General features: G+C 70.1%; 48 protein-coding genes (1 of these 48 only partly in view). 20 read left to right on the top strand and 28 right to left on the bottom strand.

Features of this window, described 5'->3' with window-relative positions; translation table 11 throughout:
* From AC16DP_RS48540 to AC16DP_RS48520, 5 genes are all read right to left on the bottom strand, one after another.
* Positions 1-272: the start of a DUF4150 domain-containing protein gene (locus tag AC16DP_RS48540; RefSeq protein ID WP_329728898.1), read on the bottom strand. Its footprint begins 1060 nt before the window's first position; the window shows 272 of its 1332 coding nt (coding positions 1-272); its start codon is at positions 270-272; its stop codon lies off the left edge, out of view.
* Positions 273-279: 7 nt separating this feature from the next.
* On the bottom strand, positions 280-1320 hold the full coding sequence (locus tag AC16DP_RS48535; protein ID WP_329728897.1) for a 3-oxoacyl-ACP synthase: 1041 nt from the start codon (positions 1318-1320) through the stop codon (positions 280-282).
* Positions 1317-2339, bottom strand: coding sequence for a DUF2169 family type VI secretion system accessory protein (locus AC16DP_RS48530; RefSeq protein ID WP_329728896.1), 1023 nt, complete (start codon positions 2337-2339; stop codon positions 1317-1319). The genes AC16DP_RS48535 and AC16DP_RS48530 overlap by 4 nt, the downstream gene beginning before the upstream one ends.
* Positions 2340-2361: 22 nt before the next feature.
* Complete coding sequence (locus tag AC16DP_RS48525) at positions 2362-2526, bottom strand: hypothetical protein (RefSeq protein WP_329728895.1); 165 nt, start codon at positions 2524-2526, stop codon at positions 2362-2364.
* 99 nt (positions 2527-2625) lie between these two features.
* Complete coding sequence (locus AC16DP_RS48520; RefSeq protein WP_329728894.1) at positions 2626-3651, bottom strand: TIGR02270 family protein; 1026 nt, start codon at positions 3649-3651, stop codon at positions 2626-2628.
* Positions 3652-3813: 162 nt separating this feature from the next.
* On the opposite strand from AC16DP_RS48520, the gene AC16DP_RS48515 reads away from it, so the two are divergent.
* Positions 3814-4359, top strand: coding sequence for a hypothetical protein (locus tag AC16DP_RS48515; RefSeq protein WP_329728893.1), 546 nt, complete (start codon positions 3814-3816; stop codon positions 4357-4359).
* Between the two features lie 16 nt (positions 4360-4375).
* Here AC16DP_RS48515 and AC16DP_RS48510 read toward each other — a convergent pair whose 3' ends face one another.
* Positions 4376-5311 carry a tetratricopeptide repeat protein gene (locus AC16DP_RS48510; protein WP_329728892.1) on the bottom strand — a complete coding sequence of 312 codons (936 nt, stop codon included), beginning with the start codon at positions 5309-5311 and terminating at the stop codon, positions 4376-4378.
* 227 nt (positions 5312-5538) lie between these two features.
* On the bottom strand, positions 5539-6312 hold the full coding sequence (locus AC16DP_RS48505; RefSeq protein WP_329728891.1) for a TetR/AcrR family transcriptional regulator: 774 nt from the start codon (positions 6310-6312) through the stop codon (positions 5539-5541).
* A gap of 238 nt (positions 6313-6550) precedes the next feature.
* Between AC16DP_RS48505 and AC16DP_RS48500 the strand changes: the two genes are divergently transcribed.
* Positions 6551-8047 (top strand): tannase/feruloyl esterase family alpha/beta hydrolase, encoded by a 1497-nt coding sequence (locus AC16DP_RS48500; protein ID WP_329728890.1) that lies wholly within the window; start codon positions 6551-6553, stop codon positions 8045-8047.
* 21 nt (positions 8048-8068) lie between these two features.
* On the opposite strand, the gene AC16DP_RS48495 is transcribed toward AC16DP_RS48500, so the two are convergent.
* From AC16DP_RS48495 to AC16DP_RS48475, 5 genes are all read right to left on the bottom strand, one after another.
* A complete protein-coding gene (locus AC16DP_RS48495; protein WP_329728889.1) occupies positions 8069-8791 on the bottom strand; it encodes a class I SAM-dependent methyltransferase in 723 nt (240 codons plus the stop codon).
* A 103-nt stretch (positions 8792-8894) separates the two neighbouring features.
* A complete protein-coding gene (locus AC16DP_RS48490; RefSeq protein WP_329728888.1) occupies positions 8895-10091 on the bottom strand; it encodes an alpha-hydroxy acid oxidase in 1197 nt (398 codons plus the stop codon).
* Positions 10092-10158: 67 nt separating this feature from the next.
* Positions 10159-11634: an ELWxxDGT repeat protein gene (locus AC16DP_RS48485; RefSeq protein ID WP_329728887.1), complete on the bottom strand. Its 1476-nt coding sequence runs from the start codon at positions 11632-11634 to the stop codon at positions 10159-10161.
* Positions 11635-11770: 136 nt separating this feature from the next.
* Positions 11771-13765 (bottom strand): CocE/NonD family hydrolase, encoded by a 1995-nt coding sequence (locus AC16DP_RS48480; protein ID WP_329728886.1) that lies wholly within the window; start codon positions 13763-13765, stop codon positions 11771-11773.
* A gap of 68 nt (positions 13766-13833) precedes the next feature.
* A complete protein-coding gene (locus tag AC16DP_RS48475; protein ID WP_329728885.1) occupies positions 13834-14268 on the bottom strand; it encodes an Lrp/AsnC family transcriptional regulator in 435 nt (144 codons plus the stop codon).
* 133 nt (positions 14269-14401) lie between these two features.
* Between AC16DP_RS48475 and AC16DP_RS48470 the strand changes: the two genes are divergently transcribed.
* The 4 genes from AC16DP_RS48470 (at position 14402) to AC16DP_RS48455 (ending at position 17238) form a co-directional block, all read left to right on the top strand.
* The gene (locus AC16DP_RS48470) at positions 14402-14974 is read left to right on the top strand and encodes a cysteine hydrolase family protein (protein ID WP_329728884.1); all 573 of its coding nucleotides are present in this window, start codon (positions 14402-14404) and stop codon (positions 14972-14974) included.
* A 95-nt stretch (positions 14975-15069) separates the two neighbouring features.
* The gene (locus AC16DP_RS48465; protein WP_329728883.1) at positions 15070-16059 is read left to right on the top strand and encodes an oxygenase MpaB family protein; all 990 of its coding nucleotides are present in this window, start codon (positions 15070-15072) and stop codon (positions 16057-16059) included.
* Positions 16060-16318: 259 nt separating this feature from the next.
* Complete coding sequence (locus tag AC16DP_RS48460) at positions 16319-16795, top strand: hypothetical protein (RefSeq protein WP_329728882.1); 477 nt, start codon at positions 16319-16321, stop codon at positions 16793-16795.
* A gap of 47 nt (positions 16796-16842) precedes the next feature.
* Entirely contained in the window at positions 16843-17238 is a 396-nt protein-coding gene (locus tag AC16DP_RS48455) for a hypothetical protein (protein WP_329728881.1), read from the top strand.
* Between the two features lie 1020 nt (positions 17239-18258).
* Here AC16DP_RS48455 and AC16DP_RS48450 read toward each other — a convergent pair.
* A complete protein-coding gene (locus tag AC16DP_RS48450) occupies positions 18259-20250 on the bottom strand; it encodes a hypothetical protein (protein ID WP_329728880.1) in 1992 nt (663 codons plus the stop codon).
* 1015 nt (positions 20251-21265) lie between these two features.
* Positions 21266-23833, bottom strand: a complete 2568-nt coding sequence (locus tag AC16DP_RS48445; protein WP_329728879.1) for a dickkopf-related protein — start codon at positions 23831-23833, stop codon at positions 21266-21268.
* A gap of 250 nt (positions 23834-24083) precedes the next feature.
* Here AC16DP_RS48445 and AC16DP_RS48440 point away from each other — a divergent pair, with 250 nt between their 5' ends.
* From AC16DP_RS48440 to AC16DP_RS48425, 4 genes are all read left to right on the top strand, one after another.
* Complete coding sequence (locus tag AC16DP_RS48440) at positions 24084-25022, top strand: MBL fold metallo-hydrolase (protein ID WP_329728878.1); 939 nt, start codon at positions 24084-24086, stop codon at positions 25020-25022.
* A gap of 49 nt (positions 25023-25071) precedes the next feature.
* On the top strand, positions 25072-26829 hold the full coding sequence (locus AC16DP_RS48435) for a M14 family zinc carboxypeptidase (protein ID WP_329728877.1): 1758 nt from the start codon (positions 25072-25074) through the stop codon (positions 26827-26829).
* A 108-nt stretch (positions 26830-26937) separates the two neighbouring features.
* Positions 26938-30273, top strand: a complete 3336-nt coding sequence (locus AC16DP_RS48430; protein ID WP_329728876.1) for an ATP-binding protein — start codon at positions 26938-26940, stop codon at positions 30271-30273.
* A 4-nt stretch (positions 30274-30277) separates the two neighbouring features.
* A complete protein-coding gene (locus AC16DP_RS48425; RefSeq protein ID WP_329728875.1) occupies positions 30278-30661 on the top strand; it encodes a DUF2914 domain-containing protein in 384 nt (127 codons plus the stop codon).
* Between the two features lie 81 nt (positions 30662-30742).
* On the opposite strand, the gene AC16DP_RS48420 is transcribed toward AC16DP_RS48425, so the two are convergent.
* Entirely contained in the window at positions 30743-31492 is a 750-nt protein-coding gene (locus tag AC16DP_RS48420; RefSeq protein WP_329728874.1) for a YceI family protein, read from the bottom strand.
* A 134-nt stretch (positions 31493-31626) separates the two neighbouring features.
* Between AC16DP_RS48420 and AC16DP_RS48415 the strand changes: the two genes are divergently transcribed.
* The gene (locus tag AC16DP_RS48415; RefSeq protein WP_329728873.1) at positions 31627-32367 is read left to right on the top strand and encodes an SAM-dependent methyltransferase; all 741 of its coding nucleotides are present in this window, start codon (positions 31627-31629) and stop codon (positions 32365-32367) included.
* 67 nt (positions 32368-32434) lie between these two features.
* Here the strand turns inward: AC16DP_RS48415 and cglD are convergent, their stop codons facing one another.
* Complete coding sequence (gene cglD / locus AC16DP_RS48410; RefSeq protein WP_329728872.1) at positions 32435-35770, bottom strand: adventurous gliding motility lipoprotein CglD; 3336 nt, start codon at positions 35768-35770, stop codon at positions 32435-32437.
* A gap of 236 nt (positions 35771-36006) precedes the next feature.
* Between cglD and AC16DP_RS48405 the strand changes: the two genes are divergently transcribed.
* On the top strand, positions 36007-36897 hold the full coding sequence (locus AC16DP_RS48405) for a TIGR02266 family protein (RefSeq protein ID WP_329728871.1): 891 nt from the start codon (positions 36007-36009) through the stop codon (positions 36895-36897).
* Positions 36898-36901: 4 nt separating this feature from the next.
* Here the strand turns inward: AC16DP_RS48405 and AC16DP_RS48400 are convergent, their stop codons facing one another.
* From AC16DP_RS48400 to AC16DP_RS48385, 4 genes are all read right to left on the bottom strand, one after another.
* Positions 36902-40687, bottom strand: coding sequence for an AAA family ATPase (locus tag AC16DP_RS48400; protein WP_329728870.1), 3786 nt, complete (start codon positions 40685-40687; stop codon positions 36902-36904).
* Entirely contained in the window at positions 40684-41928 is a 1245-nt protein-coding gene (locus AC16DP_RS48395) for an exonuclease SbcCD subunit D C-terminal domain-containing protein (RefSeq protein ID WP_329728869.1), read from the bottom strand. Before AC16DP_RS48395 ends, AC16DP_RS48400 begins: the two co-directional genes overlap by 4 nt.
* 314 nt (positions 41929-42242) lie before the next feature.
* Entirely contained in the window at positions 42243-43034 is a 792-nt protein-coding gene (locus AC16DP_RS48390) for a PhzF family phenazine biosynthesis protein (protein ID WP_329728868.1), read from the bottom strand.
* Positions 43035-43049: 15 nt separating this feature from the next.
* Positions 43050-43841, bottom strand: coding sequence for an SDR family oxidoreductase (locus AC16DP_RS48385; protein ID WP_329728867.1), 792 nt, complete (start codon positions 43839-43841; stop codon positions 43050-43052).
* 287 nt (positions 43842-44128) lie between these two features.
* Between AC16DP_RS48385 and AC16DP_RS48380 the strand changes: the two genes are divergently transcribed.
* Positions 44129-44842, top strand: a complete 714-nt coding sequence (locus AC16DP_RS48380) for a YqiA/YcfP family alpha/beta fold hydrolase (RefSeq protein ID WP_329728866.1) — start codon at positions 44129-44131, stop codon at positions 44840-44842.
* Here the strand turns inward: AC16DP_RS48380 and AC16DP_RS48375 are convergent.
* The 5 genes from AC16DP_RS48375 to AC16DP_RS48355 form a co-directional block, all read right to left on the bottom strand.
* Complete coding sequence (locus AC16DP_RS48375; protein ID WP_329728865.1) at positions 44836-46680, bottom strand: hypothetical protein; 1845 nt, start codon at positions 46678-46680, stop codon at positions 44836-44838. The two genes, AC16DP_RS48380 and AC16DP_RS48375, sit on opposite strands and share 7 nt — an antisense overlap.
* Positions 46681-47727: a prepilin-type N-terminal cleavage/methylation domain-containing protein gene (locus AC16DP_RS48370; protein ID WP_329728864.1), complete on the bottom strand. Its 1047-nt coding sequence runs from the start codon at positions 47725-47727 to the stop codon at positions 46681-46683.
* On the bottom strand, positions 47721-48125 hold the full coding sequence (locus AC16DP_RS48365) for a type IV pilus modification PilV family protein (protein ID WP_329728863.1): 405 nt from the start codon (positions 48123-48125) through the stop codon (positions 47721-47723). Before AC16DP_RS48365 ends, AC16DP_RS48370 begins: the two co-directional genes overlap by 7 nt.
* Entirely contained in the window at positions 48122-48655 is a 534-nt protein-coding gene (locus tag AC16DP_RS48360) for a prepilin-type N-terminal cleavage/methylation domain-containing protein (RefSeq protein ID WP_329728862.1), read from the bottom strand. Before AC16DP_RS48360 ends, AC16DP_RS48365 begins: the two co-directional genes overlap by 4 nt.
* Before the next feature lie 81 nt (positions 48656-48736).
* Complete coding sequence (locus tag AC16DP_RS48355; RefSeq protein WP_414640716.1) at positions 48737-48928, bottom strand: hypothetical protein; 192 nt, start codon at positions 48926-48928, stop codon at positions 48737-48739.
* Here AC16DP_RS48355 and AC16DP_RS48350 point away from each other — a divergent pair.
* From AC16DP_RS48350 to AC16DP_RS48325, 6 genes are all read left to right on the top strand, one after another.
* Positions 48870-49439: a metallophosphoesterase gene (locus tag AC16DP_RS48350; RefSeq protein ID WP_414640715.1), complete on the top strand. Its 570-nt coding sequence runs from the start codon at positions 48870-48872 to the stop codon at positions 49437-49439. The two genes, AC16DP_RS48355 and AC16DP_RS48350, sit on opposite strands and share 59 nt — an antisense overlap.
* 75 nt (positions 49440-49514) lie before the next feature.
* Entirely contained in the window at positions 49515-50537 is a 1023-nt protein-coding gene (locus AC16DP_RS48345; protein ID WP_329728861.1) for an alpha/beta hydrolase family protein, read from the top strand.
* Between the two features lie 52 nt (positions 50538-50589).
* The gene (locus AC16DP_RS48340) at positions 50590-51177 is read left to right on the top strand and encodes a hypothetical protein (RefSeq protein ID WP_329728860.1); all 588 of its coding nucleotides are present in this window, start codon (positions 50590-50592) and stop codon (positions 51175-51177) included.
* A gap of 12 nt (positions 51178-51189) precedes the next feature.
* Positions 51190-52272, top strand: a complete 1083-nt coding sequence (locus AC16DP_RS48335) for a D-alanine--D-alanine ligase family protein (protein ID WP_329728859.1) — start codon at positions 51190-51192, stop codon at positions 52270-52272.
* Between the two features lie 25 nt (positions 52273-52297).
* Entirely contained in the window at positions 52298-53404 is a 1107-nt protein-coding gene (locus tag AC16DP_RS48330) for an aminotransferase class I/II-fold pyridoxal phosphate-dependent enzyme (RefSeq protein WP_329728858.1), read from the top strand.
* Positions 53359-53541 carry a hypothetical protein gene (locus tag AC16DP_RS48325; protein WP_329728857.1) on the top strand — a complete coding sequence of 61 codons (183 nt, stop codon included), beginning with the start codon at positions 53359-53361 and terminating at the stop codon, positions 53539-53541. The genes AC16DP_RS48330 and AC16DP_RS48325 overlap by 46 nt, the downstream gene beginning before the upstream one ends.
* A 4-nt stretch (positions 53542-53545) precedes the next feature.
* On the opposite strand, the gene AC16DP_RS48320 is transcribed toward AC16DP_RS48325, so the two are convergent.
* Positions 53546-53788, bottom strand: coding sequence for a hypothetical protein (locus tag AC16DP_RS48320; protein ID WP_329728856.1), 243 nt, complete (start codon positions 53786-53788; stop codon positions 53546-53548).
* A gap of 95 nt (positions 53789-53883) precedes the next feature.
* Between AC16DP_RS48320 and AC16DP_RS48315 the strand changes: the two genes are divergently transcribed.
* The gene (locus AC16DP_RS48315; protein WP_329728855.1) at positions 53884-55956 is read left to right on the top strand and encodes a neutral/alkaline ceramidase; all 2073 of its coding nucleotides are present in this window, start codon (positions 53884-53886) and stop codon (positions 55954-55956) included.
* Between the two features lie 10 nt (positions 55957-55966).
* On the opposite strand, the gene sitI6 is transcribed toward AC16DP_RS48315, so the two are convergent.
* On the bottom strand, positions 55967-56689 hold the full coding sequence (sitI6, locus tag AC16DP_RS48310; protein ID WP_329728854.1) for a SitI6 family double-CXXCG motif immunity protein: 723 nt from the start codon (positions 56687-56689) through the stop codon (positions 55967-55969).
* Positions 56690-56714: 25 nt separating this feature from the next.
* Entirely contained in the window at positions 56715-56873 is a 159-nt protein-coding gene (locus AC16DP_RS48305; RefSeq protein WP_329728853.1) for a hypothetical protein, read from the bottom strand.
* Between the last annotated feature and the right edge of the window lie 120 nt (positions 56874-56993).

Raw genomic sequence — 56993 nt, 5'->3', positions numbered from 1 at the left:
TTGAATTTGGAGGAGATGAGGCCGCCGGCCGTCCCCGGTTCGTCTCCGGAGCTGGTGCTCAGCTCGGAGCTCGTCAGCGCCACCGGGTTGCCTTCGATCGTCGTCTTCTTGCTCCCCTTGGCGAGCATCGAGTCCTGGGCCGAGTTGACGAAGGGCGTGGGAACGGGCCCGGCCGGCGTGGGGACCTTGCAGACGTCTGGCGCGGCCGAGACATGCGTATTGCCGGCGCCCTTGTGCAGAACCGAGCGGCCATTGGCGAAGACCTTGCTCATGATTCCCTCAATCCTTCGGACTCATTTCCACGACGCAGGCGCCGACCCGGCCGCTGTCGGAACACCCGTATACCAATGTCCTGCGCGGCCCGCCTTCACGCCACCTCGCCCGGTGCAGGGCGATGCCCATCATGGCGGGAGCCGCGCCTGCTCCGGCATCCCCCAGCCCCTCCGCCGCCACTCCCACGTGGAGGGGCTCGGGCATCAGCGCGGCATTGCGCAGGTACGCCCGGGTGAACTCGGTGCCCCAGAATGACTCTCCCGGTTGGCAGGCCAGGACGCCATCCACCCGGCGTGCACCCGCCACCGCGTCACGCCGGAGGTGTTGGAATGCCTCCGTCAGTCCCTCCGCCAGGCTGGGCTCCCGCCGCGTGAAGGGCCGAGGCTCCACCGCGAGCGACGTGCCCAGCAGGGTTCCCATGGTCTCCAGCCCCAGCGTCCTGGATGCCCCTGGACGGGCCAGGGCGACGAAACCCGCCGCCTCCCCGGGAATCCTCCCGTCCGGATTCTGACGTCCCAGGTGCAGCCGCGCCGCCGCCAGTGCTTCCAGGGAAGCCTTGTCGCCCAGGGAGTCCACCGCCCCCACCAGCGCCAGCGCCCCGGTGCGCCCGGAGCGCAGGTCCGCCCGGGCCGTGCTCAGGGCCTCGAAGAAGGCGGCCCGGCCCGTCGCGTACACCTTCACGACATTCAGCCGTCCCCCGGCTTCCGCCATCAGCGCCGCCACCAGCGCCTGCTGCTCCACCGCCGCGGCCCCCGCTCCGGGCTCCGGCAGTCCGAGGTACAGGAGCACCGGCTCCCGGGGCTGCGCCGTCAGTACGGGCCGCACGCCCACGAGCGCCTGACGCGCGAGGGCCACCATGCGCTCCGTGCGCGACAGGGCCGTGTCGAGGAGTCCCAGCCGAGAGGCCCGGACGGGGTGTCCCAGGTCGTCCAGTACCTCCGTCTCCGCGAAGCGCACGAGTCCCGCGCGCAGCGACGCGAGCGTCATGTGCCGCGAAGTGCCAATCGGTGTGCACAGGCCGAGGCCCACCACCTGCTCTCCGCTCACGGCGCGTCCTCCCAGGGCTCCAGGAGCCGCACCGAGGTCACCTCATGCGTGGCCAGCTCCCGGTGCGTTGGAAACGTGGCCCGCCAGGTGAGCACCAGCCGGCGCTCCTCCGGCTCCAGCAGCACGGTGTCGAGCGTCATGCGCCGCTTCTCGCGTCGCCGGGCGAAGGTGCAGCGGGCGAGCAGCCTGAAGACAGGGAGGGCGAAGGCGATGGGCCCCTCGGGCGAAACACCCTCCAGCACCACCGGCTCCCCTCCTCGCAGGTGGGGCGAGGCCTGGAGCCCCCGTGACGCGGTCTGGAAGAAGCGCTCGTCGAAGTCCAGTGGCCAGAGCGGCGCCCGCTTCTCCACCCAGGCCGCGTCATAGGTCCCCGCCCACCCGAGGCGAGGCTGCCAGTGGCGCGCCACCGGGCCGAAGCCGCATGGCGGTGGTCTGTCCGTCCAACCGCGGATCGGCGCCTGGGGCTCCTCGAGGGAGGGCAGGGGCTTGTCGAGTGCCTCCTGCGCGCTCTCGTAGAGGCCCCGGCCCACGGGGTTGTGCGCCTCGTACCGCGAGGCGCAGGTGCCGCCGAAGCTGTACTCGTACTGGAGCGGCACGGACTCGAAGGGCAGTGGGTCCGAGGCGCTCAGCCCGACGAGGCTCCGGTACCAGACGCGCGTGCCGGAGACGAGCGCCCGCTTCTCCAGCGCCCCGACCCGTGCCGTCACCTGCGCCCGCGTCACCTTGCGGCCCCGGGGGGCCCAGGCCCGGCCGTGAAGCAGGACGTCGGTGGCGGGCCGCGTGTACGCGGAGGGCGCCTCGTAGCGGAGGCTCGACTTCTCCGGCTCCCCCCAATACGTGTCGGTTCGCGGCGGCGCGAGTTGCTCGTCACACAGCGCGAGCGGTGCTCCCGGGGAGCGCCCTGGCGGGGGCATGACGAAGCTGCCGGCGACGACGATGACGAGACACTCCTCGCCTTGCTTCGTCAGGGAGAGGAAGTCGGCGGCCGCGAAGGAGGTGAGGTTGTCGAGTACGGGCATGGTGCCTCGGTCCTTGTCGTCCTCAGCGCGAGGTGTGCGCGAAAGCAGGCCCTCTCAGGGAGAGGTGGGCGCCGCGGACCCTGGCGAGGCCCGCGCGCTGGCGGGGGATGAAGGCTCGGGTGGCGATGACATGCTGGCCCCGGGTGCGAATGGCCAGCTCTCGTGCCAGGACGTGCCGGCGCCGCATGGGACTGGTCTCCAGGGCGTCCACCAGCACGGGGCCACTGAAGGGCTGGCCCAGCAGGTAGCGCCTTCCCTTCTCGAAGCGGCCGCGGGCTCCGTCCCACTAGGCAGTGATGGCGGCCACTCGCGGCCAGGGCAGGTCGTCCTCGGGGGAGGGCATCAGGTTCGCGTCCAGGTCCTCCCGCAGCTCGGGAGGCGGAGGCGCCCCTTGCGGACGCTCTCCCGGAGGCAGGGCGTGGGGGCCGTCCAGCCGCAGCCCCGTCATCGCCGAGAAGGCCTCCCCGGCCAGCGGCGCGACCGAGGGGTCCGCGAGATGTTTCACGCAGGCTTCCATGGCCACCCACCGCCCGCTGAAGCCCAGGGCCCACAGGACCATCGGGCGCAGTTCGGCCGTCTCCAGCAGCTCCACCAGGAGCGAGATGTCTTCGTCGTCTCCGCCCAGGGCCATCAGCACCAGGGGCTCGGGGCCGAGCGCGGCGCGAGACCGCACCGCCTCTCGGCAGGCATCCCAGGCCAGCCTCACTCCGGATGTCAGGCCCACCTCCATGGCGGCTGCGCGAACGCCGGGGTGCGAGGCGTCCAGCAGGGCAGGCAACAACCTGCGTACCTCCTCCTCTGGCAGCGGCAGGGCGCCGCGCAGGGCCGCGAGCCGTACACGTGGCTCCTCATGGGCGATGAAGCGCGTGAGCAGCGCGGGGGAGGCCTCCTGGCGGAAGGCCAGCGTCTCCAACGCATGGGTCTGCAGGTCGCGGTCCTCCAGCTTCAGCAGTCCGGTCAATCGTGCGCTCAGCCCGGGAGTTTCGCTCAGCTCCAGTGCTCGACGGATGGCTGTGCGTGCCTCGGGCCCGGCCTTCTGGAACTGGAGCAGCACTTCGTCCACCTCCCCCCGGGCCAGCAGCGCATACGCCGCCGCGAAGAGGAGCGGTGCTTCCTCCGACTCGAAGGCGGGACGTAGCACCGCCTCGGCCGCGCTCTCGTCCTCCAGTCCCTCCAGATGGGCCCGCAGGCGCTCCTCCACCGCCGCCGTCTCCTCCAGCGTGAAGTCCGGCGCCACCAGGGTGCGCTCCCACTGCTCCCATTGGAAGGCGGCTTCGCTCAGCTGCTCTTCCAGGACGTCCAGCAGCACCATGGCATTCCTCGCGGTGCTCGCAGCATAGCACCCGGCCGCAGACATCTCTTTGGAACGTCGCGGACTACCGCGGGAGCCCTCGTGCCCACCGCCACGGAGCTGGATGGCCTGGGCAGCCCGAAATCGATGCCCGCCGTGACGCCTCCGCCCTGACGTGTCCAGATGCTAACGCGGCGGATGGACGAGACGCCGCCGCTGGACACGCTCGTGGTCGCGGGCGGAGATGTGGACGCACTGCTCAAGCAGGCGCGCAGCACCGCGGACCAGGTCACCACCGTGGTGGAGGGCGTGATGCGGGTGCTGGGTAGGAGCGGGGACATGAAGCGACCAGTCAGTGAGCGGGTCACCCTGGTGGAGGTGCTCGAGTTGACCGGACCCTTCGAGACATTCGCCGCCACCGTCCAGGCCGCGGCACGACGCCTGGAGGCCGAAGGGGTGAGCGGGCTCGCGCGCGTGCAGTTCTACGCCACGCCTGGCTCCTCCGAAGTCGGGGCGATCATCACGTTCGCCGCTCCCAGTCAGATCATGGACCACATCCGCATGATCTCGGACTGGCCGGAGTTCAAGGCGCTCCTCGGCGTCGTGAAGCCCGTGGATGTCCAGCTCTACGGGCGACTCGGCGAGGAGGCGCTCGCCTGGGTCCGGAAGATGAACGTGGTGAGCAAGACCTTCGAGCGCCACGTGGCCGGCTTCGTGCGCTCGCCGTGAGGTGACAGGGCAAGTGCTACCTGCCGGTCTCCGCGGCGTCCCGGTGGGCGTCGCAGGCAGGGCCGAACCCGAAGTCACACCCCTTCTTGAAGAGGGCCTTGGCGCGCTCCGGATTCTTCGCCACGCCATCGCCATGCTGGTAGGCGAGGCCAAGGTTGAGGCAGCCTCCCGCCAGCCCCGCATCACAGGCCTTCTCGAAGAGGCCGACGGCTCGCTTCATGTCCTCCTTCACACCGCTCCCGGACATGTAGGACGTGCCGAGGATGTTGCAGCCGTTCATGTCTCCCGCGTCACACGCCTGCGTGAGAAGCGTCGCGGCACGCTCCGGATTCTTCGCCACCCCGTTCCCCTCCGCGTAGGCGAGGCCGAGGCTGAAGCAGCCGGTGGCCGCGCCCCCGGTGCAGGCCTTCTCGTAGAAGGTGGCGGCGCGCGCCAGATCCCGCGGTACCCCATTGCCCCGCGCGTAGGTGAGGCCGACGTTGAAGCAGCCCTTCGCGCTCTTCGCGTTGCAGGTCTTCTCGAAGAGGGCGAGGGCCTGCTTCGAATCCTGCTTCACCCCCATACCTTGCGCGGAGGCGATGCCGAGGCCGTTGCACGCGTCCAGATGGCCCTTGTCACACGCCTTCTTGAAGAGGGAGGCCGAGCGTGCCGCGTCCTTGGCCACACCCAGCCCCTGCGCGGAGGCCACACCCAGCTTGTAGCAACCTTCCGGGTCGCCCTTCGTGCAGTTCTTCTCGTTGAGCCCCGCGATGCGGACCCGTTCCTCCTGGCCGATGGGCGCCTCCTGCTTCTTCGGCACCTCCTTCGGAGCCTCCTTCTTCGAAGCCTGTGCTTTCGCCGCCTCCGCCTTCGGCGCCTCGAGCGCGGAGCTGCGCGTCCCCAGCAGCATCACGGCCAGGGTGAGCCCGAGTGCCCAGGGGTGCCGGCGTGTCTCGATTCCAGAGCGAAGCATGGAGAAGCCCTTTCCGGGCATGATGGCCCGTCGCGAAACGTTCAGTCTCCCCATGATACGGGATTGAGACACCTCGCGGGCGGGGTCTCCCTCACTTGTCGACGCGCTCCTGGACCTCGAAGCGCCCGGCCTTCACGACGTGCCGATCGACCACGAGCTTGCCGGCGCGCAGCGTGCCGCGAACCTCCAGCGCAGGGTCGTCTGCCACTGACCCACGGGCGCGTGGCTCATCCCTCGCGGCGGAGCTGCTCGGCGAGGCCGTCGAGCAGCCGCAGCAGGCCGGTCTCGAAGAGCGTGTCGAGGGAGAGCTCGAAGCTCCCGCCGGCCAGCTCGCCAACGCGGGAGAGCATCGGGAAGTGTCCCGAGGCGATGACCCTCGCCATCTCCGCCTCCTGGGTCTGTATCCATTCATCGCTGGTGAGGCCCGTCTCGGCTTCCGCCTCGGCCTCCTCTTCCAACTCGAGGGCGATTCCCCGCACGAAGCCGACCAGCGTGAGGTGCACCTGGAGCATGGTGTCCAGCCCGAGCCCCAGGCCATCCAACGCACGCAGCACCCACTCGGTGTGGGCCATCCCGCTCGGAAGCAGCTGCGGCCGGGTGAGGGAGAGCACCCGCGCCAGCCACGGGTGACGGTGGTAGAGCGACCAGTGCAGCCGCATCACCCGCTCGAGCTGGGCCCTCCACCCCGGTGGAGGACTCCGGGGGAGCTCGCCTTCCGCGAACGCCGCATCCGCCATCAGCAGGACCAGCTCCTCCTTGCCGGGCACGTGGCGGTACAGCGACATGGTGGGCACCCCGAGCGCGGCGGCGACGCTGCGCATGGACAGCTCCGAGAGCCCCTCGGCATCGGCGATGCCGAGCGCGGCACGCACGATGCGCTCGCGCGACAGCTCCTGCTCGGAGGCGGGGTTCGCGCGCCGCCGGGCACTCCGCGGTGAGGGCGAGACCCGGTGCTCGGGAGCGGCCACCACGGTGCCCACGCGCGGGACGGCTCGAAGCACGCCCTGCTTACCGCACCGCCTTCGCCCGCTACGAGCAACAACTGCGCGGCTTCGTCGAGCGCAACCAGCGGCTCGCGACGGAGGATGCGACCGAGGGGCCACCGCCCAAGGAGGTGCTGGAGCGGGTGGCCAATGGCATCACACTCCAGGACTACACAGTGTCCGCGTGAATGGCTGGCGGCTCACGCGAGGAGTACGTACCCTCGCGCCCATGACCTCCCATCCCTCTGGTTGTCCCGTGCGTGACACGATTCCAGGGCGTGTTTCAGCGGCCGCGTTGCTGCTCGTGCTCGGGGGATGCTCCGACCCGACGCCCCGCTCCCGATGCGAGACCTTCCGGGGAAGAACCCTGCAGCAGGCGCGAATCACCGGGGCCGAGCTCGTCGCGGCGTCCAGCCCGTTGCCCGAATACTGCAAGGTCACCGGCACCCTTCCCCCCTCCCTCGACTTCGAGGTGCGTCTGCCCTCGGTGTGGAACGAGAAGACGGTCTACGCCGGAGGCGGCGGCTTCGACGGATTCATTCCCGACACCGGCGTCTATACGGTGAATGGCTATGCCACCATCGGCTCGAATGGCGGACACACGGGCGATGTCCTGGACGCCTCCTTCGCCCTGGATGCCCAGAAGCTCGACGACTTCGCGTCCCTCTCCATCCACCGCGTGCTTCCCATCGCGAAGGCGATCATCCAGGAGCGGTATGGCAAGGGCGCCGCGAAGACTTGGTTCGAGGGGTGCTCCAATGGAGGCCGTGAGGCGCTCATCGAAGCCCAGCGGTGGCCGGAGGACTTCGATGGCATCATTGCCCGGGCTCCCGCCTACAACTTCGTGGAGCTGCTGATTGCCTTCAACCGGAACACCCGGCAGCTCATGAAGCCTGGAGCCAGTCTCTCCGCCGGGAAGCTCCAGGTGCTGGGCAAGGCAGTGCTCGATGCCTGTGATGCGAAGGATGGCGTCGCCGACGGCATCATCTCCCATCCCTCGGCGTGTGCGTTCGATCCCTCGGTGCTCCGGTGCACCGGCGCCGAGCGGGAGGATTGTCTGACGGCCGAGCAGGAGGCCTCGGTCAGGACGATCTACTCCCCCACGGTCCTCGATGGCGCGACCATCAACGCGGGATGGCCCCCCGGAGGAGAGGCGGACCCGGAAGGCTGGGCCGGATGGCTCACCGGCAATGGCAACGCGACGCTCTCGGCGGGCGGCCTCTTCGGGAGCGGAATGATCAAGTACTTCATCACCCGGGACCCGAACTTCGACCCGCTCACCTTCGACCCCAACGCCTGGCTCCCGCGCATCAACGAGATGTCGGCCCTGGTGTCGGCCAACAACCCGGACCTGGGACGGTTCCAGGCGCGCGGCGGGAAGCTGATTCTCTGGCACGGTGGCACCGATGCGGCCATCAGCTTGAACGGGACGACCACGTACTATGAGAACGTGGTCCAGGCCGCGGGGGGCCAGGCCGCGGCGGACACGTTCGTCGAGTACTTCCCCGCCCCGGGCGTCAACCACTGCTTCGGCGGAGCCGGCGCCGACACGGTGGATCTGCTCACCGCCCTGGAGAACTGGGTGGAGAAGGGCGTCGCGCCCTCCCAGGCGAAGCTGGTGGCCACGAAGCTCAATCCCCAGACAGGGCAGAGCGTCCTCTCCCGGCCCCTGTGCAAGTACCCGCGCCATCCCCGGTACAAGGGCTCGGGAGACGTCAACTCGGCCGACAGCTTCACCTGCGTCGAGCCCTGAGCGGACGCGTCCCCCGGGGCCTCAGCCCGCGGCCCCGGGCTCGAAGCGCGCGAGGAAGACCTTGAACTGCAGCGAGACGAAGATCGGACGCGGCTCCACCAGTCCGGTCCGGGCGAACATCGAGAACAGGGCGGCATCGGACTCGATGGGCCGTATCACCGAGAGGAGCTGACGCCGGCGCTCCAGCGCCTCCTCGGGCACGCCATGCGCCCGCAGCCGCCGCAGCTCCACGTTCGTCAGCACCGGGTCATTGCCAACACGGCAACCCAGCACGAGGGGCGCTCCGGGCGCGAGCCGCCGGGTCACCTCTCGCAGCAGCGCGAGCCGGGCCTCCTCGCCCTCCACATGGTGCAGCACTCCCATCATCTGCGCGCCGTCGAACGGAGGCCCGGGAGGCAGCGTGTGCAGCTCGCCCACGTGCAGGTGCGTGCGAGAGAGCAGGCCCTCGGCCTCCAGGCGCTGGCGGGCCACGGCGAGCATGGCGTCGGAGGGATCCACGCCCGTGAAGCGCCAGCCGGGCACACCGAAGCGGGTGTAGGGCACCAACTCCGCCCCCGTGCCCACTCCCACGAAGAGCAGCGACGCCGTGTCCCGGCCGTCGAGCCGCGCGGTCAGCGCGCTGACGCCGAGCTCATACATCGCCTGGACGCCAGCGAGGTTGACGGAGGCCTGGGTGTCGTAGTGGGCGGCACGATCGGCGCCAAAGCCTTGCACGACGTGGTGGGCGGAGTGTTCGTGGGTCATGACGTGTCCTCGGGGGCCCTCGGAAAGCGGGCGATTGAACCAGAGGATGCGTCGGGACCTCGAGGAATGGGAGAGCGGGGATTCGGGCCGGATCGGCGGAAATTCAGGCGGCCCCGTCGAGCACGCGCAAGGCGGGAGCGTGGGGCTCCAAGGCCGCGGGCTGCGGCTCCATCCGGAGCGCGGACCGGTCGAGATCGGCCAGCCGTGGACGGCCGAGCAGGGCGAGGGTCCGGTCGATCTCCTTGGAGAGGATGTCCAGGGTGAGCTCCACGCCCGCCTGTCCGTCCGCGGCCAGCCCGTAGAGGAAGGGCCGGCCGATCATGCACGCCCGGGCTCCCAGGGCGATGGCCTTGACCACGTCGGAGCCGCGGCGGATGCCACCGTCCAGGACGACCTCGGCGCGGCCCTGCACCGCCTCGACGACCTCGGGCAGGACGTCGGTGCCCGCCGGGAGGAAGTCGAGCTGCCGGCCTCCGTGGTTGGACACGATGATGGCCTGCACACCGTGCTCCACCGCGAGCCGGGCATCCTCGGCGCAGGTGACGCCCTTGAGCACCAGCGGCCCCGGCCAGATGGAGCGCAGCCACTCGAGGTCCTTCCAGGAGACGGAAGGATCGAACTGCTTGTTGGTGAAGCCCGCGACGGAGAGCGCGTCCTTCCTGGACAGCGCTTTGGTCTCGATGAAGTTGCCGAAGGTGGCGCGGGGACTGGACGCCATGCGCAGCACCCAGCCCAAGTGCCGGAAGACATCCAGCAGGTGGGTGAGGGTGACGCGGGGAGGCACGGTGAAGCCGTTGCGCCGGTCCCGCTCCCGGTTGCCCATCTCCTGGACGTCCACCGTGAGGCAGAGCGCGCGGTAGCCGGCCGCCCGGGCCCGCTCGACCAGCGAGCGCGTGATGCCCCGATCCTTCCAGACGTAGAGCTGGAACCACAGGGGCGGTGGCGCTGCGGCGGCCACCTCCTCGATGGTGCAGATGGACATGGTGCTCAGCGTGAAGAGGCTGCCCCGCCTGGCCGCGGCCTTCGCGGCGAGCACCTCGCCCCAGGGCGCCACCAGCCCCGCCAGTCCCGTCGGCCCCAGGATGATGGGCGTGGACAGCCGCTCGCCGAGCAGCGTGGTCGACTGGTCTCTCGCGCTGACATCCACCAGCGTGCGCGCCCGGAAGAGGTAGCGCTCGAAGCCACGCCGGTTCGCGTGCACGGTGTACTCATCCTCGGCGCCCCCCTCGATGTAGTCGAAGAGGGTCCGGGGAAGCCGGCGGCGGGCGCGCTGTCGAAGGTCTTCGAGATTGATGAGCATGGCGTGGATACGGCACCGGGATGATAACAGCGAAGCCCGGTGAGCCGACAATCCAGGGGGTGGGAGGTCACCCGTCGTTGGGCAACGGCGTGAAGCAGTCGCCGAGCGACTCCAGGGGAACGGACCACAGCTCGCGGCCGTGCACGCCATCATCGGCGACGAAGAAGACCCGATCGCCGGACCGGGTGAATCGGGAGGGGAAGGACGAGGCGGGACCGGGAGCGAGGTCCTGGAAGAAGAACGTTCCCTTCGCCGTCCCATCGCTCCTCCACAGCTCCTGGCCGTAGGTGGCGTTGGGAATGGAGAACAGGACGCCCTTGCCCATGCCGGTCAGACCCGTGGAGAAACCCGGGAACGAGCCATCGGGCCCGGGGGTGAGGTCCTCGACGAGCCGCGTGTTCTTCCGCTGGCCCTGGCTCACCCAGAGTTCCCGTCCATGGCGCCCATCGTCGGCGATGAAGAACACCTTGCCGGCCGCGGTGGTCAGCACCTGGGTGTAGTCGGAGAAGAAGGTGTCGGCCGGGCCAGGGTGGATGTCCTCGACGAGGCGCGTGCTCCCACTCGAGCCGGAGGTCTTCCACAACTCCTGGCCGTGGAGGCCATCATCGGCGGTGAAGAAGACCTGGTGGCCCACCGACACGAACGACAGGGGCGAGGAGCCCTCCGCACCGGGACGGATGTCCTCGACGAGGCGCGTGCCCCCGGGCGTGCCATCGCTCACCCAGGGCTCGGCACCGTGGACGCCATCGTCGGCGACGAAGAAGAACTTCCCGTCCGCGACGGCCGTCACGTACAGGTCCGGGGCGATGTCCGCCAGGGGAATCGTTCCCTCGGCAGTGCCGTCGCTCTTCCAGAGCCGGGACCCCGTGTCATCGAAGACGTAGAGGAAGACCGTTCCTCCCAGGGCGCCCAGGACGCTGATAACGGCGAACCCGCCGGGGTTGATGTCCTTGACGAGCACCGTGCCCTCGGGCGTGCCGTCGCTCTTCCACAGGTCCCGGCCCCCCTCCCCTCTACTGGCGGCGAAGAAGAGCGTTCCGTCCGCGTTGGTGAGCCACTCGGGATAGGAGGGACCCGTGGGGTTGATGTCCTTCACCTGGAAGGTGCCCTCGGGCGTGCCGTCGCTCCTCCACAGCTCGATGCCTTCCTCCTCGCTCTCCGCGGCCACGAAGAAGAACAGCCCGTTCACGGCGGTGGGATACTGCGACTCCCCGAGGTAGCTCCCGACGAAAATGGTCTTGATGAAGACGGTGCCCTCGGGCGTGCCGTTGCTCTTCCACAGCTCGATGACGCCTCCGGGATTCGGGAAGGGCAGCGTGGTGAGGAAGAGCGTGCCGTTCACGTCCGTCAGGTCCGCCGGGTCCGACGTCTCCGGCCCGGGAACGATGTCCTTCACCAGGGAGGCGGGACGGCACTCCCGCTTGCAGCCGTCCTCCCTGTGCCCCCACTCCTGGGCGGGAACCCCGGTGCTCTCCTCCTCGATGGAGGGCGTGCAGGCCCCCACGAGGCAACAGAAGATGAGCGGCAAGCGCCACGCAATCATGTGAACCCCCCTCGATACGCCGCCCAATGTGGAGATGGATGCGCCGTCCATCCAGGGCTCTGGGGGAGGGACGAGCGGGCAGGCGGAACTCCCGCGTGACTGCCCGCCCCACCAGGAACTCCGCTCCCTTCCGCGTCTATCGGCCCGTGGGTGCCGGACTTCGCTCCTCCCTGGCCTCCTGGGGCATGACGAGCGGCAGCTCCACGAAACTCGCCTGGCCCGGCGCGTGGTACACGCGCTGTACGGCCTTCCGGAAGTCGCCGGGCTTCGCGTCGAAGATGCTCTCCACGTACGTCTGCGGGTTGCGGTCGTAGAGCGGGAACCAGCTCGACTGGATCTGCACCATGATGCGGTGGCCGGGCAGGAAGACGTGGTTCGCCGTGGGGAGCCCGAAGCGGTACGTCACCGGCTTGCCGGCGGGCAGCGGCCGGGGCTTCTCGAAGCTCTCGCGGTAGCGCCCGCGGAAGATGTCGGCCGAGACCATGAGCTGGTAGCCGCCCATCTCGGGCCGCGCGGCGACCTCGTCCGGGAACACGTCGATGAGCTTCACCACCCAGTCGGAGTCGGTCCCGCTGGTGGAGGCGACGAGGTTGGCCATCGGGCGGCCGCTGATCTTCACCGGGGCGGTGAGGACGTCGGAGACGTAGACGAGCACGTCGGGCCGCGAGGCCGCCTCGCGCTGGTCTCGCACGAGCCAGCTCTTCCAGGGGTCCGTCGCCGAGGCACCGGCCGCGCTGGAGTCCTCGACGATGGGGCGCGCGCGGTAGGGCACGGGCCTGGCCGGATCGGAGACGTATTCGTCGAAGGCCGCTCCGCCCGCCGCGGGGGCCACGAACCCGGCGCTGGAATCCGGGCGCAGGTAGAACGGGGCCGGCTTCACCTTGCAGCCGCTCGCGCAACCGGCGGGCCACGACGACAGCTCGCGCCACCGGTTCGTCCCCGTCTCGAACGCCGTCACCGGCGCGACCTGGGCCCGGGGCGCGCCCTCGACGAGGTACTGGTCGAGGAACGGCCGGAGGATTTCACGCCGGAAGTGCGCCGAGGTGTCGGCGCCGAACTCGAGCGCGCCGAGGCTCGAGCCGTCCCCGATGGCCTGGCCGTGATGCCACGGACCCATCACCAGGAAGACGCGGTCGTTCGCGGTGTCCTTCGGCTCCAGCGTCTCGTACACCGCCGGCGCGCCGTAGATGTCCTCCTGGTCCCAGAGGCTGTGGACGATCATCACCGGCACCGTCAGCGGCCGCGCCGCCAGCAGCTTGTCCACCGCCTGATCGCGCCAGAACGCGTCGTACGCCGGGTGCGCGAGCAGCTTGCGGAAGAAGCCGAGCTGCTCCATCCCGTGCCGCCGGCCAATCTCCCCGGCCGAGCCCGCCGCGAGGTACTCGTCGTACTGGTCCCGGTAGCCCGACGCCCACTTGATCTCCCCCTTGCGCGTCGCCTGCTGCTCGAGGATGTACGGCAGCATCGTCTGACGGAAGGCGCCGTGGTGGAACCAGTCATCGCCCATCCACCCGTCGACCATCGGGTTCATCGGCACGGCCACCTTGAGCGCCGGATGCGGGTTGACCAGCGCCATCAGCGGCAGGAAGCCGTCGTACGAGATGCCGATGATGCCGACGCGCCCGTTCGACTCGGGGACGTTCTTCACCAGCCAGTCGATGGTGTCGTAGGTGTCGGTGGCGTGGTCCACCGGCGTGGGGTTCCGCGGCCCGTGCAGCGGCCGGTTCATCACGTAGTCACCCTCGGAGCCGTACTTGCCACGCACGTCCTGGAGGACCCGGATGTAGCCCCCCTCGACGATGACGTCGGTGGCGTTGTCGTAGCCGTGGAGCACCCGGGACAGGTGGGTGCTCTCGGCGTGGCGGGTGAGCCTCTCCGCATCGTAGGGCGTGCGCGTCAGGAGCATCGGCCGGTTCTTCGCGCCGCGCGGCACCAGGATGATGGTGTGGAGCTTCACGCCGTCGCGCATCGGGATGTCGACGGTGCGGCGCTCGTGGTCCAGCAGCTGGCCCGCGGGGGTGAAGGTGGCCGGTGTGTCGGAGGGAAGGTCCGGAGGGCCGCCGCTCGGAGCGGGCGCGGTGGCCAGGGTGGAGAGCAGTGCGAGCGAAGCGACGAGCGGAGCGAGCGGCATCGCGGCGGAGGCTAGCCAACTCCTGGCCACCCCGAGAGGAGAAACCGCGGGCGAGGCATGAGGAAGCGTCAGCGCCGGTCCAGGTGCACGGCGAGCACCGGTGCCGTGGTGACGGTGCGGACCTCGGGGAGCTGCGCCACGCGCTCGCGCAGGGTGTTCAGCGCCGGCATGCTGGGGACACGCGCGCGGATGAGCATGTCCAGCTCTCCGGCGAGCGACTCGATGCTGAGCACCTCCGGCAGCTCGCGCACCAGGGGGGCCACGCGGGGGCACGCGGGCCCCTCCAGCCGCACGAAGAGGTAGGCGTCCACGCCGGTGGGAGGCCCGCCGCTCCCCCGCCGGATGGTGTAGCCCTGGATGAGGCCGTCGCGCTCGAGCCGGGCCACCCGCTCCTGGACCGCCGAGCGCGAGAGGCCCACCTTCGCCGCCAGCTTGGTGGCGGACTCCCGCCCGTTGGCCTCCAGCAGGGAGAGGATCCGCCCATCCAACTCGTCCAGCGCCATGACCCGTCATCTCCTCCCGCCGGCCCATCCCCGGTGCCCACCGGCATTCCGCCGGTGGAGCGGCACTCCGCCACCTGTCGACCGGCGGCCGTCCTTCCTAGGGTGCCGCTTCACCCCCCACGGGAGCAAGCACATGGAACTCCACGACCGCGCGGCGCTCATCTCCATCGACGTGCAGCAGGGCTTCGACGACCCCTCCTGGGGCCCCCGCAACAACCCCCACATGGAAGCGAACGGACGCCAGCTCCTCGCCGCCTGGCGGCGCTCCGGACGGCCGCTCGTCATCGTGCGCCATGACAGCGCCTCGCCCACCTCGCTGCTGCGCCCGGGGCAGCCGGGCAACGCGCTCAAGCCGGGCTTCGAGCCGCTCGCTGGCGAGCCGCTGCTCACCAAGAGCGTGAACAGCGCCTTCATCGGCACGGACCTGGAGGCGCGCCTGCACGAGGCCGGCGTGCGGCAGGTCGTCCTCTTCGGCATCGCCACGGACATGTGCGTCTCCACCACCGCACGCATGGCGGCCAACCTCGGCTTCGAGCTGGTGGTGGTGGGGGATGCCTGCCACACCTGGGCGCAGCGGGCACCCGATGGCACCCTGTTCGACGCGGACACCATGCACCGTGTGCATCTGACCACCCTGGCGACCGAGTTCGGCCGCGTGGTGGACACCGCGGACGTGCTGCGGGCGCTCGCGGCGCGGGCGGCCTGAGACGCGTCCGAGGAGGGTGTCCTCCCCGGCACGACGCCATGGAGTAGAGTCGTGGGATGAAGGCGAACTCGATGTGGCGGTCGATGCCACCGGAAATGCAGCAACAGCTCAGCCAGGACAGCGAGCATTTCCGCAAGTGTCTCGACTACCTGCGGGAGCACGCGGCGGGCGAGCTCGAGGGCATCTACGGCCCCGACAGCATGACCTGGGTCATCTACCGGGAGCCGGTGATCCTCCTCGGTGGATTGCGCGCCATCCTGCTGCAGATCGCCCATCCGGCAGTGGCCGCCGGTGTCTCCCAGAACAGCAACTTCCGGACCGACCTGCTCGGCCGTGCGCGGCGCACCTATACGGCGATGTACCAGCTCGTCTTCGGTGGCCTCCGCGAGGCCATGGGCGCCGCGAAGCGGGTCCACAGCCTCCACAGCCGCATCTACGGCTCACTTCCGGCCGGCCCCGGTGCACAGAGCGACGGCCGCTATCGCGCGAACGATCCTTCGCTGCTGCGGTGGGTGCTCGCCACCCTCATCGACGGCGCCCTCGAGGTCTTCGAGACCTTCGTCCGGCCGCTCAGCCTCGAGGAGAAGCGCCGGTATTACCAGGAGACGCGGCTCGCCGCGGCGCAGTTCGGGCTCCTGCCGGAGCAGATGCCGCCCACGCTCGAGGACTTCTACGCGTGGTACCACGAGCAGCTGGCGGGGGAGACGCTGCGCGTGGGAGACACGGCGCGCGAGCTGGCGAGCCTGCTCTTCAATTCGCCCTTCACCCGGGGACAGCTCGATGAGGTGCTCACCGCCGGCCTCCTTCCGGAGCGCTGGCGCCAGGCGTACGGGCTGGCCTGGGGGCCGGGACAGCAGCGCGCGTGGAAGCTCCTGAAGAGCACGATGCGCCGGGCCATCCACCTCACCCCGCCCAGGCTCCGCTCCGTCACCGCCTGGCATCAGGCCCAGCTGCGGCTGGCCCTGGCTCGAGGAGAGCGGCCAACCGTCATGGCCCGGGTGCTGAACACCCTCGACTCCTACGTCGACGTGCCGTTCAGCATCCGGCCGGTCGCGGCGAAGGCCCCCTCGGACGACAAGGATTGAGGCGTGCAAGCGGCGGGAATCGAAGCCGCCAAGCCCTCGCCTGCCCGGCCTGGCGGCTCCCCGGGCACGAGCACCGTTGCCCCGAAGTACAGACCTCGGCTGCTGGGCGCTGGTGCCCCCCCTACGGCCCCGAGCTTCGCCTAGCGCACACTGGTGGCCTCACGAGCCCAAGCTCCATTGACCCGGGTTGAGGCATACGCCCAGGCTCAGCGAGGCACTGAGGGACAAGGCAATGCACCCAGCAGGTCTAACGCGATTGATGGCGCTGCTGACGGCAGTTGCGGTGGCAAACCTCGGATGCGCCCACACACAGGAGCCCGAGCGCAGGATGTATCTGATCGCCGAGGACGCAAACAGCATCGACTTTCAAGAAGATGCACGCGGGATCGGAGGCGCTGGAGCCGAGGCCTACTGTAACGAGCTACAAAAGCAGTGCTACACCAAGTGCATGAGGCGCAAGCCAGAGATCCCATCCATACCGAAGCACTCTGGCAAGCACAAGGAGCACTGCACCACGAAGTGCCTCAACGAATTCATGGATTGCGTCAAGCGAATGGAGGAACTGGAGCGGCAGGAGTCGCAGAACAAGAAGCTTCAATTCCCAAACATCAACGAAGCGCTCGACTGGCTCAGGGAACACACACCCGAGGCGCCGCCAGGAACCCATGTGGTCGTGGCCGGAGTAGGATTTGTCATTGCGATAGTCGGCGGCGCGCTCTTTCTCGTTCCCATCTAAGCCAGATTTTGCACCTGGAAAACAACCGCAAAAGGCTCGACGCGACCATGCCCTACATTCCAGACTTCGACACGGACGCAATCCTTGGCGCTCTCAACGCCATCAGCCAAAAGCATCCGGAGGGCTCCCCGGAGAGGGACATCATCGAGCTCGCGCAGATCGCATTGGTCTACCCTCGCCACATCCGGAAAGAGGGTGACTTCCGCAGATTCTATAAAGAGTTCTTCGATCCCTCATTCAAGCTCGAGGTCTCCCATGAATTCGCAACACGGGAGGATGCAGACAAATGGCTTGCCCGTGGAAACGCGAAGGACGCCGAGCGCGTCAGAATCGCCGGCAAGGGTTTCATGGTCGTTCAATTGCCAGGAAGGCTGACGTTCATGAGCGCACCTCTTGAAGACGAAGAGGTGGAGGAAGACGAATCAGGGGAGGATTCCGAGTAGACAATTCAGGCTTACGAAGCGGGCAACCTCTCTTGGAAGCGGCGGGAATCGAACCCGCTGGGGACTGATCCGCCACCACTCGGACCCAGAGGCATCCCCCCGTTTCCCCTCTGAAAATGAGGCGCCCATCTGTCCGGACGAGTCCAGGCGCGTCCGTTCGGTTCGGTCCTTTTTTGGTCCCCTTGGACCCGTTACCCATCGAGAGCGGCAAGCCGTCCGGCAAAGGCCCCCTAATGACACCGACTCTTGAGTCTACTATTGGCTTGGTCCCGACATTGCTCCGAGCTGATGCTGGCGGGCGAGTGTAGAGCGACAGCGGAAACGCCCCCCCTCACGCCACTAACGCTAACCCCCTGAGTTCGGTGTAGCTCTCCCTACCTCGCATGCCCGCGCCTACGGTGCTGTCCAGGGCAGGCTCGCTTTCGCGAGTCGCTATGCGCCCCTGGATAGCGTCCTCGTCGCAAGGCGGTGGGCTGGCTGCGGCTGATGCTCCACTAAAGGTGCACACCCTCGGAGCTGTCGGAGTGGCCGATGCCATCCTCCGCTAGACCCTATGTCCCACGAGGGGGCTGGCCTCCGGGGAGGTAATCGTCAGGTAGATAGAGCTGGTGCTCCGCTGGGAGACGACCGCTAGCTAGGAGCGCTTCATATTCATCCAGCGAGCAGATGGTGGCGATGACCACCGGTCTGCCATCCTGAATGACGACCACGGCGCCCACGGCTCCCCGCGGATCGTGAATCAACGCATGCAGCGCTACCCGCTGGGCCTTGGACGGCTGTTCCCGCCAGAGAGAGACGAAGTACATCACCAAGCCGGCAACGCCCCCAGCTGCCACCGCCACGAAGGCCCAACGTGGTCTCCCCGGGTGTCCTATCTGGACCCGGGCAAGGTGCAACTCAAGCAGGGCCAGCGCGGCGAAAACCGCTCCCCAGGTCAAGGGCAATCCCCACCAGAGCCAGCCGCGTCCTGCCCGTGGAGACAGCCTCCTCGTGCGCTCCGGTCTCAAGCCCGAGCTTCCTTCAGTCCAGCTCATCCCGCACCGCTTCCTCTACATCGTCCCCGAAGAGCGAATCCACCAGCAAGTACCCACCAAAGCCGATGATGAAGCCGACGATGTTGCCGGCAATGGGGACCTCTGAACCCCAGATGGCCCCCACGACACCTGCTGAAACCGCCGCACTGAGCGAACCCGACACGAAGGCCCTCGTGCCGCGTGCAACATAATCCTCACGGGTGTGCGCCTGTTCGTCGAGCGCCATACTGCTCAACTCGAAGACCGGTGCGGCAACCCCGCCGGCCAACGAACCGCCCAGGCCCCGGCCAGCCGCTGTTGACAAGGAGGGGGACAAGCCTCGGCCCACCATGGAGCGTGAGATGTTGCTCCCCACAGTGGAATTGAAACCAGAGCTGACCATTCCCTCGGTCACTCCCGCGAAACCGCCGGCCACGCCCGTCCTGAAGAGGTCCTGTAGCGGGTCTTGCCGAGCCTTTGGATCATAGAGGATGAGTCCTGACTCCATGACGATGGCCATCAACGAGCCGCCAATCCCTCCCCGGGCTCCCATGCTCCCCATTGCCCTGAGGTGCCCCGGCATGCCGCCTCCATGCTTGGTGGCCAGCAGTAGCTCCGGGAAGAGCCACGCCTCGATCTGCGGAGAGGTCATTCCAGGGTAGTTCTGGGTGATGCTGTTTCGGAATGACTGCAGGTTGCGCAAGTGCGCGGTCGTCACGCCGTTGCTGCCAATCTTCTCTCCAGTCCAGGCATAAAACCGGTTCAACGCGTCAGTTATCTGTTGCCGGACGGCTTGTGTGATCGCCGGGTTGCTCAACTCGTTCTGAAGCGACTGCCAGGACGCCAGGGTCCTCCCATTGATGATAACCGGGTTGAGGCGAAAGTACGCGTCCGCGAGCCGCTGGCAGATGTTGGCCGTCTGGTAGGAGGCAGGGTCCGCCAACAACTCGCGGAGCGGAGCGGCGTGGTCCGCGTTCACTGCAATGTGGCCCTTGCTCGCGAACAGGGCCTGGGCTTGCGCTGGCGTCAGGTTGGGATAAAGCTGGTTCGCAGCCAGCCGGGTCTTGTTCGGGCTGCCTCCAATCAAGTCATTCAAGCCGTTCAGGTAGGTACTGAAAAACTCCGTCATTTGCGCACGGTTCTGGGGAACCTGACTCCGGACGCTCGTCTTGACAGAGACCAGATTCCCGTCACCGGGTTGTCTGAAATCGAAGATGGGAAAGTTGTTCTGAACTGTCCTGTTCAAGTCCTGCAGCATCAGGCCCTGTGGCCGGTTCTGCGTATAGATTTCCCCCAGGGTGCCCCGCCACTGGATGCCATTGAGCGACCCAGGCTCCGTCGAGAATGCCTTTGGCAGGGCCCTCTCACTGATAGGAGGGCTCCCCATGCGGCTCATCCATCCTTGAAGGACCGACGCATCTATCTGGAAGATGCCTTGCCTTGCCAGCAGCTCGTCCAACTCTTGCTGGGTCATCAAGGGCAGTTCGCCCTCCTGCTGTACTACAGGTCCCTGGTCGGGCTCGACCGCTACAACTGCGTAGGCGTTCTGCCCCGTGACGAGCCGATAGAGGGTCTCTTTCTTCAGGGGCAGGTGCACCTCATGACGTCCCTCCGTGGTGAGCACGTCATATTCAACGGGGGTGTACCCTCTGGCATAGCCACGCCCATGATAGGTTGCAGGAAGGCTCGACACTGACAGTTCGTGCCTTTCCTTGCTGGCCTCCTTGGGTCTGGCGATGACAGTCACGACCCCGTCCTTCACCAACACCACCTGATGGTGGAAGTCCTTCAGGGGTTGTCCGCCCGCGGAGAGCCTCACCGATAATCCAGGCAGAGACTGGAAGGTCTCCAGGGGGATGCTCTTGACCGAATATCTCACCGTCACATCTGCGGTGGAGAGGTCGCGCGTTCGATTCGGAAGCCCTCCCTTGGGGCCAGGAGTCAGCGTATCCTTGATAGAAAGCTGACTGCTATTGGAGAGTCCGGTCGGCGTGCTCACCGCTGCATCCAGAGAGCAACTCCCAACGACCACCAGAGGCTTGCGAGGGTCGTGCGGGAGCGAGGTAGACCACTTGAGCCCAACGAACTTCGCTGCATCTCCATATGGCAAGACAAGTCTCATGACATTCACTCCATTGGCTTGGAATGAGAGCAAGAGAGTGCCTGCGCGAAGATTGGGGTTCTTGCCTGCTTTTATCACCTCAAATGTGATGGTGACGGCTTCAGCCGCTGGATTCGCATACTGAGCGGTCTTCCTAGGGGCTGTACCGGAAGCCCCCTTCGGAGACGTACTGGCCGCCTGCTTCTGGAACACTGTGCCAGGCCTGCTCTGGGAGGCGACGCCCTGGGGCGTGAGGGGCCCTTCCCCCTGCTGCTCTCTTTGCTCGCCGACCGGGACCTCTATGGCGACGAGCTTGCCCGACAAGAAGGCGTCGGCAATGCACTTTTTGAGCTGCTCATTGTCCTTCGCGCTACCAGGACCAAGAGATGCTTTGGGTGAGCGACCTCCCAGTGCTTCGTGTATTTCCAAGAGGAGCGGCCTGCGAGACTTGAGCCATACATCCAGCTGCCTCAACACGGAGGAAGAAGGCACATGGCCACTGAGGCCCCTGGCTGCCCCGTTATGCCACGAGACAATGAGGTAAGGTACGGATGGACCAGGTAGCACCCAATGTGCATTGATGGAGCGAGACATTGACCGAAGCATAGCACGGGCAAGCTCTCCAGGCTGAGGGTATAGGACGGATGGGAGTCCTTGCGCCTGCCCCTGGTGTGCACCTTACGTTCCGGTGGGAGGCCCTCTGCGCTGAGGTGGCGAAGCTCAAGGTGCAGCGCCACAAGCGCGGCCAGTTCGTCCGGCTGCCCCTCGCAGCTTCGGCCGAAAACCCCGGCTCGCCCGATGGCGACCGGGGCTTTGCTACATCCCTTGCTACAGCTTCCCGGAAAGCAGAGTCCTTTCCAGGAGATACGGAGTGGAAGCGGCGGGAAGCGAACCCGCCGCCGAGAGCGAGCCCTCAGTCCTGCTGGCGGTAGAGGCGCACGGGCGTCCCCGGGCCTCCACTCACCGGGACATAGAGGAAGCCGCGCTCCCCATCGACCAGGGTGACGGCGTCTCCGAGCCGCGTGTTCACCGAGGGCTGGCCGAAGCCGTTGCCTCCCAGGCCCGCGCAACCCGCCGTGGACGCCACACACCCGCCCTGGCCCGTGAAGTCCGAGCGGCTCGCCGGCACCTCCACCGCCGAGCGGTACACCACCGCCCCGTCCACCGCGTTGTCGAAGCCCACGTACAAGTAGCCGCGGTTGATGGCCAGCAGCGTCAGCCGCGTGTTGCGCGGGTTGTCGAACTGGCTGAGCTGCCCATCCCCCTTACCGTTGCCAGCGACCAGCACCCAGTCCCCCGCGTCGCAGTCATAGGCGGTGGCCGGCGCGGGACCGGAGACGCGCTCGGGGTCGCACCGCCACAGCTGCGGGCCCTCGGGGGTGTTACGCCCCAGGTACACGTGGCCGTTGAAGACAGCCATCCGCGACCAGGCCCGGTCCGACGGCTCCAGGTCCATGTCCTTGTCCGTGGTGAGCGATTGCTTCGCGCGGTACTCCGGGGCGCTCGGGGTGATGGACACCCAGTGCGCGGGCGAGCTCTCGTAGTCCAGCGGCCGCTGGACGGTGGCCCGGACGAGGCCTCCGTTGTTCCCCAGGTAGAGCTTGCCGTTGAACTCGCCCACGAAGTCGATGCCCACCGTGCGCGCGGGGTTGGCCGGAGAGCCCGCCGCGCCAATTCCTGGCATCCGGTGCGCCGCCAGGTTGCACACGTCATGTGACGCGGGATTGCACGCCCCGGTGCCATTGCTCCTCGCCTCCAGGCCCTCGGCCGTCTCCGCCGGAGCGCGCAGGAGCGCGAGCAGCCCGGGCCGGCGCGCGTCCCCACTGAGGGGAACCCCCAGGTACGTCCGGCCCTCGAGGATGCCCAGGGCGGAGAAGCTCCGCGCCGACATCCCCTCCAACGCCTGGCCCAGGTCCACGTACTTCATGTCCAGCGTCGCGTCGTCATCCCGGGACATGTACACGTAGTCGAGCCCGCCCCCACTCCGGCTCCCGCTCATCATCAACCACTCGGTGGCGCCGAAGGAGCCGGCGGCGAAGCGGGCGCGGCCATCCTCGTTGTCCGGGCCGCACTGGTACGAGTTCTCCCGGCAGCCGGCGAAGCCGATGGACGGGAAGGGCGCACCCGCCGCGTTGGAGCTGCGCGAGCCGGCGAGCTTCTGCGTGTCCTTGCGGAAGCGGAAGGCCAGGTCATCCGGCCGCACGCCGTCCTGGTCCATGCCCACCGCGCGCGTGCCGTCCGCATTGGGGCCCAGGTACATGCGGCCCCGGTACGCGACGGCCGAGGTGGCGGAGACGCCGTCCGCGAACGGGTCCACCTGCACCGGCCCGTCCTGCCACGTGCTCACGAGCGGGCCGAAACCGGTGAAGGTGACGCGGTCCAGCGGCGAGGCCCCCAGGCGCTCGCCCCACACGGATTGAAGCTCCGCGGCGCGGACGGTGTACTGCCCGCCGCGCTGCGCGGACGCGTGGGTGAGGAGCACCTCGTTGTCTCGCGGAGGCGCGAGCACCCGCGCGGAGAGCACGGCGCCCAGCGCGCTGGCCCCCGTCAGCTGGTAGCGCGAGGCACAGGTGGCGGACGAGGAGCAACCGGCGCTCCCCGGGACATCCGGCCCGGCCTGCATGGGACGGGAGAAGGTGAGCACGACCCGGTCGCGCACCAGCGTGGTGGCGCTCATGAGGCGCAGCGGCGCTCCCACCTCGAAGTCCGCGTGCCGCGGCGAGCCCAACCCATTGGCCGCGCGGTCCACCACGCCGGACACATGCACGGTGTAGCGGCCATTGCCCGGCGCGAAGGGAAGCTGGATGTCGACGGTGTTGGGGTCCACCAGGGAGAGCTCGGTGCCCAGCCAGAAGGCATCCGAGGGCGTGCACTCGTGAGGCGTCTCGTCCGTCAGCTCCACACAGTAGTTGTCGGGGTTGAGCATGCTGGCGGCGGACTCGTCCCGCACCATGGGCTCGGAGAAGCGCACGCGAAGCACCGTGCTGCCCGGCAGGAAGGCCATCTGCACCCTCGGCGCGAAGTCGTCCTCCACGCAGACACCCGCCCGGCACGCGAAGCCCGCCCCACAGTGCGCGTCCTCCCGGCACCGCGCGCACACGCTCTCGAGGCAGAGGAGGGAGGACGAGCAGTCCGTGTCCCCGCCACAGCTCTCGCCCTCGGCGCACGCGGGGCACCCACCGCCGCAGTCCACGCCCGTCTCCGAGCCGTTCTTCACCCCGTCCGTGCACGTGGGCGCCGCACACGCACTCTCCGTGCAGCCCGAGGGTCCGGACGTGTCATCGCGGCCGACGCACGGCTGGCAGCTCCCACCGCAATCCACGTCCAGCTCGTCCCCGTTGCGCAGACCGTCGGCGCAGAGCTCGCCCGGGCCGCCCGGCAGACCGTAGGTGACAGGGGGATCTCCACACCCGCTGCAACCCACCTGGAACAGCGCCCCACCCCACACCCACACCACCACCAGCAAGCGACCGAGTCGCATGACGCCTCCAACCCTTCCTTCCCCTACCCACGGTGGGAATTTGTCTTCATCGCCGAGCGCCCGCGCATGGGGGAAACCCCCTCATCTGTCAGCAGGCGGAAGAAGGGACTCCCCCGTTGTCCCCACCCGACAGTCCTCCGGTACCCGGAGTGGGCACATGCGTTCCCACATCGCCCTTGCATCCGAGGCCAGCGCCGGGACAAGACAGGCTCCGGGCCCACCCCCTCGCCCGGGCCCTCGGGAGAGCGTCATGGCAGCGCGTTTCAAGAACCTGGATGGCAGCCTCCCCCACCCGCTCGGCAACGTCTTCAAGTGGGCCGTGGGAGACAAGCTGGCGGGCAAGCGCCGCAAGAGCCCGGACACCGCGCCCGTGCGCCGTGTGGAACCGGACCTCGCCGCGCTGGCCACGCCTCCCGCCGCGGGCGAGGGTGCGCGACTCACCTGGCTGGGCCACGCGAGCTGGCTGGTGCAGCTCGACGGCGTGTCGCTGCTCATCGACCCCGCCCTGCGCGACAGCATCACCGGCTTCATCCGCCGCAACGTGGACCCGGGCGTGCCGATGGAGAAGCTGCCCCCCATCGCCGCCTCCCTGGTCTCGCACAACCACTATGATCACCTGGACATGCCCACCGTGCTCCAGGTGGGCGCGCCCGTCGTCAGCGGCCTGGGCATGGCACGCTACTTCCGCTCCGGCTCGCCGCCCGTCACCGAGCTGGACTGGTGGGGCGCCACGAAGGTGGGCCCGGTGACGGTGCACTTCGTCCCCGCCCAGCACTGGAGCCGCCGCGGCCTCAACGACGTCAACGAGACGCTCTGGGGCGGCTTCGTGGTGGAGGGCTCCAGCGCGTGCGTCTACCACTCGGGTGACACCGCGTACTTCGACGGCTTCCAGGAGATTGGCCGGCGCTTCCCCGGGCTGGACGCGGCCATGCTGCCCATTGGCGCGTATGACCCGGGCTGGTTCATGGAGAAGCAGCACATGAACCCCGAGCAGGCGGTGCGGGCCTACGAGGACCTCGGGGCCCGGCACTTCCTCGCCATGCACTGGGGCACCTTCAAGCTCACCGACGAGCCCCTGGACGAGCCGCCCCAGCGCCTGGACGCCGAGTGGAGCCGCCGCCAGCTGCCCCGCGAGCCGCTCCACGTACTCGCCGTGGGAGAAAGCCTCTCCGTGCGTCGCGCGGGATGACGCTCCAGGGTTGAGGGAGTACGGCCGGTGTGCTGTGAGGGGGAGTGACATGCTCCTGCCCGTCCTCCTCGCCCTCACCCTCCACCAGGCTCCCCTCACCACCGTCGCCGAGCAGAGTGGTTGGACTCGCACCGGCCGCTACGCGGAGGTGGAGTCCCTCTGCCGCGCCTTCCCCCGGCGCTACCCCGGCAAGGTGCGCTGCGACACCTTCGGCACCACCCCCGAGGGCCGCCCCATGCTCGCCCTCGTGGCCAGCGCGGATGGCACCCTCTCCCCCGCCGCCGCCGCGAAGAAGGGCCGCCCCGTCGTCCTCTTCCAGGGCGGCATCCACGCCGGTGAAATCGATGGCAAGGACGCCGGCTTCTGGCTGCTGCGCGACCTGCTCGACGGCAAGGCGCTGCCGGGCGTGCTCAAGCAGGTGACGGCCGTCTTCGTCCCCGTCTTCAACGTGGATGGCCACGAGCGCTTCGGCCCCAACCACCGCCCCAACCAGGTGGGCCCCGAGCAGATGGGCTGGCGCGTCACCGGGCAGAACCTCAACCTCAACCGCGACTACGTGAAGGCCGATGCCCCCGAGATGGTGGCGCTGCTCGAGCTGCTGCACGCCTGGGACCCGCTCTTCTACGTGGACCTGCACGTCACCGACGGCGCCAAATTCGAGCACGACGTCAGCGTGCAGATGGAGCCCCAGGTGGTGGGCCCGGAGACGATGCGCACCCTCGGCACCAGACTGCGCGAGGAGCTCTTCACCGAGCTGGAGTCCAAGCAGCACCTGCCCCTCCCCTTCTACCCCTCCTTCCGCGAGAACGATGACCCCGCCTCGGGGGTGACCTACGGCGTGTCGCCCCCGCGCTTCAGCCACCAGTACTGGGCCGCCCACCGGCGCTACGGCGTGCTGGTGGAGACCCACTCCTGGAAGCCCTACGCCCACCGCGTGGCCACCACGCGCCACGTGCTCGAGGGCCTGCTGCGCCTCACCGCCCGCGATGCCCAGGCCCTCCTGTCCGCCGTGAAGGCCGCCGACACCGAGGCCACCTCCGGCAAGGTCCGCGAGGTGGTGCTCACCTGGGACAACACCGACAAGAGCCGCCCCATCGCCTTCCGCGGCTACGCCTACGAGCGCACCCCCTCCGAGCTCACCACCCAGCCGTGGATCCGCTACGACGACTCGAAGCCCCAGGTGTGGACCCTCCCCTATTACGAGGAGCTCCGCCCCGGCCTCACCGCCTCGATGCCCTCGGGCGGCTACCTCATTCCCCCCGCCCACGCGGGCTGGGTGGCGGAGAAGCTCACCACGCACGGCCTGCGCTTCCAGCGGCTCGGCCAGGACATCCCCTCCGCCCCCGTGGAGGTGTTCCGCGCCACCGAGGCGAAGTTCCGCCCCGGCTCCGTCGAGGGCCACCAGGGCCTCTCCGTGAAGGGCCAGTGGACGAAGGAGACGCAGCCGCTCCCCGCAGGCACCCTCTACGTCCCCGCCGCCCAGACGAATGTCCCCCTGCTGGCGCACCTGCTCGAGCCGCTCGGGCCGGACTCGCTGCTCGCCTGGGGCTTCTTCAACAACCACTTCGAGCAGAAGGAGTACGTCGAGGACTACGTGCTGGAGCCCTTCGCCCGTGAGCTGCTCGCCCGCGACGCCGCCGTGAAGGCCGCCTGGGACGAGAAGCTGAAAGACCCGGAGTTCGCTCGCAACCCGCGCGCCCGCATGCGCTTCTTCTACGAGCGCCACCCCGCCCACGACATCCGCTTCAACCTCTACCCCGTCTTCCGCATCGACTCGGCCCCCGCGGGCCTCAAGCCGGCGCGCTGACGCTCCTCACTCCGTGTAGGTGGCACACCCCGGAGCCCCGCCGTTATGGTGGTGGGTCGATCGCCACTCATGTGGTGGAATACGGCCCCTACCGGCTCCGGGAGGACGATGAGCAAAGAACGCCACCTGCTCGAGCAGGCCATGGCCCTGCTGGAGGCCCAGCGCCCCACGCTGGGCCCCGAGGCCACCGAGGCCGCCCTGGCGGTCTTGCGCGCCCGGCTCGCGGCCCTCGCCTCCCGCGTCCCCCTGGAGCGCCGGCACGTCACGGTCCTCTTCGGCGACCTGTGTGGCTTCACCTCCCTGAGCGAGCAGATGGACCCCGAGGACGTCAGCGAGCTGATGAACCAGCTCTGGGCGCGCGTGGACGCCGCCATCGTCCGGCACGGGGGCCGCATCGACAAACACATCGGCGACGCCGTGATGGCGCTCTGGGGCGCGGACGGCGCGCGCGAGGACGACGCCGAGCAGGCCCTCCACGCCGCCCTGGACATCCAGGCCCAGCTCGACTCCTTCCTGGCCGGCCCCCCCGAGGGCCTGCGCATGCGCATCGGCATCCACACCGGCCCCGTCCTCCTGGGCGTGGTGGGCACGCTCGGCGAGCTCACGGTGATGGGCGACACCGTCAACACCGCCAGCCGCCTGGAGCAGGCCGCCCCCGAGGGCGGCATCCTCATCTCCCACGCCACGCACCGCCACGTGGGCGGCGCCTTCGATGTGGAGCCCCAGCAGCCCCTGCGGCTCAAGGGCAAGCAGGAGCCGCTCCAGGTGTACCGGGTGACGGCGGCCCGGCCGCGCTCCTTCCAGCGCCAGGGCCGCGGCCTGGACGGCATCTGGGCCCGCCTGGTGGGACGCGAGGAGGAGTCGCGTCAGCTGCGCTCCGCCCTGTCCGCGGCGCTCTCCGGCGACGGGTGCCAGCGCGTCACCCTCACCGGCGAGGCGGGCATCGGCAAGTCCCGGCTGCTCGGCGAGTTCGAGACGTGGCTCGAGTCCCTGCCCTCGCCGCCCCGCTGTCTGCGCGGCCGCGCCAGCCCGGAGATGCGCAGGCACCCCAATGCCCTGCTCAGAGATCTCTTCTCCTTCCACCTCCAGGTGCAGGAGAGCGACCTGCCCAGCGTGGTGCGCGCCCGCCTGGAGGAGAGCTTCTTCGAGGCGCTCGGCCCGGAGACCTCCAGCCGCTACCGCGCCCACCTCGCCGGCTCGCTCATCGGCTTCGACTTCAGCGACAGCCCCCTGCTCAAGGGCACGCCCCTGGACGAGCAGGGCCTGCGCGCCCGCGGCCTCGCCGCCCTCAGCGAGTACTTCCGCGCCCTGCTGAGCCGCGAGCCCATGGTCCTCTTCCTGGAGGACGTCCACTGGGCGGATGACAGCGCCCTGGACTTGCTGGAGCGACTGCTCCAGACGCTCGCCCCGGAGCGGCTGCTCGTGCTGTGCACCGCGCGGCCGGAGTTCTTCGAGCGGCGCCCGCGGTGGGCCACCGCCCCCCACCACACCCGGCTTGAGCTGCGGCCGCTCTCCCAGCAGGACAGCCGGGTGCTCGTGGCGGAGCTGCTGCGCAAGGTGGAGGCCATTCCCCCGGCCCTCCACGAGCTCGTCGTCTCCCGCGCCGAGGGCAACCCCTTCTACCTCGAGGAGCTCATCCAGATGCTGCTCGAGGAGGGCGTCATCCTCGCCGAGGGCGAGCACTGGCGCGTCGAGCCCGGCCGGCTCACCTCGCTCAAGGTGCCCTCCACGTTGAGCGGCGTCCTCCAGGCCCGCCTGGACAGCCTCCCCGCCCACGAGCGCGAAATCCTCCAGCGCGCCTCGGTGGTGGGACGCCTCTTCTGGGACGAGGCGCTCGAGCGCATGGGACAGGGCGAGGAGCCCACCATCCCCGTCCACCAGGCCCTGGCCGCCCTCCAGGAGCGCGAGCTCATCTTCGAGCAGTCCACCCCCGCCTTCTCCGGGACGCGCGAGTACATCTTCAAGCACGCCATCGTGCGCGAGGTCACCTACGACACGGTGCTCAAGCGCGAGCGGCGCGCCTTCCACGGACGCATCGCCGAGTGGCTGCTGGCTCGCGGGGGCGAGCGCTCCCGGGAGCACCTCGGGCTCATCGCGGACCACCTGGAGGCCTCCGGTCAGGCGGCCCGGGCCGCCGTCTACCTGCGGCGCGCGGGTGAGGAGGCCCTGTCCCTCTTCGCCAACGCGGAGGCGCGCGCCTTCCTGGACCGGGCCCTGGACGTGACGTCCGAGGCGGACCTCCCCGAGCGCTACGCCATCGTGGCCGCGCTCGAGAAGGTCCACGGCGTGCTCGGCGAGCGGCAGGCACAGCGGTTGGACCTGGAGCTGATGGAGGCGCTGGCCGAGCTGCTCGCCGACGAGCGGCGGCAGACCGAGGTGGCCCTGCGCCGTGCCCTCTACGCCACGGAGATTGGAGAGATCGCCGAGGGCGTGGAGGCGGTGCGCAAGGCCATCCGGCTGGCCCAGCAGACGGGAGACGTGGCCAGCGAGGCGCTCGGCCACCTACGCTGGGGACGCATCCTGCGCTACCACCAGGGCGACTTCGAGGGTGCCCGGACGCAGTTCGAGCGCAGCCTGGCGCTCGCCGAATCCGCGCGGCTCGAGCAGCTGGAGGTGGAGAGCCTCCTCAACCTCAGCGCGACGCTCAACGAGATGGGAGAGCTGGGGCCGAGCCTCGGATACATCCTCCGGGTGCTCCCCTTCTGCCGGGCCATGGGCAACCGCTGGCTGGAGTTCTCCGCCATGCGGCACCTGGGGTACGTGCGCAAGAGCCTGGGCGACTTCGCCGGAGCCAGGGCCGAGCTCGAGCAGACCCTCCAGTTCAGCCGCGTCATCGGTTACCGCTTCTGGGAGTGCGTGGACCGATGCACGCTGGCGCTCGTCCACCACCACCTGGGAGACGAGCCCACCGCGCTCGAGAGCGCGGAGCTGGCCCTGCGCATCGCCCAGGAGATTGGCAGCCCCCGCAACCAGGGCTATGCCTGGATGGCCCGGGGCCACGCACTGCTCGCCCTGGAGCGCCTGTCCGAGGCCCGCGAGTCCTTCCAGCAGGCCCGTGGAATCCGGGTGGAGACGCGGATGCGGCACCTGGAGATGGAGTCCATCGCGGGCCTGGCCTCCGTCGCGCTGGCGGCCGGCGAGCGGCAGCAGGCCCTCGGATACGCCGAGGAGCTCCTCGCGCACCTGGAACAGGGCCGGCTCCAGGGCGTGGAGGAGCCCTTCTGGATGTGGCTCACGTGCTTCCGCGTCCTCCAGGACCAGGAGGACACCCGCGCGGCCCGCGTTTTGGAGACGGCCCACCGTCAACTCCAGGAGTGGGCGGGGAAGATCCAGGACGAGGGACTGCGGCGCTCGTTCCTCGCCATCCCCTCGCACCGCATGCTCCTGGCGGAGGCCGGCGGCCAGACCGAAAGCTCGACGCGTCAGGGGGATGAACTAGCGTAGTGGCATGCTCAAGACTGCCCTGAAGCTCCTGCTGCCCACCCTGCTGCTCGCCACCACCGCCTACTCCGCCGAGGCCACCCTGAAGGTGGGCACCGGCGTGGAGAAGTACGAGGTCACCGGCGCCTCCGACAGCTTCACCGTGGCCCCCAACACCCGCATCTACGCCGCCACCAGGCTCACCGGCGTGGAGCCCGGCACCGTGAACGTCATCTGGTCCAAGGACGGCAAGGAGGTCTCCAAGACGGAGCTGAAGGTGCCCCGCGCCTCCTACCGCACGCACGCCTACCGCACCTTCCGCGCGGGTGACACCGGCGCCTGGACGGCCAAGATCGTGGGCGCGGACGGCACCGAGCTGGCCTCCACCAGCTTCCAGGTCACCGTCCAGTAACACCCCTCGAAGTCATGAGCGCCCCGTCTCCCCTGGTTCACCTCCAGGGGAGGATGGGGCGCCCCGAGGGCCTTCACGCCCTCACTTGCCCGTCACACGCTGGCCGCGCACGTCGACGACGAAGTAGAGCTCGTCCTTGTTCTTGAAGAGCCCGCCCATGGCCGAATAGGGCTCGAAGCCGAAGTCCGAGTGGCGGGTGGACAGCACGCCCCGGGCCGCCACGCGCTCCTCGTCCACCGCCACCTCCAGGGGCAGCACCACCTCCCGGGTGACGCCGCGCAGCGTCAGGTCGCCCGTCACCGCCACCACCGAGCGCCCGTCCCGCCCCTTCTCGCCGGTGAGCGCGCAGGACTTCGAGGTGAACTCGATGCTCTTGTGCTCCTCCAGGTTCAGCTGCTCCTTCGCGCGCAGGTGCTCGCGGATCTGCTCCCTGTCGCTCAGGGGCACGTGCTCCTGGCCCGTCAGGTCGCGCATCTCGTCGCGCTCGGGGTCGAGCCCCTCCACCTGCACCGTCACCGTCACCGCGCACGCGGACAGGTTCGCCGGATCGAAGGCGAGCGAGCCCCACCAGTCCGTGGCGCGCACCACGTGGTCATGCCCGAGCGAGGCGGTGAAGAGCTGCACGAAGAGGTGGCTGCTCCCCAGGCCCGGGTCGAAGGTATAGGTGCGCGACAGGGGCGACAGGGACTCCACGCCGCCCAGGCCCGGGAAGTCGTCCCGGGCGGGGAAGGTGACGCGCTCGCGGTCCTGGGTGGGGCTGGTGCCACAAGCGGAGAGGGAGGCCGCGCCAAGAAGCGCCGCGGCCAGCGCGAGGGGGTATCGGCTCTGCATGGATGAACTCCGTGACAAGGGGGAAGGGTCCGGTTTCCCGGAGCGGCGGAGTCTAGCAGCCCCGTCACCTCCTCTTCCCGTCGGCTATGGTGGCGCCCATCCCCGCCATGGCGGGAGAGAGGAGGCAGGCAGACATGGGTCACGAAGCGGAGCCGACGGTGCCCAACACGGGCCGGATGTTCGACTACTGGCTCGGAGGCAGTCACCACTACCCCGTGGACGTGGCGGCGGCACGGGCGTTCGAGGTCGTCTTCAAGGACTTCCGCCCGGTGTTCCGCGCGCTGCGGGACTTCATCGGGCGCGCCTCGCGCTACATCCAGGCCCAGGGCGTGGAGCAGTTCCTCGTGCTGGGCGCCGGCCTGCCCACGCAGGGCAACGTCCACGAGACGGTGCCCGGGGCGCGCGTGCTGTACACGGACATCGACGACTCCAACGTGGCGCTGGGCCAGCGCATCCTCACCGGCGTGCCGGGCACGGGCTACACCCGGTGCGACGCCACGGACCTGTCCACGCTCGACCTGGGCCTCATGCGGCAGGTGCTCGGCCCCCTGCGCCGGCTCGGCATCATCGTGGTGGGCGTCGAGGCCTTCATGACGGACGAGCAGATCCGCGCCTGCTTCCAGCAGCTCCACGAGCTGGCGCCGCCGGGCAGCTACCTCGCCTTCGACTGCGACAGCCCCAAGGCCCTGGAGCACCCCGAGCTGGTGCGGATGATGGGGCCCGGCTTCCACATGCGCACCCCGGCGCAGCTCGAGGCGGTGCTCGGCCCGTGGCGGCTCACCGAGGAGGGCGTCCAGCCCGTGGCCGTCTGGCGCAACCCGGAGCCGCCTGGCGTCCCCGCGTACATGAATGGGGGCGTGGCGGCGAAGCCCTGAAACACGAGGGCCGGAGACCGCGGGGACTTCCGCGGCTCCGGCCCGGGACTGCGTTCCGCTGGACCGCTCAGTTCAGCTTGGGCTCACACCGGCACATGCTCTGCCGGCACTCCGTCCCCGCCGGGCAGCTGCCGCCGCAGTTGGCCTTGCAGATACAGGCGCAGGCGTTGGCGTCGGCCTGGTAGGTGGGGCCGCAGTTGAGCGCCGCTGTGTCGCAGACGCACGCGCAGGCCGCCGCGTCGAACTTGAAGCCCGGCGCGCACGTGGCGCTCGCCACGCACTGGCAGCTGCACGTGGAGGTGTTGCACGTCTGGTAGCCGCCGCACGTGCCACCGCAGTCCGCCGTGCAGCCGAAGGCGCACACGTCCTTGCTGGTGTTGCACACCTGGCCCGGCGAGCCCCCACCGCCGCAATCCGCGGGGCACTCGCACCGGTTCGTCTGCCGGTTGCACGTGAGGTTGCCCTTGCAGAAGTCCGGCGCGGACGGGTCGTAGTAGCCCGTGTCCGTCGAGCAGGGCGGCGGGTTGCCGTCCTGGTTGGGCGTGAGGTCGCTCCAGTAGCGGTAGGAGATGGCGGCCTTCGTCGCCCCCGCCGAGGCCGGACGGCACGCGCCGTAGAAGGACAGCGCCCGGCTGATGCCGTCCACGTCGAAGCCGTTCGTCCGGCCGCGGGGCAGGTCGTTCGCCGAGCACGCCGCGGGGTTCTGCACCGACTCCAGCGACACCCGCACCGAGGCGCCAATGGGCGGCTTGAGCGTCCGGTAGCCCGTGGAGGCGATGACGCTGTCCACGATGGTGTTGATGGCGTTCTGGATGGACGTGGTGCTGCGGATGCTGCCCACGATGCCGCCGGTGGCCTGGATGACGTCCAGGTGCCGCGGGTTGGCCGCGGGCTCGCCCGGGTAGCAGTCACCGCCGGCCGGGTCACAGATGATGCCGTGCATCTGGATGAGGCTGCCCGTGGGGTTGGCCCCCTTGAAGTAGTCGATGTACGTGCTCACCGGGACGGTGTCCGGCTGGTCGCGCACGTCCGTGAGGAGGATGACCACGAGCCGGGCCCCCGGGCGGTACTTCTTGTCCGCGGGCGTGCTGGCGTTGGTCATGTAGTCCACCGCCACGCGCGCGCCCTCCAGGGAGCGCTCCTCGCTGGCGCCGTCGATGCCCACCCAGCAGTACTGCTTGGGGTCCGGGCACGTGGCGCCCTGCTGCAGCCACGCCTTGAACTGGTCGATGTTGCGCGTGAAGCCGCGGAACACGTTGCGGTTGGGCCACGTGTAGTCCGGCTGGGTGTACGAGGTGGTCACCATGGAGATGCGCCAGTCGAGCTGCGAGTTGCCCAGCCGGTTGGTCATGGCCGTGGCGGCATCGCCCAGGGCGCCCTGCGACGTCTGCATGGAGCCGCTGTCGTCCACCACGAAGAGGAAGTCGGCCATGCCGTTGCCCGTGGTGAAGGTCTCGCACTGCACCGCGTCCGCGTCACCGAACTGCGCCAGCGCCGTGCCGCCCGCGGTGTCGCCCATGACGAAGAGGCCCGGGTCCCTGTAGAGGCTCGCCGGGGTGATGGCCAGCACCACCAGCACGCTCGCGTTGGAGCGGTGGACGTACTGCGCCTGAATCTTGTACCCGCCGCTCACGCCCGAGCCGCCGGTGAGCGTCCCGGCGCCCGTGCCGACGAGCTGGTTGGCCACCGCGTTGGCGTAGTCGCGCAGGTTGGTGGTCGCGCTCTGGTCGTAGAAGGCCTGCAGCGCGGGGTGACCGTCCCACGTGGTGAAGGTCTGCGTGGTGCCCGCCGCCACCGACGGGGAGAACTGGCCGCGCACGAACAGCTCGTCTCCCACCACGGTGGTGGATGAGCCCGCCTGGCCCCGCTTGTAGGCGATGAAGGCCACCTTGTTCGTGTCGTCGTAGCCCATGAAGCCCCGGCTCTTGCCGCCCACCTGAATCTGCTTCACCTCCGTGAACGAGGGCCGGAGCGCCAGACGGATGTCACCACCGCTGTCCTCCCGGAAGGAAACCTGCCGCAGGTTGCCCACCGCGCAGGCCTGGCCGGCCGGCGTGTTCCCGGCACCATCGGCGCGGTCGCGGGGATCCAGCTCGCCCGGATCCTTCTGGCCATTCTGGTTGGAGTCCTCGGCACCGTCGACGATGCCGTCCCCATCCGAGTCGGGGTTGAGCGGATCCGTGGTGGTGGCCGGGTTCGCGTCACCCGGGTAGCCGCAGGTGGTGATGGGCGCCGAGCCCGCGGGAATGCCCCGCTCCACGCCATCCAACAGGCCGTCCCCGTCCGTATCGCGCTTGGAGGGATCCGTCTCGCCCAGGTCGCGCAGACCGTTGGCGTTGGTGTCCTCGCCCTTGAAGATGCCCTGGTCCGGGCCGTCGAGCAGTCCATCGCAGTCCGTGTCCTTCACGCGCGGATCGCTCTCGTTGGAGTCCACCAGGCCGTTGTGGTTGTGGTCCTCCAGGCCATCCGTCAGGCCATCTCCGTCCGTGTCCGGATTGCGGAGGTCGGTCTCCGTCGCATCCCAGACGCCGTTGCCGTTGGTGTCCTCGATTTCATCCGGCAGGCCGTCTCCATCCGTGTCCTGGGAGTTGGTCCTGCCGCCGCAGTCGGAGCCATTCTTCGGGTCCGTCTCACCCGGATCCACCACGCCGTTGGCGTTGCGGTCCTCGGCGCCGTCCATGCACGAGTCCCCGTCGGTGTCCGCCTTGAGGGCGTTCGTCTTGGTGACATTCAGCTCGATGGAGTCCGAGAGGCCATCCGCGTCCGTGTCGCGCTTGCGCGGATCCGTCTCGCCGAAGTCCACCACGGTGTTCTGGTTGGCGTCCTCCACGCCGTCCTTCAGCCCATCCCCATCCATGTCGGGGTTGACCGGATCCGTCTCGCCCGCTTCCAGCTTGCCGTTGTAGTTGCGGTCCTCCAGGCCATCCTTCAGCCCATCACCGTCCGAGTCCGCGACGGTCGGATTCATCCGGGACGCCCGGGACGGGTCCGCGTTCGGGATGAAGAGGGCCTGGCACTCCGCGCTCTTGTTGACGGTGGTGGTGCGGCCCAGCTCGACACCATCGCGGATGCCATCGCCGTCGGTGTCCCACTTGCTCGGGTTTGTCCTCAGGCCACCGGGATAGACGTTGCCGTACTCCTCCGCGTCCGTGAGGCCATCACAGTCGGTGTCGATCGACGTGTTGGTGGGCTCGAGCGGGCCCGGAGGCTCTCCGAACGGATCCTCCGCCGTGGGCAGCTCCGGGGGAGGCGGCGGAGGGGGCGGGGGCGGCGGAGGCGTGGTGCCAGGCCCGTCGGTTCCACCACCCGGGGTGTCGGGACCAACACCACCGGTATTTCCACAGCCAGAGACAAGCGCGACCACGAGCAGCGCGGCCGCGAGGAATCGGGATTGGGTACTCATGTCAATCAGCACCGGGCGGAAGAAGGGGGGGTGAAAAAAAATCAGTCCGCCAACGTGGGAATGCAGTCCTCCGTTGCCCAGGTGGGTGTCTAGGCGCAGGGAGCCGCACTGCCCGAGGCAGGACGGAATGCATCCAGGCAGCCCACACAATTGCGCCCGCCCTCTCTCTGGGCGTTCAGTGGTGGACACACGATGATTGACCCACCCGAGGGCGGGCTCGGCTATTGTCCGTCGACGTGCCTGTGTTCGGTCTCGCGGCGTTGTGGAATGGCTCGGCCCGTGCGGAACGGGTGAGAGAGCTGGTGGAGGGGCTGGGGGCGTTGCTGCCCCCGCCGAAACCGCCAGGCATCGTCGTGGCCTTGCGGGAAGCGGAAGCCACCCTGGAGCTGAAGTTGGAGGCGCCCAGCTACCCGCGCACCGCCCTGGAGGAGCTGAGCCAGCAGGTGCACCAGAGTGGTGGCACCCTGGTGGAGCTGTGGCGCCTGCCCAAGGCGGCCCGCGACGCGTTCCGCAACGACTCGCTCACCGGCCCGGACACCCACGAGCTGGAGGACTACGAGGCCGCGGCCATCGTCCTGCACGGCCACCTGCAGCAGCTCGCCGTGCGCGAGCCCGTGCCCGAGGGGCCGCCCCCGGGGCCCGCCTCCGTCCCCATCGACTTCTTCGCCAGCGGGGGCAACGCCGCGGCCACGCCCGCGCCGGCCGAGGCTCCGGAAGCCACCCCGCCCGAGGCCGCGGCCGCCCAGTCCGCTCCGGTGCCCGAGACGGCCCAGGAGACCCCCCGCGCCTACGAGACGTTCGACACGCAGCGCCAGGGGCGCCGCTTCGCGGTGAAGCTGGAGATGGTGTTCCGCACGGAGCTGGACTTCGTGCGGGAGCACGCGACGAACATCTCCAACGGTGGCCTCTTCGTGCGCACGGCGCACCGGCCTCCCGTGGACAGCGTGGTGACGGTGCAGGTGAAGCTGCCCAACGGCGAGCGCCTGCAGGGAGACGCCCTGGTGGTGCACGTGGTGGACGACCCGTACAAGGGCGGCGTGGGGCTCGCCTTCCTCAACGACGACCCCACCTTCGCCGAGACGCTGGACCGGTACCTGGCGAGCCTCGCCAGCACCCCGGCGAGCTGACGCCCTACCCCACCGACGCCGTGGGCCGGGGCTCGGGAGCCGGCGGGGCCAGGAGTCCCGGCTCGCCCACCACGACGAGCCGGCTGCGTCCGGCGCCCTGCTTCACCACGCGCACCTGCGCGCCGATGCGCTCGGCGAGCCCGGACACGTGGGAGATGATGCCCACCTGCCGGCCGGTGGCCTGGAGCGCGTCGAGCGTGGCCAGGGCCATCTCCAGCGTCTCCGGGTCCAGGGTGCCGAAGCCCTCGTCGATGAAGAGCGTCTCCACCTGCGTCGTCTCCGAGGAGAGCGAGGCGAGCCCCAGGGCGAGCGCCAGGGAGACGAGGAAGCTCTCCCCGCCCGAGAGGCTGGACACGCCCCGCACCTCGTCGCCCATGTCCCCGTCCACCACCTGCAAATCGAGGTCGTACCCGGGCACGCGCATGAGGCGGTAGCGCGGGGCGAGCTCCTCGAGGTGCGCGTTGGCGTAGTACAGGAGCGAGTCCAGGGTGAGGCTCTGGGCGAACACCTTGAACTTGCGGCCATCGTGCGAGCCGATGAGCTCGCTGAGGGTGCGCCACACACCGCTGGCGCGCTGCTTCTCCTCGAGGAGCCGGGCCTGCTCGCCCTGGCGGCGGCGGGCCTCGTCATCCTGGTCGAGCCGGGCCTTCAACGTGGCGGCGGCCTGACGCCGGGCCTCGGTGTCCGCGCGGGCCCGCTCACAGGCGGCCGGAGCGTCCGCCTCGGGGATGGAGGGGAGACCGGAGGCCTCGTGCCGGGTGCGCTGCGACTGGCGCTCCGACAGCACGGCCAGCGCATGCGCATGGGCCTGACGCAGCGCCGACAGCGCACGCTCCTCGGCCTCGCACCAGGCGGCATCCCGCGCGAGCAGCAGACGCACGGCCTCCAACGTGAGGCTCCGCGCCGACAGCAGCGCGGAGAGCGCCGCCTCGGCCTCGGCCCTGGCCGTGCCCGAGGAGGCATGGGTCCGCACCGCGTCCTCGACACGCGCGGCCGCGGCGGCGGCCTCCCGCTTCACCTTCTCGGCCCGGGTACGCACGGACTCGGAGGCCTGGGACGCCTCCTTCAACTCCCGGTGGAGTCCCTCCCGCACCTCGGCGGTGGGACGTCCGCCGAGCAACGCCCCGCGCGCGGCCTGCTTCTCCCGCAGCGCCTCCTGGGCCCCGGAGAGCGCCTGGGCGCAGCTCTCGGTGAGGGCGTGCTGCACTCCGGCCGCCGTCTCCGCGGGGGTCCGCTTGTCCCTGGCCTGGGCGACGCGCGCCTCCGCCTCCTTCGAGGCCTGCTCGCGGGTGTTCCACTCCGCCACCCGCTTCGCGCAATGCGCACGGAAGTCGGCCGGCTTCGCGGACAGCGACTCCTGCCAGCGCGGCAGCTCCTGGAAGGGCACCGCCAGCACCTCCAGCACCTCCTGGCGGACGCGCGCGGCCTGCTCCACATCGCGCCCGGCGGCGGCCTCGGCGTCCGTGTTCTGGCGCAGCGCCTCCTCCGCCTCACGCACGGCCTTCTCCACCCCCTCCTGGCGCTCGAGCGCGGCGGTGAGCACCGTGCGGGCCTCCTTCGCCACACGCTCCAGCTTCTCCGCCGCTTCCTCCGCGGCATTCAGCTCGGCCTGCAGCGCCTTCACCGTCGACAGCTCCGTCTCCAGCCAGGCTTCGAGTCCCTCGGCCTCCACGTCCTCGGGAGGCAACGCACCCGAGAGCTTCGCGCGGGCCTCGCTCCAGGCGGCGCGCTGTTGCACCCGCCGCTGCGCCGCGGCCGCCCCACGAGCCTCCGCCTGCGCCGCGCGAGGGCCCGCCGCCGCCGCCCGGGCACTGGCCTCGGCCTCCGCCCGGGTCACCTCCGCGGCCTCCCCTTCCAGCTGCTCCACCCGCGCCCGCGCCTTCGTGGCGAGCCCCTCCAGCGCGCTCCCCGTCTGCCGGTAGGGATGCTCGGTGGCACCACAGAGGGGACAGGGCTGGCCTGCCCGCAGCTCCGCCCGGTGCTCCGCGAGATCCAACGTCGCCCGCGCCTCCACCAGGGCCCGGCGAGCCTCCTTCAGCGAGGCCTCCCGCTCGATGCGGCGCACCTTCGCGGCCTCGGCCTCGGCCGTCGCGGACGCCTGCTCCGCCCGGGCCTCGCGGGCCTCCCCGGCCGACTCCTGCTCCGCCCGGGCCGCCTCGCTCGCGCCCTTGCGCGCGTCCGTCAAGGCCCGCAGCCCCTCCTGCCGGGACTGCAACTCCACACGGCGGGCCCGCCGCTCCGCACCGGCCTCCTTGCCCTGGGCGGCCTCGGCGCTGGCCACCCGGGCCTTCGCCTCCTCCAGGGCCGCTTCCGCCTCGCGCTTCTCCTGTCCACGGCGCTCGGCTTCCGCCCGCAGCGCTCCGGCCCGCGACTTCACCTGCTCGAGGGCGGTGCGCGCCTTCGCCTCGTCCTGGGCCGCGCGGCCGTAGCGGAGCAGCTCCGCCTCCCACCGGGGCCACTCGCGCGCCATCGCCTCCAGGCGCTTGTTCTCGACGAGCCAGGCCTCCGCCGCCTTCTGCTCCGCGCGCGCGGCCTCCTCCTCGCGGGCCACCCGCGCCAGCGCTTCCTGGGCCACGCGCTCGGACTCGCGGGCGGCATCCAGCTTGCGCGCGGCCTCCTGCTCATCGCTCCGCGCCCGCGCCAGCTCCGAGTCCAGCTTCAGCGCCTCTTCCAGCGCCGGGCGCGCGGCCACCTCCGCCGCCTCCGCCGCGCTCCGCCGCGCCTCCGCCTTCGCCCACGCCTCCTCGCACACCCGCGCCGAGGCCTGTGCCGCTTCCGCCTCCGAGCGCCGCGCCGTCAGCGCCGCTTCCGCCTCCGCGAGCCCCCGGGACGCCTCGTCCACCCGGCTCAGCGGGGCCCGCAGCACCTCCGCCGCGCGCACCCGCTCCAGCTCCGCCTTCCGGGGCTCCGCGGCCTCCAACGCCTGGGCCGCGCGCTGGCGCGACTGCTCCGCCTCGGCCTCCTGCGCCACCCGCCGCGCCCGCTCCGTGTACCAGTGCAGGGCCTGCTCGGCCCTCGCCTGCACCTCCCGCGCCTCGCCCAGCGCCGCTTCCTCCCGCGTGCGCTGTGCCTCCACCGCCGCCCGGTCCTCGTCGGACAGCCGGGCGATGGCCGCCACGCCCTGCTCCAGCTTGGACAGCTCCTCCTGCACCTCCTTGTGGCGCTGGTGCGCGGCCATGGACACCCGGCTGTACACCTCCGTGCCCGTCATCCGCTCCAGCAGCTCCGCGCGCTCGTTGGCGTCCGCGCGCAGGAAGGCGGCGAACTCGCCCTGCGCCAGCAGCGCCGAGCGCCGGAACTGGTCGAAGGACAGGCCCAGCCGCTCTTCAATCGCCTTGAGCACCTCGGACCTGGTGCGCCCGAACTGCTGCTGGCTGGCCACGTCGGTGAGGCTCATCTCCTGCGGCCGGAAGCGGCCCTCGGCGAGCTTGCGCGCCCGCCACACGGACCAGCGCGCGCGGTAGCGCCGGCCGTCCTTGCCCAGGAAGTCCACCTCGGCGAAGCCCTCGCCCGCTCCGCGCCGCAGCATGCCGCGCACGTCGTTGGCCATCAGCCGCGCGTCCGCGTCCTCGTCGGCGCGCCCCACGGGCACACCGCCGCGCTCGCCCAGGCGAGGGGTGCGGTCGAAGAGGGCCAGGCACATGGCGTCCAGCAGCGTGCTCTTGCCCGCGCCCGTGGCACCGGTGATGGCGAACAGCCCCATCTTGTCGAGCGGCGGTTGATCCAACTCCAGCGCGAAGTCACCCGCGAGGCTCGTCAGGTTGCAGCCACGAATGGCGAGAATCCTCATGACGCGTCCTCCTGCACCTGGGTGAGCAGCGAGTGGAAGGCCTCGAGCAGCGCGGGCTCCAGGGGCTCCGTGTAGTCGCGCGCGTAGCGGGCGCGGAAGACGTCCTCGGGCGTGCGCTCCTTGAGGGAGACGCCCGGCCGCGCGTCCGCGAGCGTGTGGCCACTGCCGGTATAGGCGGGGGTGAGCTTCACCAACCGCGCGGCCTTGCCCTCGAGCGCGGCCTCCACCCGGCGGCGCAGCGCGAGCTCGGGGCGGGGCAGCGCGACGCACACCTCCAGGTAGGGGCGCCGCCAGTCGGGCGTGTCCGCGTCCAGCTCGGGCAGGGCCTCCAACATCCGCACCACGTCATCCAACGTGGCCGCGTCGCGCTTGGGGACGCGCTCGATCTCCACCCGGCGCGGCACGTGCAACGGGCGCACGGTGGACAGTTGCGCGCCGTCCAACTCCACCAGCAGCACCTGGTGCGCGTAGCTGGCCTCGGAGAGCGACAGGGGAATGGGCGAGCCGCTGTAGCGCACGCCCTCGCGTCCGCCCACGCGCTGCGCCTTGTGCAGGTGCCCGAGCGCCGCGTACGCCACGTCCTCGGGGAAGAGGTCCACCGGGAGCGCGTGCTGGTTGCCCCCGAGAATCTTGCGCTCGCTGAGCGCGGACAGCTCGGTGCCCACCATGTAGCAGTGACCCATGGCCACGAGCGCCTGGCCCGGCTTGCGCTTCACCCGCGCGCCCTCCAGCACCTCGGCGTACACGGAGCGCACGCCCGCGATGAGCTTGTCTCCCGCTTCCTCGGAGACGAGCGGGAGATCCGCGGGGCGCAGGTACGGCACGGCCGCCACCCACGCGCCCACCTTGCCCTGCGCGTTCTTCAGCGGCACCAGCAGGCGCTCGAGGTCCATCGCGCCCCGGGCCTTGGGCAGCCCGCCCACCACGCGCACATCGAGCGCGGCGAAGAGCGGGTCCGGTGCATCCAACCGGGCCGCCGAGTCATGGTTGCCACCGATGACGACGACGTCGAGCTTGGGGCAGCGGATGCGGGCCTGGGCGACGAAGCGGTACCAGGCGGCCTGGGCCTCGGCGCTGGGGTTGGCGGTGTCGAAGATGTCACCGGCCACCAGGAGCGCATCCACCTCGTGGGCCTCGAGCGTGTCGAGCAGCCACTCGAGGAAGGCCGCGTGCTCGGCCTCGCGCGAGGTGTCGTACAGCGTGTGCCCCAGGTGCCAGTCCGACGTGTGCAGCAGGCGCATCCGTGCGATCCCCTCCTGATATCCGCCGCGAGGGGTGGGGTGGGTCCCCGCCCTGCTCGCACGTTCAGGCGGCGCGCAGTGTGCCCGCTGGGGGGCGCGGCGCCAATCCCGGGCGTACACCTACATGGCGGATCCGTCGGCGGCCGGGGCTGACACCGGCATCCGGTAAAAAGTACGGACCGGAACCAGCTCAAGGCATGTCACCCGTCACCGGTGACCCGTGGATGGGCCACCCTCCATTTCACTTCTACGCGCGTAGAAGTGGATGGGCCGCCCTCCGTTTCACTTCTACGTGCGTAGAAGTGGATGGAGTCTCACAGCGAGATGTGGCCCTCGAGGTACAGCACGGCCTGGCCGGAGATGCCCACGCGCTCGCCGCGGTCCTCGCACTGGAGCACGCCGCCCCGGTGGGAAATCTGGTGCGCCAGCAGCTGCCGCTTGCCCAGCTTCTGCGCCCAGTAGGGCACCAGCGTGCAGTGCGCCGAGCCCGTCACCGGATCCTCCGGCACCCCCACCCGCGGCGCGAAGAAGCGCGAGACGAAGTCCGCCTCCGAGCCCCTCGCCGTCGCCGTCACCGCGAAGTACTCCAGCTGCGCCAGCTTCGCCATGTCCGGCGCCAACGCCCTCACCTGCTCCTCGGTGTCGAAGACGGCGAGCAGGTCCCTCGACAGCAGCGTCTCCCGCGGCTCGGCGCCCAGGGCCTCCACCAGCCCCTCCGGCAACGCACACGGCTCCGGCGGCCGCGAGGGGAAGTCCATCTCCATCCACTCCCCCTCCTGCTGCGTCACCACCAGCGGCCCCGAGCGCGAGTTGAACTGCGCCCGCTCCAGTCCCGGCGCCAGCCGCGTGAAGAGGATGTAGGCCGCCGCCAGCGTGGCGTGTCCGCACAGGTCCACCTCCTGCAACGGAGTGAACCAGCGGATCTGCCAGCCGCGGACCTCGTCGCGCAGCACGAAGGCCGTCTCGGAGAGGTTGTTCTCCGCGGCGATCGCCTGGAGCACCTCGTCCGGCAGCCACGCGTCGAGCGGGCACACCGCGGCGGGGTTGCCGCCGAAGACCTGGGAGGAGAAGGCATCGACCTGGTAGAGGCGCAGGCGGGTGGGCATGGATGACCTCTTCCTTTACTTGCTGGACTGGGTGAGAGCGCTGGCGAACTGCATGGCGTAGTTCACCTCCAGGCCCCCATCCACCACCAGCGTCTGGCCGTTCACGTAGGAGGAACCCTCGGAGCACAGCCATTCAATCGTCTTGGCGATCTCATCCGCGCTGGCCACGTAGCCCACGGGCACGCTGTCCTTCACCTTGGTCTCCAACACCTCCCAGGCCTCGCCCATGTAGAAGCGGCTGGAGTCGGTGTCGATGTAGCCCGGGTTGATGGCGTTGACGCGCACGCCGGAGGACGCCAGCTCGGCGGCCAGGTACTTCACCAGAATCTCCATGGCGCCCTTCATCGCCCCGAGGAAGCCATGGAAGGGCAGCGGCATGCGCGAGTCCATGCCGGACACCGCCACGATGCGGCCCTTGCGGCCCTCCATCAGCGGCACCGCGCGCTGGGCGGCCAGCAGGAAGCTCTTCACCGTCACGTTGAAGGTCTTGTCCATCTGGTGCAGCTTCATCTGCATCAGCGGCGTGAAGGCGGTGGAGGCGGCGTTGGCCACGAAGACGTCCAGCCCGCCGAACTCCTGCTGCACCAAATCGAAGGCGGCGTGGAGGCTGGCCGGCTCGAGCTGATCCGCGATGACGGTGCGGCAGCGGCGGCCGAGCGCCTCCACTTCCCGGGTGAGCTCGGCGGCGGCTTCGGCATCGCGCCGGTAGGTGGAGACGATGTCGTAGCCCGCCTTCGCGAGCCGCACGGAGAGGGCGCGGCCCACGCCTCGCGAGCCACCGGTGATGAGCGCCACGGGTGCAGTCATATGCCCCACGGCATACCACCATCCGGCCGGGGTGCGCGCCTCCCCACCCTCGGCGAGGTGTCCTGCTTCCGAACACCCTACCCACTCCACGTGTCCCATTCCGGGACAGGGCCGCGCAGGGCGGATTTCCAGAGGGAATCCCAGAGGTTGGCCTCCGGCGTGCATGAGCGCTTTACAAAGCCCCGGCGCCACCCTGTGCCAGGTGCTGTCCCTGACGCGAGCTGGAGGGCCCCGGGTTTCCCACCAACCCGGGGCCCTCATCCTTCCGGGCGGTAGAGTGCGCCGCCATGAGCACCCCCCCTGCCCCCACCTCCCCCGCCGGCCCGCGCTGGCTCTACCTGCACGGCTTCGCCTCGGGGCCCCAGTCCGCCAAGGGCGTGGCGCTCGCCGAGCACTACGCGCGCCAGGGCATCCACCTGGAGCGGTTGAACCTGCGGCAGCCCTCGCTCGAGCACCTGAGCCTGAGCGCGATGATGCGCACGGTGCGCGACGCCATTGGCGGCGAGAGAGACAGGGCCATCGTCTTCGGCTCCAGCCTGGGCGGGCTGACGGCCTGCCGCGTGGCGGAGGAGGACGCGCGGGTGTGCGCGCTGGTGCTGCTGGCCCCCGCCCTGCGCTCCCCGGAGCAGATGCGGCGCAACGTGGGCGAGGAAGGCCTGCGCCGCTGGCGGGAGACGGGCTGGCTGGAGACGCAGGACTACGCGGAGAAGCGGCAGACGCGCGTGCACTTCGGACTCATCCACGACCTCGACACCGTCGACAACCGCTCGGGCGGCTGGCCGGACGTGCGCGTGCCCACGCTCCTCATCCACGGACGCCAGGACACGACGACGCTCCTCCGCTACTCGCGCGAGTGGGCGCACGGCAAGCGCCATGTCCGGCTCGTCGAGGTGGACGATGGCCACGAGCTGGTGCAGTCACTCGGCCGCATCGCCGCCGAGGCGGATGACTTCCTGCGCCCCTTCCTCGTCCCGGCGGAAGGGGCGGCGGGGCCTCAGTAGGAGGACTCGCTCCACTCGAGCACGGCGGCGGGCCGGCCCGAGGGGATGGGCGGTGGCGCCGTCACCTCGATGGTGGCGTTGCCCTTCAGGGTGACGGCGTTGGGACCGGGGACGAGCCCGGAGCAGGCTCCCGCGTTCTCCACCACGAGTTGCCCCGTCAGGTGGTTGTTGGAGCCCATGTAGAACTGCTCGTGGACGAGCAGGGCCGCGCTCTCGCCACACGTGTCGACGAAGGTATTTCCCTGCCAGACCTTCATGTCGCGGCCGGCGAGCAGGGCGACCCCCGTGGGGAGGGCGGGACGCAGGCTCAGCTCGGCTTGAATGTCCATGTTCCCCTGGGCCAGGACGGAGGCAGTCCAGCCGGACACATGGGCCGCACAGGCTGGCGAGTTGCCCGTGAACTCCACGTTGCCCTCCACCATCCAGACCCCACGCGGGAGCAATGCGCCTGTCGACTGGAAGCTCCCGTTGAAGGACGCATCCTTGCTCCACTTGCCGGGCGACGGCTCCGGGTAGAGACCACTGCTCGGGTCGCAGCCACTCACGATGGAAGCGAAGGCCGGGCTGCTCGTCTTCCAGATCAACGGACCCGAGGTGCCACACGGCGTCCAAGCATCGGGGTCGGGCTTCGTCAGCAGAATCGGGTCATCGGCCTTGCGGACCTCCTTGGTCTTGGCGCCCGAGCAGGTCGAGGCATCGTAGACACTCTTCCAGCATTTGCCGCAGGGCTCCGTGGTGGTCGACTCCTCCCCGGGATGGAAGATGCGGGGGCACGACTGGGGCTTCGCGCAGCCGGGCTTCGAGTAGTTCCACATGAACACCTGCGCCCCGCCCAGCTCACGCAGGTAGTAGAAGGGCGTGCATTTGCCGCCGGAGCAGCCCGGAGGCGCATTGAGGCTGCTCCACACCCTCACGGGCGGAGGCTGGGGCACGGGAGCGCCGGGGATGCACTGGCTCGACGAGCCTCCCCCCGTGGCGGAGCAGACGTCCCCCCCCGACTGCGCCACACAGGTGGTGTTGGCATCGCACTTCTGTTTCGCCGGCGGGCCCCCCGTGCATCCCGTACCGCAGATGCAGCCGGTGCCAGAAATGTCTCCCGAGGAGAAGATGTCGCCATGGGCGCCGCACACGTGCGAGGCACCGTCCATGTCGATGGTGCCTCCGGCGATGATGCCCGCCGCGGGCTGCGGCCCGACGCGCACGCGCAGCACCTTGCGCGCCTGGGCGGTGGCCGGGTCCGTGCCCGGGTAGAGGCCCACCACGGTGATGATGATCGTCTGATCCCTGTCCCGCACCGGGTTGCTCTTGCCCGGCGCCAGGCCATCCCCTTCCGTGCAGCCGAGCCCGGGGTTGTTGGAGGTGGCGGCCTCGGGGGCGGGTGAATCCCCGTCGTCGTCGTTGTCGTCGAAGCGCACCAGGTACGCGCCATCCTCATGGGGGACGAGGCGGAAGCGCTTGCCCGTGCCCGGCAGTTCCACCTCCTGGGCGCCGGGATCATCGAAGAGGGGCAGGTGGTCATCCTCCTGCCCGGCCCCGAGCGCGGGGAGCAGGATGCACTCGGTGTTCAGCTTCGGGTCCAACGCCCGGTCCAGGTCCACGTCCCTGGCGAGCAGGGCGGCCAGGTACGCGCGGGAGCGCTCCACGCCGAGCTCGGCGAGCGCCAGCGCGCGCGCGTCGTGACGCACGAGGCTCGCGCTGCGCCGCTCGTCCTCCCCGAGCTGCATCGTCGTGGCGACCACCAGGGTCATCGCGGCCAGGACGAGGAGGAGGGCCAGCAGCGTGAAGCCGGCGCGCTCCCCTCGCGGGACTGCTCTCGCGCTACACACGGGCGGACGCATTCATTGCCTCAGGGTGATGGAGAGGGAAGCGGAGTGGCGCAGCACCTCGCCATCCGGCAGCGGGCGCTCGAGGTCGAGCTCGATGTCCACCCGGCGGATGCTGCGCAGGTCGGTCTCGTCCGTCACGGGAACGGGGAGCAGGGTTCCACTGGCGCTCCAGTAGGTGAAGCGCAGGCCGTTGGCGGCCACACTCGAGCTCAGCGCCTCCCAGCCCGTGGCGTTGGTGGCGAAGACGTCCGGACAGCTCAGCTCGAAGGGGCCACCCGGCGAGGAGAAGAGGCTGCCCCAGCACTGGTTGCGCCGCACCTGGCCGGCGTCGAGCGTGTAGTAGACGCGGTCCGGCGTGGAGACGAAGCCCCGGTTGGCGCCGGAGAGGAAGTCCGGTGGGGGGGCCTGATCGAGGACGATCGTCTTGCGGCCCCCGGGGACCTCGGCATGGAGCGACGATTGAATCTGCCGCTCCATCCAGCCCCCCTTCGCGTTGGCCACGATGATGACCTCGTTGCCCTGGTAGCGGTTGAGGCCCCAGGGGCAGGTGGGCGACGCGTCCTCGCTCGCGCAGTCGTCGAGGCCCGCGTCCGGGGCGAAGAGCAGGCTCTCCTCGCTGGAGGAGCAGTGGGACGGGGCGGAGGAGATGTCGCAGCCGCCGTTGAGCTCGTTGAGCAGGGCAATCCCATTCGCGGGGAGCCCCGTGGTCTGGTCATCCGCGAGCTGCGAGTACCCATTGAAGTTCGAACCCCGCCGGGGCAGGTCCGCGAGGAAGCCGAGCCGGTTCTCCTCGGCGACCAGGAAGGTGGGCGGGAAGAGCTCGGCGGAGCCATCGACGCGCGCATGGCGGGGGCATCCCAGCCCGGCCTGCCGCAGCTCCGCGCCCAGCTGCCCCAGCACGAGCGCGGCGCTCCGCTTCATCTCCGCGAGCTCCACCTGCCGGCGGTGCAGGACGGTGGTGCGGGCGAAGGCGGCGAACGCCACGGCCAGCACGACGAGCGCCACCGCACCGCCCACCAGCAGTTCGATGAGCGTGAAGCCCCGGCGCCCCTTCACCATCGTAGCGCCTCCAGGGACAGCGAGCTGCCGCGGTAGTCCATCCGGACCACGGCCCTCTTGTAGAACAGGGGGCCGGTGACGGTGGTGTCCACGAGCGAGTCCGTCACCTCCGTCACGGTGACGGTGCACGTCCACCCGGTGGGCAGCGGCACCAGCAGCGCCTGGCAGGGCTTGGGGCCTCCGGCCACCCAGGCCGAGGCCGAGGAAGGCTGCGCGCGCATCCACTCGAGCTGCTCGGTGACCCGCTGCGCCGCGTCCTGATCCGCCACGGCCCGGCCCACGTCCTCGCCGCCCCGCGACAAGGCGCCGAACACCCCCACGAGGGCGAGCATCATCACCACCCCACCCACCAGCGCCTCGGCGAGCACGTACCCGCGCCTGTGCTTCGCTCCACTCATGGGCACACCTCCGACGAGGGCTCGTCCCTCACGCACACCGGGCCGTTGACCGCCAGCAGGACGGACAGCTCCTCGCCCCCGGACGTCACCCGCAGCTTCGCGGGCGTCTTCGTCATGTCCTCCGTGTGCAGCCGGCCGTTGGGCCGCCACACCGCCTCCACTCCGGGCTCCACCCGCACCGTCGTCAGCGAGGGCATGGGAATCCACTCGACGGGCTGCAGTTGCGCCAGGGGGGTGGGGTTCTCGCAGTCGGCGGTCGGACGGCGCGACAGGCGCAGCCGGTTGCCCGGAGCCCCGGCGATCACCGGGGTGTCGTCCTGGTAGACGTCCAGGTGGAAGCACCGCCCCGAGTCCCGGGCGAAGAGCCGGGCCCGCGCCGCCCCCGCGGCGACCAGCTCCGCGGCCTGCCGGCGGCGATAGCGCCCGTTGAGGGGCCCGAGCGATACGATCGCCAGGCCCGTGAACAGGCCCAGCAACGCCACCGTCACGAGCACCTCGGTCAATGTGAATCCGCGTGGCTTCCGTGGCATGAGGGGTGCAGGCATCGTAACGCTCCCGGGCCCGTCCAAAATATCAGAACGTGGGAGAAGACCCCACAGAACGTACATCGCTCACGCGAAAAACGGGGTTTGGGGACCCGGAACGGGGCCCCGGAGGGCCGGCTTCACCCTCAGCGACTGCACGACGGCCCTGCAGAAGACGTGGCTGGCCCAGGACCTGGCCGCCACGAGCCGCCCCTGGAAGGTGGTCTTCTTGCACCACCCGCCCTGGTCCAGCGGCGAGCACCCGTCGAGCACGGCCATGCGCCGCGACTTCTCCCCCCTCTTCGAGCAGTACGGGGTGGACCTGGTCCTCACCGGCCATGACCACAACTACGAGCGCACCAAACCGATGAAGGGCGACGCGGTGGCGCCCGCGGGCACGCGTGGCATCCCCTACCTGGTGGTGGGCAGCGGCGACGCGACCCTGCGCCCCTTCCCCGGCGCCCAGCCGGACTGGACGGCCTTCCGCGACAACACCCACGTGGGCTACCTGGATGTGGTGGTGGACGGCGGCACGCTGACCACGAAGTTCATCACCTCGAGCGGCACCGTGCGCGACAGCCTCACGCTGACGAAGACGCTGCCCGCCGCGGTGGCCGCGCCCTCCGGTGTCTCGGCGATGTCCGCGGACGCCCCCCAGGGCCCCACGTACGACCCCAAGCAACTGCCCGAGTTCCTGCGCGACCAGAAGCCGGTGCCCCCGGCCGACACGCTGGAGTCCGTGGCGGACGCGCCCGAGCCGGTGCCCGCCACCGCCCTCGAGCAGCGGTAACCCGGTACTTCCGGTTGGAATGCCGCCCGGACGCGGCGAGGATGCCGGGCGGCATTCCCCGGGAGTCCCAAGAGAATGAATCGCATGCACTGGTTGGACGCGCTCGCCGCGAGATTCACCGTGGCGCGCCAGCCCCGCTTCTTCGAGGACGGCTGGGGCTCCAACGCGCTGTTGGAGAAGCTCACCCGGGGCCCCCAGGGCTTCGCCTTCCCCGAGCTGTCCGAGGTGACGGTGCGCCCGGCCCGGCGCGAGGGGCACCTGCTCGTGCAGGAGGGCCGCTTCCCCAGCCCCGCCGCCGTGGGCTCGCTGCCCGAGGCCTGCCGGGAGGCGCGCTTCCAGCTGCTGCTGCCCCATGACGCGGGCCCCCGTCCGCCGGTGTGCGTCTTCCTGGCCGCTTCCGGGGACGAGGGCTTCGGCCTGCGCCGCTTCATCGCGAAGGAGCTGGCCCGCGAGGGCGTGGGCGCGCTGCTGCTGGAGAATCCCTACTACGGTTCGCGCCGCCCGCCCGGACAGAAGGGCCCGGCGGTGCGCACGGTGGTGGACCTGCTGCTCATGTTCCGCGCCACGGCGGTGGAGGCGACGGCGGTGCTCGGATGGCTGCTGGCCACGGGCCACCCCAAGGTGGGCATCTCCGGCTACAGCATGGGGGGCAGCATCGCCGCCTATGCCGCCGCCATGTTCCCCCTGCCCGCGGCCGTCATTCCCCTGGCGGCGGCGCACTCGTCGGCGCCCGTCTTCACCGAGGGCGTGCTGTCCGCCGTCCCCGACTGGGAGGCGCTGGGCCGCACCACCGGTGGCCCCGAGGCGGCGCGCCAGCGGCTGGCCGAGCTGCTCTCGGCGGCGGCCACCACCGCGCTGCCGCCCCTGGCCCACCCGCGCCGCGCCATCCTCCTGGCCGCGCGCCGGGATGGCTTCGTCCCCTCCGCCTCCACCCTGCGCCTGCTGCAGCACTGGCGCGGGGCGGAGCTGCGCTACCTGACGGGGGGACACATCAGCGCCTTCTTCACCGGGAGGAGCGCCATCATCCAGGCCATCCTCGACGCCTTCTCCCGCATCGAGCCCCTCCAGCTTCCCCCCGAGGAGCAGCCGCCCGCGTGAGCACCCACGGGTGGGCTGGCCGGTGGCGCATGGCCTGACGTACGCTCGGCGCATGGTCCGCTCTCCCCTTCCGCTCGTCGCGCTCATGGGTGCCATGGGCTGCACCCAGGACGCTTCCGCCCCGGGCGAAGCGCCGGACGAGGACGGCCCGACGCTCATCCAGCGGCTGAAGGGAGAGGACACGAGCAAGGGCTCCAGCGTCCGGGGGCTGTCGCCCGAGGAGCGCGCGAGCCTCTTCCCGCGGCCCATCCCCGCCCCCGAGGGCTGGCAGGCCCGGGCGGACGCGTCCGTCGAGCCCGAGGACGCGGGAAGCGCCTCCGAGGACTACGCGGAGCAGCGCCGTCAACTCTACGCGCAGCGCATGCAGCAGTTGCAGGAGGACGCGGCGCTGCGGGACGCGGGCATCGAGAGGACACTCGAGGAGCGGGCGGCGGACGAGGCCCTGGCGATGGGCCCGGTGCCCAAGGACATCGCGGGCCAGCGCCGCCAGCAGCTCGCCAAGGAGCGGCTGGAGACGGAGCGGTTCCGCAGGTTCGGCAAGGGCGGCGGCATCAAGCGCGGTGAGATGCTCCACGTCATCCGCGACACCGACGGCGGCACCGGCACGGACGGCGGCACCCGGGCCGCGCTCAAGCAGTAGGGGGAGCGCGCCATGTCTCCCCCGAGCCCTCCGCTGCGCGTGGCCTACGACGTGGAGGCCGCCACCGTCCTCACGCGCCACAATCCGCTCCACCCGTACGCGCCGGACCTCGAGCGGCTGAAGCAGAACTCCGATGCCTTCCCGCTCGCCAGGGCGCTCACCCAGGCGGGCCGCCCGGCCACTCCGCTGGCGCTGGACGCGAACGCACTCGAGTCCCTGCACGCCCTGGCCCGAGAGCGTCCGCCGCTCGTCTTCAACCTGTGTGACACGCTCGGCGGCGAGGGCGCACCGGCACTGCTGGTGCCCACCGTGCTCGACGCGCTGGCCATTCCGTATACGGGCGCGGACGCGAAGGGTCTGGCCCTCACGAAGAGCAAGCATGCCCTCAAGGCGCTGCTGGCGAGCGAGGGCGTGCCCACGCCGCGCTTCCAGTGCATCCACGACGCGGCGGAGACGGAGGGCTTCACGCTGACGCTGGAGCCTCCCGTCGTCCTCAAGCCCTGCGGGGAGCACGCCTCCATCGGCCTGGAGGCGGCGAGCGTGGCGTGGAACGACGCCGAGGTCCGGGCGCGGGCGCGGCACCTGCTCGGCCGTTTCGGCGGCCCGGTGCTGGTGGAGGAGTACGTGGAGGGCCGCGAGTTCTACGTGTCGGTGGCGGGAGACCCGCTCCGGGCGCTGCCGGTGATGGAGCAGACCTTCGGGGACCTGCCCGAGGGCTACCTGCGGATGCGCACCTTCGACACGAAGTGGTTCACGGCGCCGGGCCTGTCCGGAGACACACCGCTGCTCGAGCGGGACGCGCGGTGGAGCAGGCCGGTGCCCCGGCGGCAACCGGCCTCACCGTGGCGCCGCCGCGAGACGGTGGAGGAGCTGTGCGTGAGGGCCTTCGGGCTCGCGGGAGGCCGGGACTGGGGCCGGGTGGAGTTCCGGCTGGAGGCGGGCGGAGTCCCCCTGCTCATTGACATCACCCCCAACTCGTACCTGGCCCCGAGCGCCCCCTGCGTGCTGGCCGCGAAGGAGGCGGGCCTGACCTACGCGGCCTTTCTCGGCCTCATCATCGACGGAGCCCTGGGCCGGGCGCGGCGTCAGGGCTGATGTCATAACGGGCCCGGAGGATTTCATGAGCGACGTCTTCGACCAGGCCATCGACCGGGTGCTGAGCCGGAAGAACCGCGAGGTGTACGAGCTGCTGCAGCGCAGTGGCCTGTACGACAACGTGGCCACGGCCATCCGGGGCCGGAAGGTGCGGGTGCGGGGGAAGTGGCTGACGGACTTCGCCTCGTGCAACTACCTGGGGCTGGACCTGAGGCCCGAGGTGATGGAGGCCATCGGCCCGGCGGTGCGCGAGTGGGGCACGCACCCCTCCTGGGCGCGCATGTGCTGCAGCCCCGAGCTGTACGAGCGGCTGGAGGCGGAGCTCGCCGCGCTGCTGGGCACGGAGGACGCGCTGGTGCTGCCCACCATCAGCCTCATTGGCATTGGCCTCATCCCGGCGCTCACGGGCAAGGGGGCGGCCATCTTCGCGGACAAGGTGGTGCACAAGGTCAACCATGACGGCTGCCGGCTGGCGCGGGACATGGGGGCCACGCTCACCAGCTTCCGCCATGAGGACCTCTCGACGCTGGAGGCGGGGCTGGCGGCGCACGCGGGCGCCACGGTGCGGCTGGTGGTGGTGGACGGGGTGCTGTCCACCACGGGGCGGTTGCCGGAGCTGGGGCGCATCCTGGAGATCGCCCGCGCGCACGACGCCATCGTCTACGTGGACGACGCGCACGGCTTCGGTGTGCTGGGAGAGAGCCCCTCGCCCGAGCACCCGTACGGCCGCAAGGGCAACGGCGTCATCCGCCACCTGGGGCTCACCTACGACAACGTCCTCTACGTGTCGGGGCTGTCCAAGGCCTACTCGTCGCTGGCGGCCTTCATCGGCTGCCCGAGGAAGCTCAAGCCCTTCCTCAAGTGCAACGTGACGAGCTACCTGGTGTGTCGGGGCCTGTGCCCACGGCCTCGCTGGCCACGGCGCTGGCCGGGCTGGAGCTCAACGCCCGCGAGGGCGACACGTGGCGCCGCACCCTCCACGAGTACACGCGCGCCATCCTCGACACCTACCGCGAGCGGGGCATTCCCACGGACAACGACACGGCGTTCCCCATCGTCAGCGCCTACGTGGGGAGCGCGGAGAACGTGGAGCGCGGCGGGCAGCTGCTCTTCGAGGAGGGCATCAACGTGACGCTGCAGGGCTACCCGCTGGTGCCGCGAGACAAGGGCGTGCTGCGTGCCACGCCCACCGTGGCCAACACCTGGGACGAGGTGGAGCAGCTCATCACCGCCGTGGGCCGCGTGCACCGGACGCTGATGGCCCGGTAACGGCTCAGTAGAAGACGCGGGTGGAGAAGATGAGCCGCACGGCGGTGTCCCCGGCGCAGTCCTCGTTCTCCCGCCGCCCGAAGAGCAGCTCCGCGCCGAACGTGACGGAGCGCACCGGCGTCACGAGCAGGTTGCCGGAGAGGCGGAAGTCACCGCCGCTGGAGCCCTCGCCGTAGAAGTCCGCGGAGATGTGGCCGATGAGCGGCCAGCGCTCGCGGGCCGGAGGCGGCTTCATTGTCGCGGACAAAACCCTCCCCTTCGACGCACCGCACCAATCGAAGAGGGCGGCAACCGGGGCAGACTCCCGCCGACAATCTCCGAATCCCAACACAGGAGCCCCCCATGCAACGACGTCTCTTCACATCCCCCCGCCTGCTGGCAGCCGTGGTGCTCGCGCTCGCCCTGGGTGCCTGCGACACGCAGTCACCGGACGAGGACTCCCTCTCCACGCGGAGCGCCGCGCTCGCCGACCCGTGCTCGGCCAACCAGAGCTTCCAGATTGGCGCGGGCATCCATGACATCACCGGCCCGGCGGCGGAGATCGGCATGATGGGCTACGCCATGGTGGACCAGAAGACGGCGGGCATCCACCAGCGCCTGCGCTCGCGCGCCTTCGTCATCGCCTCGCCCTGCAACGGCAAGCGCGCGGTGTTCGTGAGCGCGGACCTGGGCCAGGTCTTCCAGGGTGTGCGGCAGCAGGTGGTGGAGAAGCTGCGCGCCCGGTACGGCACCCTCTACACGGACGACAACGTGCTGCTGAGCGCCACGCACACGCACTCGGGGCCCGGTGGGCACTCGCACTACGCGCTCTACAACCTCACCATCCTCGGCTACGACAAGCAGGGCTTCGACGCCATCGTGGACGGCATCTTCCAGTCCATCGTCCGCGCCCACGACAACCTGGCGCCCGGCACCATCCGCGTCGCCTCCGGAGACCTGCTCGACGCGAGCATCAACCGCTCCCCCGAGGCCTACCTGCGCAACCCGGCCACCGAGCGTGCGCAGTACAGCTACGACACGGACAAGCGCATGACGCTGCTGCGGCTGCGAGGGGATGACGGGAGCGAGGTGGGCCTCATCAACTGGTTCGCCGTGCACGCCACGTCCATGGGCAACGACAACCTGCTCATCAGCGGCGACAACAAGGGCTACGCCTCCTACCTCTTCGAGAAGCTCAAGGGGACGAGCTACACCGCGCAGCGCACCTTCGTGGCGGCCTTCGCGCAGAGCAACGAGGGCGACGTGACGCCCAACATCTACGGTGGCACCAACGGCGGCGGCGCCAACGACTTCGAGAGCACGGAGCTCTCCGCGCGCAAGCAGTACAACCTGGCGAAGACGCTCTATGACACGGCCTCGGCGCCGCTGACGGGCGGGGTGGACTTCCGGCACGCGTACGTGGCGATGGACTCGGTGCAGGTGGCGCCCGCGTACACGGATGGCGTGTGGCGCACCACCTGCGAGGCGGCCATTGGCGACTCCATGCTGGCGGGCGCCGAGGACGGCCCGGGCTACGGCTACGAGGGCTCCACCTGCGAGAGCCTCGACGACGCGTGGAGCGTCTTCAACTGCGCCCTCTCCGCCACGCCGTGCCAGGGGGAGAAGCCCATCGTCCTGGAGATGGGCACCCTGACGCCCTACCCGTGGACGCCCGAGGTGCTGCCGTTGCAGGTGGTGCGGCTGGGCAACGTGGCGCTGGTGGGGCTGCCCTTCGAGCCCACCACCATGGCGGGGCGGCGGGTGCGGCAGCAGGTGCTCGCGCAGCTGTCCTCCGTGGGGGTGGACCAGGTGCTCATCGCCGGCCTGTCCAACGCCTACGCGGGCTACCTGGCCACGCGCGAGGAGTACGCGAAGCAGGACTACGAGGGCGCCTCCACGCACTTCGGCCCGTGGACGCTCGCGGCGGTGCAGCAGGAGGTGGACAAGCTGGCGGTGGCCCTGCGCACGGGCGCCACGGTAGCCACGGGCCCCACGCCGAGAGACCTGCGCAACAACCAGTCCACGGTGCAGACGGGCGTGGTGTACGACGACAAGCCGCTGCTGGTGAGCTTCGGCAGCGTGGTGACGAACGCGCTCGCCAGCTACACGCGGGGCCAGACGGTGAGCGTGAAGTTCTGGGGTGGCCACCCGAAGAACAACCTCCGCCGCCAGGGCAGCTTCCTGCAGGTGCAGCGCAAGTCGGGCACCTCGTGGGTGACGGTGGCCAACGACTGGGACTGGGAGACGAAGTACCGCTGGCAGCGCTACGACTGCGCTCCCACCTTCGGCTGCTCGCACGTCACCACCGAGTGGACGATTCCGGCGGACACGGTGCCGGGCACCTACCGCATCCGCCATGACGGCGACTGGAAGTCCGGCTGGGACGGGCTCATCCGCGCCTACAGCGGCACGTCGCGCGAGTTCACCGTGAACTGAGCCGCACGCGTCAGCGGACCTCCAGCTCCTGGAAGATCACCCCATCCAGTTCCAGGCGCCGCACCGTCTCCACGAAGCGCTCATTGGCGACGATGAGCGTCGCCCCCTGCCTCAAACGGAAGAGGTCGGGCTCCGGGGGAAGCGAGGCGGCGTCGAGGATGATGGGGTCCGGACAGGTGAGGAAGTCATTCCCGCAGGTGGGGCATGGGGGCCGGAGGTCTGGCGGCAGGCAGTCGGGGTGGAGCTGGCCATGCAGTTCCATCTGCATCTCGAGCAACGTGGGGGCATGTTTGGTGCGGAAGCGGATGCGAGTGGGGCACCCCTGCAAACCCCGCACGCCCGCTTCCCGCAAGCGCTCCAACGCCTCACGGCGCAGACACAGCGCCCAGGGCATATACAGGTCCAGCTGGCCGAAGTAGCCCACCCCGGTGCCTTCCAGGGGCCCGAACAGTGTTCCTGGCTCCAGCATCGCGTCCTTGGGGACCAACGGGCGCACCACCTCCCGCAGCCGCTTGATCTCCTCGAGTGGAACGGGCCAGGGATCGGACAGCTTCTTCAACTCGTGCGGTGGCAGGCTGGACAGGTCCACGCACGGGTATTCGAGGCCCGCCCCCGCCCCTCCGCATCTGCATGTCGGGCAGGGCTCCAGACCGGGTAACCCCAACCTGTGCGCGGCGTTCAGATAACCCGTGTAGCGCGGCGAAGGGTCTCGCTCGAGTCGATAGAACTTCATGCGTTCGTGTCTCCATCCTCGGCGGTCACGGAGCGAGGAGTTGGGGGCCTGGTGGGGAAACCGTGGCGCCCTGCTCCGCGCGCTCCCGCTCACGCACCGCGGGTGAAGCCGTGGCGCACGCGGCCAGCAGGAGCGCGGAGAGCAACAGCGACAGCAGGGAACGGAGCGGGAGGAGTCTGTTCATCCCCTGCCCTTGTATCAATGACGCGGAGACACCGCGACGCACTCGTAGCCCATGCGGCCCCTCTCGCAGCGTCTGGCATACTGGGGCACGTGAGAGCCCATCACCGGAAGCCAGGCCCCC

The sequence above is a fragment of the Archangium sp. genome (assembly GCF_057119385.1).
Note: the sequence above shows the minus strand (reverse complement) of the source record. Positions and strands in the feature narration are given on the sequence as shown.

Coding starts and splice junctions, on each gene's coding strand:
- AC16DP_RS48530 (WP_329728896.1), bottom strand. CDS start 2,339: ATGCCCGTACTCGACAACCTCACCTCCTTCGCGGCCGCCGACTTCCTC.
- AC16DP_RS48525 (WP_329728895.1), bottom strand. CDS start 2,526: ATGCGGCGCCGGCACGTCCTGGCACGAGAGCTGGCCATTCGCACCCGG.
- AC16DP_RS48520 (WP_329728894.1), bottom strand. CDS start 3,651: ATGGTGCTGCTGGACGTCCTGGAAGAGCAGCTGAGCGAAGCCGCCTTC.
- AC16DP_RS48515 (WP_329728893.1), top strand. CDS start 3,814: ATGCTAACGCGGCGGATGGACGAGACGCCGCCGCTGGACACGCTCGTG.
- AC16DP_RS48510 (WP_329728892.1), bottom strand. CDS start 5,311: ATGCTTCGCTCTGGAATCGAGACACGCCGGCACCCCTGGGCACTCGGG.
- AC16DP_RS48495 (WP_329728889.1), bottom strand. CDS start 8,791: ATGACCCACGAACACTCCGCCCACCACGTCGTGCAAGGCTTTGGCGCC.
- AC16DP_RS48490 (WP_329728888.1), bottom strand. CDS start 10,091: ATGCTCATCAATCTCGAAGACCTTCGACAGCGCGCCCGCCGCCGGCTT.
- AC16DP_RS48485 (WP_329728887.1), bottom strand. CDS start 11,634: ATGATTGCGTGGCGCTTGCCGCTCATCTTCTGTTGCCTCGTGGGGGCC.
- AC16DP_RS48480 (WP_329728886.1), bottom strand. CDS start 13,765: ATGCCGCTCGCTCCGCTCGTCGCTTCGCTCGCACTGCTCTCCACCCTG.
- AC16DP_RS48475 (WP_329728885.1), bottom strand. CDS start 14,268: ATGGCGCTGGACGAGTTGGATGGGCGGATCCTCTCCCTGCTGGAGGCC.
- AC16DP_RS48470 (WP_329728884.1), top strand. CDS start 14,402: ATGGAACTCCACGACCGCGCGGCGCTCATCTCCATCGACGTGCAGCAG.
- AC16DP_RS48465 (WP_329728883.1), top strand. CDS start 15,070: ATGCAGCAACAGCTCAGCCAGGACAGCGAGCATTTCCGCAAGTGTCTC.
- AC16DP_RS48460 (WP_329728882.1), top strand. CDS start 16,319: ATGGCGCTGCTGACGGCAGTTGCGGTGGCAAACCTCGGATGCGCCCAC.
- AC16DP_RS48455 (WP_329728881.1), top strand. CDS start 16,843: ATGCCCTACATTCCAGACTTCGACACGGACGCAATCCTTGGCGCTCTC.
- AC16DP_RS48445 (WP_329728879.1), bottom strand. CDS start 23,833: ATGCGACTCGGTCGCTTGCTGGTGGTGGTGTGGGTGTGGGGTGGGGCG.
- AC16DP_RS48440 (WP_329728878.1), top strand. CDS start 24,084: ATGGCAGCGCGTTTCAAGAACCTGGATGGCAGCCTCCCCCACCCGCTC.
- AC16DP_RS48435 (WP_329728877.1), top strand. CDS start 25,072: ATGCTCCTGCCCGTCCTCCTCGCCCTCACCCTCCACCAGGCTCCCCTC.
- AC16DP_RS48430 (WP_329728876.1), top strand. CDS start 26,938: ATGAGCAAAGAACGCCACCTGCTCGAGCAGGCCATGGCCCTGCTGGAG.
- AC16DP_RS48425 (WP_329728875.1), top strand. CDS start 30,278: ATGCTCAAGACTGCCCTGAAGCTCCTGCTGCCCACCCTGCTGCTCGCC.
- AC16DP_RS48420 (WP_329728874.1), bottom strand. CDS start 31,492: ATGCAGAGCCGATACCCCCTCGCGCTGGCCGCGGCGCTTCTTGGCGCG.
- AC16DP_RS48415 (WP_329728873.1), top strand. CDS start 31,627: ATGGGTCACGAAGCGGAGCCGACGGTGCCCAACACGGGCCGGATGTTC.
- cglD (WP_329728872.1), bottom strand. CDS start 35,770: ATGAGTACCCAATCCCGATTCCTCGCGGCCGCGCTGCTCGTGGTCGCG.
- AC16DP_RS48400 (WP_329728870.1), bottom strand. CDS start 40,687: ATGAGGATTCTCGCCATTCGTGGCTGCAACCTGACGAGCCTCGCGGGT.
- AC16DP_RS48395 (WP_329728869.1), bottom strand. CDS start 41,928: ATGCGCCTGCTGCACACGTCGGACTGGCACCTGGGGCACACGCTGTAC.
- AC16DP_RS48390 (WP_329728868.1), bottom strand. CDS start 43,034: ATGCCCACCCGCCTGCGCCTCTACCAGGTCGATGCCTTCTCCTCCCAG.
- AC16DP_RS48385 (WP_329728867.1), bottom strand. CDS start 43,841: ATGACTGCACCCGTGGCGCTCATCACCGGTGGCTCGCGAGGCGTGGGC.
- AC16DP_RS48380 (WP_329728866.1), top strand. CDS start 44,129: ATGAGCACCCCCCCTGCCCCCACCTCCCCCGCCGGCCCGCGCTGGCTC.
- AC16DP_RS48375 (WP_329728865.1), bottom strand. CDS start 46,680: ATGCGTCCGCCCGTGTGTAGCGCGAGAGCAGTCCCGCGAGGGGAGCGC.
- AC16DP_RS48370 (WP_329728864.1), bottom strand. CDS start 47,727: ATGGTGAAGGGGCGCCGGGGCTTCACGCTCATCGAACTGCTGGTGGGC.
- AC16DP_RS48365 (WP_329728863.1), bottom strand. CDS start 48,125: ATGAGTGGAGCGAAGCACAGGCGCGGGTACGTGCTCGCCGAGGCGCTG.
- AC16DP_RS48360 (WP_329728862.1), bottom strand. CDS start 48,655: ATGCCACGGAAGCCACGCGGATTCACATTGACCGAGGTGCTCGTGACG.
- AC16DP_RS48355 (WP_414640716.1), bottom strand. CDS start 48,928: ATGGCCGTGCTCGACGGGTGCTCGCCGCTGGACCAGGGCGGGTGGTGC.
- AC16DP_RS48345 (WP_329728861.1), top strand. CDS start 49,515: ATGAATCGCATGCACTGGTTGGACGCGCTCGCCGCGAGATTCACCGTG.
- AC16DP_RS48340 (WP_329728860.1), top strand. CDS start 50,590: ATGGTCCGCTCTCCCCTTCCGCTCGTCGCGCTCATGGGTGCCATGGGC.
- AC16DP_RS48335 (WP_329728859.1), top strand. CDS start 51,190: ATGTCTCCCCCGAGCCCTCCGCTGCGCGTGGCCTACGACGTGGAGGCC.
- AC16DP_RS48330 (WP_329728858.1), top strand. CDS start 52,298: ATGAGCGACGTCTTCGACCAGGCCATCGACCGGGTGCTGAGCCGGAAG.
- AC16DP_RS48315 (WP_329728855.1), top strand. CDS start 53,884: ATGCAACGACGTCTCTTCACATCCCCCCGCCTGCTGGCAGCCGTGGTG.
- sitI6 (WP_329728854.1), bottom strand. CDS start 56,689: ATGAAGTTCTATCGACTCGAGCGAGACCCTTCGCCGCGCTACACGGGT.
- AC16DP_RS48305 (WP_329728853.1), bottom strand. CDS start 56,873: ATGAACAGACTCCTCCCGCTCCGTTCCCTGCTGTCGCTGTTGCTCTCC.